We start from the raw sequence: 55,458 nt of genomic DNA, 5'->3' as shown, positions 1-55,458 counted from the left end.
CTTTCCCACCATCATCCGCCCGAGCTTCACGCTGGGCGGCTCCGGCGGCGGCATCGCCTACAACGTCGAGGAGTTCGAGGAGATCATCAAGCGCGGCCTCGAGCTTTCGCCGGTGCACGAAGTCCTGGTCGAAGAGTCGGTGCTGGGCTGGAAGGAATTCGAGATGGAGGTGGTCCGCGACAAGGCGGACAACTGCATCATCGTCTGCTCGATCGAGAACCTGGACCCGATGGGCGTGCACACCGGCGACTCGATCACCGTGGCGCCGGCGCAGACGCTCACCGACAAGGAATACCAGCGCCTGCGCGACGCCTCCATTGCCGTGCTGCGCAAGATCGGCGTGGACACCGGCGGCTCCAACGTGCAGTTCGGCATCAATGCCGAGAACGGCCGCGTGGTGGTGATCGAGATGAACCCGCGCGTGTCGCGCTCCTCGGCGCTGGCCTCCAAGGCGACCGGTTTCCCGATTGCGAAGGTCGCCGCCAAGCTGGCCGTCGGCTACACGCTGGACGAGCTCAAGAACGACATCACCGGCGGCCTCACGCCGGCCTCGTTCGAACCGACCATCGACTACGTGGTCACCAAGATTCCGCGCTTCGCCTTCGAGAAGTTCCCGTCTGCCGACGCGCGCCTGACCACCCAGATGAAGTCGGTGGGCGAGGTGATGGCGATGGGCCGCACCTTCCACGAATCCTTGCAGAAGGCGCTGCGCGGGCTGGAGATCGGCAAGACCGGGCTCAACCCGACCGGCGTCGACTTCGGCAGCGATGCCGGCCTGGCCAAGCTCAAGCGCGAGCTGCGCGAGCCGCGGCCCGACCGCGTGTTCTACCTGGCCGACGCGTTCCGCGCCGGGCTGTCGCTGGAGGAGATCCACGAACTCAGCCGCGTCGATCCCTGGTTCCTGGCGGCCTTCGAGGACATCGTCCTGGCCGAGAAGGAGGTCAGGAGCCAAGGCCTGACCGCGCTCAACGCCTCGCGCATGCGCGAACTGAAGCGCATGGGCTTCGCCGACGCGCGCATCGCGCAACTGCTCAGCACCGACGAGGCGGCCGTGCGCCACCTGCGCCACACGCTCGGCGTGCGCCCGGTGTACAAGCGCGTGGATTCCTGCGCAGCCGAGTTCGCCACCGGCACCGCCTACATGTACTCGACCTACGAGGAAGAGTGCGAGGCCAATCCGACCGACCGCGAGAAGATCATCGTGCTCGGCGGCGGTCCCAACCGCATCGGCCAGGGCATCGAGTTCGACTACTGCTGCGTGCATGCGGCGCTGGCGCTGCGTGAGGACGGGTTCGAGACCATCATGGTCAACTGCAACCCCGAAACCGTCTCCACCGACTACGACACCTCCGACCGACTGTACTTCGAGCCGCTGACGCTCGAGGACGTGCTGGAGATCGTCGAGCTTGAGAAGCCCAAGGGCGTGATCGTGCAGTACGGCGGCCAGACCCCGCTCAAGCTCGCGCGCGCGCTGGAGGCCGCCGGCGTGCCGGTGATCGGCACCTCGCCCGACTCGATCGACCTGGCCGAGGACCGCGAGCGCTTCCAGCAGATGATCGTGAAGCTCGGCCTGCGCCAGCCGCCCAACCGCACCGCGCGCAACGCCGACGAGGCGCTGGCGCTGGCCCGCGAGATCGGCTATCCGCTGGTGGTGCGCCCGAGCTACGTGCTGGGCGGCCGCGCCATGGAAGTGGTCTACGACGACGCCGACCTTTCGCGCTACATCCGCGAGGCGGTGCAGGTGTCAAACGATTCGCCGGTGCTGCTGGACCGCTTCCTCGACCACGCGGTCGAGGTGGACGTGGACATCATCGCCGACGCCGAAGGCAACGTGCTGGTCGGCGGCATCATGGAGCACATCGAGGAGGCCGGCGTGCACTCGGGCGATTCCTCCTGCTCGCTGCCGCCGTACTCGCTCTCCGCGGAAGTCCAGGACGAGCTGCGCCGCCAGGTCGCCGCGATGGCCAAGGAGCTCAAGGTCGTCGGCCTGATGAACACGCAGTTCGCGATCCAGGGCGATACCGTCTACATCCTGGAGGTGAACCCGCGCGCCTCGCGCACGGTGCCGTTCGTCTCCAAGGCGACCGGCGTGCCGCTGGCCAAGATCGCCGCGCGCTGCATGGCCGGCCGCACGCTGATCGGGCAGGGCGCCACGCGCGAGGTGATCCCCGCCTACTTCTCCGTGAAGGAGGCGATCTTCCCCTTCCTGAAATTCCAGAACGTCGATCCGATCCTCGGTCCGGAGATGCGCTCCACCGGCGAGGTGATGGGTGTGGGCCGCAACTTCGGTGCCGCCTTCGCGCGGGGCCACGAGGCGGCGGGCATCAAGACGCCCAAGGCGGGCAAGGTGTTCCTGTCCGTGCGTGACGCGGACAAGGCGCGGTTGCTGCCGGTGGCGAAGGAAGTGCTGGCACGCGGTTTCCGCCTGGTGGCCACCAGCGGCACCGCGGCCTACCTCGACGAGCACGGCGTGGCCTGCGAACGGGTCAACAAGGTGCTCGAAGGGCGGCCGCACATCGTCGACCTGATCAAGAACGGCGAGATCGGCTACATCGTGAACACGACCGAGGGCAAGCAGGCCATCGCCGACTCGTTCTCGATCCGGCGCGAGGCGCTGCAGCATCGCGTCACCTATTCCACCACCGTGGCAGGTGCGCGTGCGCTGGTCCATTCGCTGGATTTCCACGGCGAGGGCGACGTGCACAGCCTGCAGGAACTGCACAAGGAGCTGAGCGCATGAGTCGCGCCCCCATCACCAAGACCGGTTCGGAGCGCCTGCGCGGCGAGCTGGAGCGCCTGAAGTCCATCGAGCGTCCGCGGATCATTGCGGCGATCGCCGAGGCCCGCGCGCACGGCGACCTGAAGGAGAACGCCGAGTACCACGCGGCCCGGGAGCAGCAGAGTTTCATCGAGGGGCGCATCGGCGAGCTGGAAGCCGCGCTGTCGACCGCCGAGGTGATCGACGTGTCCAAGCTCGGCGCCGGCAGCAAGGTGGTCTTCGGGGCGACCGTGGACCTGGAGGACGAGGATTCGGGCGAGCCGGTGACCTACCAGATCGTGGGCGACCTGGAGGCGGACATCAAGCAGCGGCTGATCGCGGTGTCTTCCCCGATCGCCCGCGCGCTGATCGGCAAGAGCGCGGGCGACAGCTTCGAATTCAAGGCGCCCAACGGCGTCAAGCGCTACGAGATCACCGGCGTGCGCTACGAGTGACCGCCAGTGGGCGCGCAGGGTAGGCTTAGGCCGCCCTGCCAAGCCCGCTGGCGCCGAGCGCAGGCAATAAAAAAGGCCGCATCAAGCGGCCTTTTTTCGTCGAACCCGACGGCTCAGCGCTGGCGCGCCTTGAAACGCGGGTTGCTCTTGCAGATCACGAAGACCTTGCCGCGGCGGCGCACGACCTTGCAGTCACGGTGCCGCTGCTTGGCGGACTTCAGAGAGGAAAGCACCTTCACGGCAGGCTCCTGGAAACAATTCGGGGAAATTCAAGCCGCTAAGTGTAGCTGCGGTTTGGCCTCTTCACAAGTCCGCATCTTCCACGCCCTTGACGATCTGCAGGAACTTGGCCAGCACCGGGGATGGATTGTCCCGGCGGCTGGCGACCGCCAGCAGCAGGTAGGCGTCCGGGTCTTCCAGCGAAACGTAGCTGACGCCGCCCAGCTGCACCACGCGCATGCTGGCCGGCACCAGCGCGAGCCCGATGCCGGCGGCGACCAGCGCCAGCAGGCCGTTGATCTGCTGGGCCTGCTGGCGGATCAGCGGATGGAACCCCGCCTTGCCAGCCAGTTGCACCAGCCGGTCATACAGGGTCGCGGCCAGTTCGCGGGGCTGGCTTACGAAGGCCTCGTTGGCCAGTTCGCCGAACTGCACGCTGTCCAGCCGGGCCAGCGGGTGGCCGCTGGGCACGGCCAGCAGCAGCGGCTCGTAATCGATCACGTCGATGCGCAGCGCGCGGGCGTCCGATTCGTGGCGCGGCTCGTCGCGCACGAAGCCGACATCGATATGGTCCGCACGCAGCGCCGTGAACTGCGGCTCGCTGTACATCTCGTGCAGCTGCATCCGCACCTTCGGCGCGTACTGGCCGAAGCGAAGCAGCGTTTGCGGCAGCGCGCGATGGAAGGTCACCGAGATGGTGTAGGCGAGTCGAAGGACGCCGCTGAAGCCGGCCGCCGCGTCGCTGACGTGGCTGCGTGCCTCCTCGGCCTTGGCCAGGATCTGCCGCGCCTGCTCCAGCAGGATCCGCCCCGGTTCGGTCAGCGCCACGTTGCGCTTGTCGCGATCGAACAGGCGCGTGCCCAGGTCCTGCTCCAGCGCCTGGATCTGTTGCGAGAGCGGGGGCTGGGAGATGTGCAGGCGCTGGGCTGCGCGGGTGAAGCTCAGCTCCTCCGCGACCGCGACGAAGTAGCGGAGCTGGCGCAAGTCAAACATAGTCGAAAGACAAATAAGTCGGTCCGCAAATATATATTGGATGTCAGTCTGTGACGAGCGTATCGTTTGCCTTGTCCAGCCACCATCCCCTCCCCCCGGGTGGCTGTGGCCCTCGCCCCGCAGCGACGCTATCCCCGCGGTATCCGGTCCTCCTCCCCCAGAGCCGATACCGACGCGTCGTTCGCGGGGCGCTTTCTTTTCCGGCCAGGGCCTACAGGGACATGGCCAGCTGCGTGCCCTGGGCGATCGCGCGCTTGGCGTCGAGTTCGGCAGCGACATCGGCTCCGCCGATCACGTGCGGGTTCCTTCCCGATCGCCGTAGGGCCTGCGCCAGCTCGCCATGGGGTTCCTGGCCAGCGCAGAGCACCACGTTGTCGACCGGCAATACCTGCGCCTGGCCTTCCAGCAGGATGTGCAGGCCCTCGCCGTCGAACCGCACGTACTGCACGCCGCCGAGCATCTGCACCTGCTTTGCCTTCAGCGTGGCACGGTGCACCCAGCCGGTGGTCTTGTTGAGGCGTGCGCCGGGGCGGCCTTCGCTTCGTTGCAACAGCCAGATCTGCCGTGCCGGCGCCTCGGGTGCGGGCCGCAGCAAGCCGCCGCGGGCACTGAAGGATCGGTCCACGCCCCATTCGTGCGCCCAGCGGACCGGGTCCAGAGTAGGCGAGGGCGCTCGTTGGGCCAGAAACTCGGCTACGTCGAAACCGATGCCGCCGGCGCCGATGATCGCCACCCGCGCGCCGACCGGCCGGTCATGCGCGAGCACGTCGAGGTAGCCGAGCACGCGCGGGTCCTCGCTGCCGGGAAATCGCACCGCCCGGGGCACCACGCCACAGGCCACGACCACTTCGTCGAAGTCCAGCAGCGAGGCCGGATCTGCCCGCGTGGCCAGCCGCACGTCAACCTGCACCTCGGCGAGGCGATTCCGGTAGTAGCGCAGGGTCTCGTGGAACTCCTCCTTGCCGGGGATGCGCTTGGCGTAGTTGAACTGGCCGCCGATGTCGCCGGACTGTTCGAACAGCGTCACCGCATGCCCGCGTTCGGCCGCCGTCGTCGCGCAGGCCAGGCCGGCCGGACCTGCGCCGACCACCGCGATGCGCCTGGGTCGCGCCGCGGGGGCGATGACCCATTCGGTTTCATGGCAGGCACGCGGATTGACCAGGCAACTGGCGCGCCTGTTCTGGAATACATGGTCCAGGCAGGCCTGGTTGCAGGCGATGCAGGTGTTGATCGATGCGCTGCGGCCGGCGCGCGCCTTGGCTGCCCATGCCGGGTCGGCCAGCAGCGGCCGCGCCATCGAAACCATGTCGGCCTCGCCATCGGCGAGCACGCGCTCGGCGGCCTCGGGCATGTTGATGCGGTTGGTGGCCACCAGTGGCAGGCTCACTTCGTCCTTCAGCCGGCGGGTGACCCAGGCAAAGCCCGCGCGCGGGACCGAGGTGACGATGGTCGGCACGCGCGCCTCGTGCCAGCCGATGCCGGTGTTGATGATGCTGGCGCCGGCCGCCTCGATGGCCTTGGCCAGCGCGACGATCTCGTCCCAGGACTGGCCGCCTTCGACCAGTTCCAGCATGGACAGCCGGTAGATGATGATGAAATCGCGCCCCACCGCCTCGCGGGTGCGCTGCACGATCTCGATCGCCAGGCGCATGCGGCGTGCGGCGTCGCCGCCCCAGGCATCCTGGCGCCGGTTGGTGCGCGCGGCGAGGAACTGGTTGATCAGGTAGCCCTCCGAGCCCATCACTTCCACGCCGTCGTAGCCCGCCTCGCGGGCGAGTTTCGCGCAACGCACGAAATCGCCGATGGTCCGTTCCACGCCGCGGCCGGAAAGGGCTCGCGGCGTGAACGGCGTGATCGGCGATTTCAGTTTCGAGGGCGCCACCGACAAGGGGTGGTAGCCGTAGCGGCCCGCATGCAGGATCTGCAGGCAGATGCGGCCGCCCTCGGCATGCACGGCGCCGGTCACCTTGCGGTGCCGGCCGACGTGCCAGGGCATCGACAGGCGGCCGCCGAACGGCTTGAGCCAGCCTTCGATACTCGGGGCGATGCCGCCGGTGACCATCAGCGCGACGCCGCCGCGGGCGCGTTCGGCGAAATAGGCTGCGAGCTTGTCGTAGTCGGCCGCGCGATCTTCCAGCCCGGTATGCATCGAGCCCATCAGAATGCGGTTGGACAGCGTGAGGTGGCCCAGGTCCAGCGGAGCAAACAGGTGCGGGTAGGGCATGCCGGCGTCCGTTCAAACGATCGTACGAATGTGCCGGGCGGGGTGAAGGAAAGCAAGCGGCGATCTCGCCCAGCCGCACCCGATCGCCCTCGGCTGGCTCGGCAAGCAGGGGCGGTATGGGCGCGTCAGGCCAGGAGCTGCCGCACAAGCGCTATGTAGCGGTGCATGGCTTCTTCCTGCGGTGTCCCGGACAGTTGCGCCCAGGCTTCGTGTTTGGCGGTGCCGACGAAGTCGAAGAAGCCAGGCAGGCCGCCCTTCACGTCGCCCTGCGAGCCCTGCTTGTACAGCGCGTAGAGCTTGAGCAGCGTGTCGTTGTCGGGCCGGGTGCCAAGTCGCTTGACATCCTCGGCGGCCTGTTCGAACTCGCGGCGAAGATCGGTCATGGCGGGGCACTGCAAGGCGGAGGCGCGGCTAGATAGCACGTGCCCTGGGGGTGGTCAACGTGGGGTGTCCTACGCGTTACCATGCGTCTTTTGCAGATGCCCGGGAGCCCCATGAGCCGCACGCAGCCGGTGCCAGTCCTGACCATCGACGGGCCGTCCGGCTCGGGCAAGGGCACCATCAGCCGCCTGGTCGCCGAGCATCTGGGCTGGCGATTGCTCGATTCGGGAGCCCTGTACCGGGCGGTCGGCTACGCGGCGGGGGCCGAAGGACTGGATCTCTCCGATGCCGGGGCGGTGACCCGTTGCGCCCAGTCCACGAAGATCCGCTTCCAGGCGGCCGCCGGCGGCGGCGACACGCGGGTGATCGTCAACGGCCATGACGCCACCGACGAACTGCGCACCGAGACGGCCGGCGCCGCCGCTTCGGCGATCGCCTCCATCCCTTCCGTGAGGCAGGCCTTGGTCGACCTGCAACTGGGTTTCCGCAAAGCTCCGGGCCTGGTCGCCGATGGGCGCGACATGGGCACGGTGATCTTCCCGGACGCCCCGTTCAAGGTGTTCCTCACGGCGAGCGCCGCCGAACGGGCGAAAAGACGCTATAAGCAGTTGAAGGAAAAGGGGCTGAACGTTACACTTGGCGTCCTTCAGCGCGAGATCGAGGCGCGCGACGAGCGGGATGCGTCGCGTGCGGTCGCTCCGCTTCGCCCGGCCGAGGATGCGGTTCTGGTGGATACCACCGGCATGCCCATCGAGGACGTCGTCGCGAAAGTACTTGCCGTCGTGCAGCCCCGATAAGGCTGCTCGCGGCTTTAGGCGCCTCCGCCGCGGCGGGGGTTTTGGTAACGGTGCCGACAGGGCGGTCCGTCATAGGGCGCGTTTTCTGCGACACCCACAACCGGTGGGCCGGTCAGCCCGTGCGCATTTCATCCGACGGCGCGCACAAGGGGCTTTCGGCCTTTTCTCATTTCTGGAATCAACATGACTGAAAGTTTTGCCGAGCTGTTTGAACAGAGCCAGCAGGCCATCGCCAAGCTGAAGCCGGGTGCCATCGTCACCGGCATCGTTGTGGAAATCCGCAACGACGTCGTCGTGATCAACGCCGGCCTCAAGAGCGAGGGCATCGTCCCGATCGAGCAGTTCAAGGACGAAGAGGGCACGCTGGAAGTGCAGGTGGGCGACGAGGTGAAGGTTGCCCTCGATGCCCTGGAAGACGGCTTCGGCGAGACCAAGCTCTCCCGCGAGAAGGCCAAGCGTTCGATGGTGTGGGACGACCTCGAGCAGGCTTTCGACAAGGAAGAGACCATCACCGGCAAGATCTCCGGCAAGGTCAAGGGCGGCTTCACCGTCGACATCAAGGACGTCCGCGCGTTCCTGCCGGGCTCGCTGGTCGACGTGCGCCCGGTGCGTGACCCGGTGTACCTCGAGGGCAAGGACCTCGAGTTCAAGATCATCAAGCTGGACCGCAAGCGCAACAACGTGGTGGTCAGCCGCCGCGCCGTCGTCGAGACCGAGTTCTCCGAGGAGCGCGAGAAGCTGCTGGAGCGCCTGACCGAAGGCGCGGTGGTCAAGGGCACGGTCAAGAACCTCACCGACTACGGCGCGTTCGTGGACCTGGGCGGCATCGACGGCCTGCTGCACATCACCGATATGGCGTGGAAGCGCGTGCGCCATCCGTCCGAAGTGGTCAACGTCGGCGACGAGCTGGACGTGCGCGTACTCAAGTACGACCGCGAGCGCAACCGCGTCTCGCTGGGCCTCAAGCAGCTGGGCGACGATCCGTGGGTCAACATCTCGCGTCGCTACCCGGTCGGCAGCCGCCTGTTCGGCAAGGTTTCGAACGTGACCGACTACGGCTGCTTCGTCGAGATCGAGCCGGGCGTCGAAGGCCTGGTGCACGTGTCCGAGATGGACTGGACCAACAAGAACGTCAATCCGGCCAAGGTGGTGCAGGTCGGCGACGAGACCGAAGTGATGGTGCTGGACGTGGACGAAGAGCGTCGCCGCATCTCGCTGGGCATCAAGCAGACGCGTTCCAATCCGTGGGAAGCGTTCGCCGCCATGCACAAGAAGAACGACAAGGTGTCCGGCCAGATCAAGTCGATCACCGACTTCGGCATCTTCATCGGCCTGGAAGGCGGCATCGACGGCCTGGTCCACCTGTCCGACATCTCCTGGCAGGCGTCCGGCGAAGACCTCGTGCGCAACTTCAAGAAGGGCGACGAGATCGAGGCGGTGGTGCTGGCGGTCGATCCGGAGCGCGAGCGCATCTCGCTGGGCATCAAGCAGATGGAGCAGGATCCGTTCGGCCAGTTCATGGCCAACAACCCGCGCGGCACGATCGTCACCGGCACGGTGAAGGAAGTGGACGCCAAGGGTGCGGTGATCGACCTGGGCGAGGGCGTGGAGGGTTACCTGCGCGCCAACGACATCGCCAAGGAGCGCATCGACGATGCCACCCAGCACCTGAAGGTCGGCGACAAGGTGGAAGCCAAGTTCACCGGCATGGACCGCAAGGGTCGCCAGCTGGCGCTCTCGATCCGCGCCAAGGACGAGGAAGAGCTGCATGACGCGATGGCCGAGTACGGCTCCGCTTCCGGCGGCACCACCAAGCTGGGCGCGCTGCTCAAGGAGCAGCTCAACAAGTCCGAGTAATCCTTTAGGATTACAATGACTTGAGGTACGAAGCGGGGCGGCGCCGAGCCGCCCCGCCGTTTAACGTCACGGACATTGGGGACCCATGACCAAATCCGAACTGATCGAGGCGCTGGCCAGGCGCCAGACGCACCTTGCGTTTGGCGACGTCGAACTCGCAGTCAAGAGCGTGATCGAGCAGATGAGCCATGCATTGGCCGAGGGCGAGCGTATCGAGGTCCGCGGTTTCGGCAGCTTCGCGCTGCACTACCGGCCGCCGCGCATGGGGCGCAATCCCAAGACCGGCGAAGCGGTGGCCCTGCCGGGCAAGCACGTGCCGCATTTCAAGCCGGGCAAGGAGTTGCGCGAGCGCGTCAACCTGGCGCTGATGGCCGAACTGGCCTGATTGCACCGCGACCGGGGGTTACGGTTCCTGGCGTGTTTTTCGAGGCAGGCGGCGCGAGCCGTTCTGCCTCTTTTATTGCCCGTGTGCGGTCGCCGGTTCAAGCCGATTCGGGTAAAGTCGTGCGATGCGATTGATTGCCTTGCTCATCCTCGCGCTCTTCGTGGTCGCCGGCGTGATCGTCGGCGCGCTCAACGCCGATCCGGTGAGCTACGACCTGGCCTTCGCCAGGGTGGCGCTGCCCAAGGGCGCCGGCCTGCTGGTCGCGCTGGTGATCGGCTGGCTGCTGGGCGGGCTTACGGCCTGGCTGGGCATGAGCCTGCGTCATCGCCGTGCGCTGCGGCGGCACCGGTCCAGCGGGAAGTCGCCGGCCAGCGCATGAACATTCTCTACGTGCTGGTTCTGCTGGTGCCGGCCGCCTTCGCCAGCGGATGGTTCGCGGCCCGCCGGGCGGCGGTGCATCGCTCCGGGATGCGGGTCAGCGAGCTCTCATCCGATTACTTCCGCGGCCTCAACTACCTGCTCAACGAAGAGCAGGACAAGGCGATCGAGGTCTTCCTCAAGCTTGCCGAATACAACCGGGACACGGTGGAAACCCACCTGGCGCTGGGCAACCTGTTCCGCCGCCGCGGTGAGGTGGACCGCGCGATCCGCCTGCACCAGCACCTGGTTTCCCGCCCGGGCCTGACCGAGGCGATGAAGACGGTCGCCCTGCTCGAGCTGGGCGAGGACTACATGCGCGCGGGCCTGCTCGATCGCGCCGAGGCGCTGTTCTCCGACCTCGTGGCGATGAATGCGCACGCCCCTTCGGCGTTGCGCCACCTGGTGGCGATCTACCAGCACGAGCGCGACTGGCACAAGGCGATCGACCATGCGCGCCGCCTGGAAGTCATGACCGGCGACGACGAGTCGCCCATGATCGCCCAGTTCTACTGCGAGCTGGCCGAACAGGCCCGCCAGCATGGCGCGCTGGCCGAGGCGCGCGACTATCTGCGGCAAGCCTTCGAGTGCCAGGACGACTGCGTGCGCGCCTTCATGCTCACTGGCCGCCTGCATGCCGAGGCCGGCGAGCATGCCGAGGCGGTCGCGGCGTACGAGGCGGCGGTGGGCGCGGACATCGCCTTCGTGCCGGAGATCCTGCCGCCGCTGCTCAACAGCTACGCGCGCACCGGCCAGATGGAGCGCGCCGAGCATTTCCTGCGCGACATCCTCGCCCGCTACCACGGCATTTCGCCGGTGCTCGCATTGACCAAGCTCTACAACCAGCGCGATGGCGAGCGTGCAGGCATCGAGTTCCTGACCTCGCAGTTGCGCCAGCGGCCTTCGGTGCGCGGCCTGATGGCCCTGATCGATGCGACCATGGACAAGATCGAGGGCGAAGCGCGGGAGAACTTCCTGATCCTGCGCGACCTCACCCGCAAGCTGCTCGAAGGCCAGGCGATGTATCGCTGCAGCCGTTGCGGCTTCGGCGCCAAGGCCCATCATTGGCAGTGTCCCAGCTGCAAGGGCTGGAGCACGATCCGTCCCATCCACGGCGTCGCCAACGAGTGAGCTCCGCCGAATACGCCACGTCGCTGGGATGGAGCCTGGTCGCGCTGGTGCTCGCGGTGGTAGTGGTGCGGATCGCGATTTCCTATGCGCGGCGGCGCGGCATGCTGGACCAGCCGGGCCAGCGCCGCTCGCACACGCTGCCCACGCCGCGCGGAGGCGGCATTGGCATCGTGGCGGCTTGTGTGGTCGTACTGCCGGGCGTGCTCCGCAGCCTGCCTGGGGCGTGGCCCGTGCAGGTGGTGGCGGCGCTGGCAATTGCCCTGCTGCTGGTGGCCGCGATCGGCTGGTGGGACGATCACCGGCCCTTGCGGCAATGGCCGCGGCTCGGCGTGCAGCTGCTGGCGACTGGGCTGTTCGGCGCGGCCCTGCTGGCCAGTGCGGACCTTTCCTGGTGGTGGTGGCCGTTGCTGGTGCTGGCGGGCGGCTGGAGCATCAACCTGCACAACTTCATGGACGGCATCGACGCCCTGCTGGCGCAGCAGGGCATCGTGGTGGCCGCCGGAATCGGCTGCCTGGCGGCGAGCGTGGCGCAGCCCGCACTGGCGGGCGCCGGCTTTGCCGTCGCGGCGGCCTGCCTGGGCTTCTGGTTCTACAACCGTCCTCCCGCGCGCATCTTCATGGGCGACGTGGGGAGCGGCAGCGTGGGCCTGCTCCTGTTCGCGCTGGCGGCCATGTTGTGGCGCATCCAGCCGGCGCTGCTCTGGCCGGCCCTCATCCTGGGTTCGAGCTTCATCGCCGATGCCAGTTTGACTTTGCTGAACCGCTTCCTACACGGGAGGCGCTGGTACGCTCCGCATCGCGAGCATCTCTACCAGTGGCTGGTACGATCCGGCCGCACGCACAGGCGCGCGGCTGGGTGGTACCTGTGTTGGAACCTGCTTTTCGCCGCCCCCGTGGCGTTCGCCGCCAGGCTCCATCCCGCCATGGCATTGCCGGCCTGTCTCGCCGTCTATACGGCAGCGGGCGCAACATGGATCGTCATCAAGCGCCGGTGCGTGCGGCGTGCATCGCAGAAGGACCGTCATGTCACCCCGTAAATGGATCGGACTCATCCACCCGCGTTTCGCCGTGGTCGCACACGACCTGGCGATGGCCGGCTTCGCCTGGTGGATCGCCAAGGCACTGCGCTATGCCACCGCGCCGGGCCAGGGGAGCAGCTTCGATGCGCTCGAGTTTCCCATCGTGCTGGCGATCCAGGGGCTCATCTTCACCTGGACCGGCTTGTACAAGGGCGTATGGCGCTTCGCCAGCCTGCCGGACCTGTGGAACATCCTCAAGGCTGCGGTAGGTGGCGCGCTCGGCATCGCTCTGGCGCTGTTCGTCTACGAACGCCTGGAAGGCGTGCCGCGATCGGTGCTGCTGCTTTATCCGGTGGCGTTGACCCTCCTGCTGGGCGTGCCGCGCCTTGCCTACCGGTTCTGGAAGGACAGCCGATTGGATCTGTTCAATGCGCGCTCCTCCAGGCGCGTGCTGATCGTCGGCGCCGACCGCGCGGGCGAGGCGCTTTCACGCGACCTGCGCCGGGACGGCACCTACAGCGTCATCGGTTTCGTCGACGACAAGACCAGTCTGCGAGGCGCCTCGATCAACGGCCATCCGGTGCTGGGCAGCATCGACCAACTGCCTGAGCTGGCGCGCGAGGCGGCGGTCGAAATGCTGCTGATCGCCTTGCCTGCCGCCACCACGGGCGAAATGCGCCGCGTGGTGGAGCTGTGCGACCAGACCGGCCTGCCATACCGCACGGTACCGAGGCTGGAAGACGTCGTCGCCGGCCGCGCCCAGTTCAATGAAATAAAGGAAGTCGCAATCGAAGACCTGCTCGGCCGCGACGCCGTCGAGCTGGACTGGACCGCGATCCGCGAAACCCTGACCGGCCGGCGCGTGCTGGTCACCGGCGGCGGCGGCTCGATCGGTTCGGAGCTCTGTCGCCAGGTCGCCCGACTGGGTGCGCACGCGCTGACCATCGTGGAGCAGAGCGAGTACAACCTTTACCGAATCGGCAAGGAGCTGCGCAGCGATTATCCCGAGTTGCTGCTGGAGTGCGTGCTGTGTGACTGCGGCGACCGCATGGCGATGCAGAAGGCCTTCGCCGAGAGCAGGCCGCAGGTGGTCTTCCACGCGGCCGCGTACAAGCACGTGCCGATGCTGCAGAAGCAACTGCGCGCCGCGTTCCGCAACAACGTGCTGGGTACCCGCACCGTGGCGGATCTGGCCAACGAGTTCCAGGTCGAATGCTTCGTGCTGATCTCCACCGACAAGGCGGTCAATCCCACCAGCGTGATGGGCGCCTGCAAGCGCGTGGCGGAAATCTACTGCCAGAACCTCAGCGCCCAGTCGAAGACCCACTTCATCACAGTGCGGTTCGGCAACGTGCTCGACTCGGCCGGGTCGGTCGTGCCGCTGTTCCGCCAGCAGATTCGCGACGGCGGTCCCGTCACCATCACGCACCCGGAAATCACTCGCTACTTCATGACGATTCCGGAGGCTTGCCAGCTGATCCTGCAGGCCTCCTGCCTGGGCCAAGGCGGCGAGATTTTCGCGCTGGACATGGGCGAGCCGGTGAAGATCCGCGATCTTGCCGAACAGATGATCCGCCTGGCGGGAAAGAAGCCGGGTACCGAAGTGCCGATCATCTACACCGGCCTGCGCGCCGGCGAAAAGTTGTTCGAGGAACTGTTCCACCAGTTGGAAAACTACAGCGCCACCGCGCACGCGAAGATCTTTCTCGCGCAACACCGCGAAGTGTCCTGGGAGCTGCTGCAGGCCCTGATCAACAAGGCCGCCGAAGCCACTGCGGCCTACGACGAGGATGAGCTGCGCCGGTGCGTGTCCAGCCTGTTGCCGTCGTTTCGCTGGAGCGATACGGCGCAACCGGACAACGTGGTGTCGCTCCGGCGTACCGAACCCGCCCGTATCGAGACAGGAGAGAAGTGAGTGACCAAGCCGTTGCGCAAAGTGGTGTTTCCCGTGGCCGGGTTGGGCACGCGTTTCCTGCCGGCCACCAAGGTGGTCGCCAAGGAGATGCTGCCGGTGCTGGACAAGCCGCTGATCCAGTACGCGGTCGATGAAGCGGTTGACGCCGGTGCCGACACGCTGGTGTTCGTCACCAACCGCTACAAGCACGCCATTGCCGACTATTTCGACAAAGCGTACGAACTGGAAGCCAAGCTGGAGGAAAAGGGCAAGGACGAACTGCTTGCCCTGGTGCAGGGCACCCTGCCGTCCAACGTGCGCGCGGTCTTCGTCACCCAGCCGGAGGCCCATGGCCTGGGCCATGCGGTGCTCTGCGCCAAGCCGGTGGTCGGCAACGAACCGTTCGGCATCATCCTTCCCGACGACCTGATCTGGAACCGCGGCAAGGGTGCGCTGGGGCAGATGGCCGCGCTGGCCGAGGCGGAACATGCCGGCGTCATCGCGGTCGAGGAAGTGCCGCATGACCAGACCGACAAGTACGGCATCGTCGACGCCGAGCCGGTGGACGAACGCAGCGCGCGCATCCGCTACATGGTGGAGAAGCCCAAGCCCGCCGATGCGCCGTCCAACCTCGCGGTGGTCGGACGCTACGTGCTGCCCGGGCGCATCTTCGAGCTGCTGGAGCAGACCGAACCGGGCGCCGGCGGCGAGATCCAGCTCACCGACGCCATCGAGGCCTTGCTGAAGGAGCAGGGCAAGGTGCTTGCGTATCGTTTCCAAGGCACCCGCTTCGATTGCGGCAACAAGGCCGGCCTGGTGCGCGCCACCATGCACATGGCCATGCAGGATCCCAAGCTGGCGCCGGTCGTGCGCGAGTTTGCCGCGCAGCTGTAACGCTCGACTTGCGCTCTTCCCCTTTCGGGAAGAGCGCTGCGGCGGCCAAGGACCCGTTCCACTCCAGGCGTCGCAGGGCTGGCGCAGGCCTCCCGGGAAGCCGGCGTTTCGGGCGGACACACACGGCCGGCCCTGCAAGTGGCACGCGACGACGGCCGGTCGCACGCCGACGCCCTTCTGCTCGAACGGCGCCGCACGCCCTGCGATATGCTCGGCCGTCGCCCGACGTGCCCTTGCCATGACGCATTCGCCCGCCATCTCCTACTACCGCGCCACGGCCATGCCGTACGCACCGTATGCCCCGCTCGAGGGCACCACGGAGGCGCGCGTGGTGGTGGTCGGCGGCGGCTTCGCCGGACTCAATACGACATTGGGCCTGGCCGAGCGCGGCGTGCGCGACGTGCTGCTGCTGGAGCGCGAGCAGATCGGCCATGGCGCTTCGGGGCGCAATGGCGGCTTCGTGTTCGCCGGCTTTTCGCTGGGTGAGCAGGCCCTGCTCGGGCAACTCGGCGAGGCGCGCGCGCGTGCCCTGTTCCAGCGCACGATCGAGGGCGTGCATCGCATCCGTCGACGGATCGCCGACTACGCGATTCCCTGCGATGCGGTGGACGCAGGCGTGATCTGGGCCAACTGGTTCCGCGACCCCGGCGTGCTGCGCGCACGCCAGCAGTTGCTGGCCGAGCACTACGGCGCGGACTGGGAGTGGCTGCCGGAGGCCGAGCTTCGCGAGCGCATCCACAGCACGCGCTACCACGATGGCCTGTTCGAGCGCGACGCGCTGCACCTGCACCCGCTCAACTATGCCATCGGCCTGGCTGCCGCCGCGGCGGGGCAGGGCGTGCGCATCCATGAGCACAGCGGCGTACGCCAACTGCAGCGGGTAGGCGATCGATGGCGTGTACGGACCGCTTCGGGCGAAGTGCTTGCCGAGCAGGTGGTGCTGGCGTGCGGAGGCTACCTGGCGGGCCTGGAGCGCAGCATCGACCGCGCGGTCCTGCCGATCGCCACCTACGTGATGGTGACCGAGCCGCTGGGCGATCGCCTGGCCGATTGCCTGGCCACGCGCGCGGCCATCTACGACACGCGTTTCGCTTTCGACTACTACCGGCCGTTGCCGGATACGCGGCTGCTGTGGGGAGGCCGGATCTCGGTGCTCGACCGTTCCCCGCACGCCGTGCAGCGGTTGCTGCAGCGCGACCTGCTGCGCGTGTTCCCGCAGCTTGAGCAGGCGCGCATCGACTACGCCTGGTCCGGCCTGATGAGCTACGCCCGCCACCAGATGCCGCAGATCGGCGGACGCGGGGACGGCCTGTGGTGGGCGCAGGCCTTCGGCGGCCATGGCCTCAGTTCGACCTGCGCGGCGGGCGAGCTGCTGGCGGCGGCGATCGCCGAGGGCGATCCGGCCTGGCGCGAGTTCGCCGACTATGGCCTGGCGTCGACCCACCGGCCGCTGGGCTTCCTGGCCGCGCAGGCGAGCTACTGGCGGGCCGAATTGCAGGACTGGTTCAAGACAAGGCTGGAAGGATGACGGACGTGCAAGAGATCAGTTGGGCGGACTTCGAGAAGGTGCTGATCGTCGCCGGCACCATCGTGCGCGTGGAGCCCTTTCCCGAGGCGCGCAAGCCGGCATGGAAGGTGTGGGCCGACTTCGGTCCCTATGGCGAGCGCAAGACCAGCGCGCAGATCGCCGCGCTGTACTCGCCCGAGCAACTGGTCGGCAGGCAGATCGTAGGCGTGCTCAACTTTCCCGAGAAGCAGATCGGCCCGTTCCGCTCGCAGTTCCTGCTGACCGGGTTCCATACCGACGCTGGCGTGGTCGTCACCACGGTGGAGCGGCCGGTGCCCAACGGCGCGCGGCTGGCGTGAACGCGCCGCGCGCGGCGCGCGCCGCCGATGCGCAGCAGATCGCGCGGCTGGCGGGCGAGCTGGGGTATCCGGTGGACGCGACCGCCATGGCCGCTCGGCTGCACGGCCTGATCGGCGACCCGCGCCAATGCGTGCGCGTGATCGACGGAGCGGAACGCATGGCCGGCTGGATCGCTGCCGAGCGGCGCCTGAGCCTGGAAGCGGGCGAGCGCGTGGAGATCACGGGTCTGGTGGTCGATGGCGCGAGCCGCCGGGCTGGCGTGGGACGGACCTTGGTGGCCGCCGCGGAGGCCTGGGCCAGGGAGCAGGGCCTCGAGGTCGTGGTGGTGCGTTCGAACGTGCAGCGCCAGGCCTCGCACCCGTTCTACGAGGGATTGGTTACGTGCGGCAGAAGAGCCAGCATGTCTACGCCAGGCATCTGGGCTGAACGGCCACACGGGTGATGCCGCCGCGCTGGCGTCACTCGCCGCAGGAGTGCTTTCGTGGTGGGCAGGGCGGTCAGAGATCGGCCGCTTGCACGAACACGGCCCCGCTCCCGTGGATTGCCTCCACGCCGGCCGCCAGGCCCGCCTGCGTGTCGTCGTGCACGACCGCCAGCGCCTCGGCTGCTCCATCCGCCGGCACCACGTCCAGCAACTGGATCACCGGCTGGCCGTCCGCTTCCAGCACGTCGCCCGGCGCCAGCACACGCGACAGCCGCAGGTGATGCAGATGCCGCTTGCTGCCGCCGCGGTAGTGCATGCGCGCGACGATCTCCTGGCCCGGATAGCAACCCTTGTCCAGCGCCGTGGCGCCCAGTTTCCCCAGATCCAGCCAGGCCGGCAGCAAGCCACCGCCGGCTCCCGGCGCAAGCCACGGCCAGCCGGCGCGAAGCTGCGGCAGGCGCCACTCGTCGTCGCCCTCGGCGGCCAGCCTCAGGCCATGTGAGCCGCATCCCAATACAAGGGTGTCCTCCTGCGACACCACGGCCTGCAGCGCCATGGCCGTCGTGGTCGCCACTTGCTGCACCGGCAGCGCCGCCACACGCACCTTGGCGCGGAACACGTAGCGCTGCAGTTCGGCGGCCAGCGCCTGGGCTTCCCCGCCACGCAGCAGTAACCGCAAGCGCTGCTCATCCAGCCGCATCAGGTGGAACAACGCACGCACCCGCCCCTGCGCATCGAGCCAGGCGCTGAATTGCCATTGGCCGTCGGCGAGCGAGGCGAGGTTGCTGCTGAATTGCGCTTGCGCGAACGCGATCGCGTCCGCGCCTTCGAGGGAGACCAGCTCGGCGTTGTAGGTGCTTGGCATGCGCCTGAGATAAGGGAACGCGCCCGTGAAGACAAGGTGCGGACAGGTTTTCGCCCGACGGTCAAGGTTGTGCTGCGCGGTCAGCGCGTATTACGCTTCTGCGGCTTTACTTATGTCCGAGACCTCCTCCCAGACCGAATCCGCCCCTGTTTCCGTTCCCGCGGAGCAACCCGTCGCGCCCGCGCGACCGGTCCAGGGCGAGGCGCGACCGGAGCGGCCGGCGCCGGATCCCACCCGCTACGGCGACTGGGAAAAGAACGGACGCTGCATCGACTTCTGATCCGCCCATGGCGGCGCGAGCCGGCACGGGCATGGGAAGCGGGCGATCGGGCACCAGCGATTCCACACCACGGACAGCCGCCATGGCAGACACGCGACGACCGCTTTCACCCCATCTCTCCGTCTATCGATGGCAGGTGCAGATGGTCACTTCCATCCTGCATCGCGCCACCGGCGTGGCCCTGTCCGTGGGGATGCTGCTGGTCGCCTGGGGGCTGATCGCGCTGGCCGGCGGCGAAGAGCGCTTCGGCCATTTCACCGCCTTCGTCGGAAGCCCGATCGGCATCATCCTGCTGATCGGCTGGAGCTGGTCGCTGTTCTACCACCTGTGCAACGGCATCCGGCACCTGATCCAGGACGGCGGCTACGGCTACGAGATCGTGCAGTTCGTGCGCTCGAGCTGGGCCTCGATCATCGTCAGCTTGGCTCTGACGGCGCTGGTGTGGGCTTGCGTGCTGAAACTGGGGGCCGGGGCATGAGCGCCTATCCGAAGGAATACCGCAACCCGCTGAAGAAGGCCCGCGGCCTGGGCTCGGCCCAGCACGGCGTGAGCCATTGGTGGGTGCAGCGCGTCACCGCCGTCGCGCTGGTTGGCCTGGGCATCTGGCTGGTCTCGCTGGTGCTGCGCGTGCTGCACGCCGACTACGCCACCGCCCGTGAGCTGGTCGCGCGTCCGTGGAACGCCGTGCTGCTGATCGCCTTCGTGGTCACCGCGTTCTGGCACGCCGTGCTCGGCCTGCAGGTGGTGATCGAGGACTACGTGCACACCCGCTGGAAGGAAGCGGCGTCGCTGATCGCGATCAAGTTCGTTGCCGTGCTCGCCACCCTGGCGGGCGTGCTCGCGGTGCTGCGCATCGCCCTGGGAGCTTAAGTTCGATGGAAGCCTACAAGGTTCAGCAACACAAGTACGACGTGATCGTGGTCGGCGCCGGCGGCGCGGGCCTGCGCGCCACCTTCGGCCTGGCCGAAAAGGGCCTGAAAGCCGCCTGCATCACCAAGGTCTTCCCGACCCGCTCGCACACCGTGGCGGCGCAGGGCGGCATCTCCGCGGCCCTCGGCAACATGGGCGAGGACGACTGGCGCTTCCACTACTACGACACCATCAAGGGCTCCGACTGGCTCGGCGACCAGGACGCCATCGAGTACATGTGCAAGGAGGCCCCGGCCGCGATCATCGAGCTGGAGCACTACGGCGTGCCGTTCTCGCGCACCGAGGAGGGCAAGATCTACCAGCGCCCGTTCGGCGGCATGACCACGCATTACGGCAAGGGCACCGCGCAGCGCACCTGCGCCGCCGCCGACCGCACCGGCCACGCGATCCTGCACACGCTCTACCAGCAGGCGCTGGCGCATGACGCGGCGTTCTTCATCGAATACTTCGCGATCGACCTGATCTTCGACGAGCAGGGCGTCTGCCGCGGCGTGCTCGCGCTGGACATGAACGAGGGCACGCTGCACTTCTTCCGCGGCCATGCCGTGGTGCTGGCCACCGGCGGCTACGGCCGCGCCTACTTCAGCGCCACCTCGGCGCACACCTGCACCGGCGACGGCGGCGGCATGGTGCTGCGCGCGGGCCTGGCGCTGCAGGACATGGAGTTCGTGCAGTTCCACCCGACCGGCATCTACGGCGCCGGCTGCCTGATCACCGAAGGCGTGCGCGGCGAGGGCGGCTACCTCACCAACTCCCAGGGCGAGCGCTTCATGGAGCGCTACGCGCCCAGCGCCAAGGACCTGGCCTCGCGCGACGTGGTCAGCCGCGCGATGACCATCGAGATCCGCGAAGGCCGCGGCGTCGGCGAGCACAAGGACCACATCCACCTCAACCTGATGCACCTGGGCGCCGACGTGATCCACGAGCGGCTGCCGGGCATCGCCGAGTCGGCACGCATCTTCGCCGGCGTAGACGTGACCCGCGAGCCGATCCCGGTCATCCCGACCGTGCACTACAACATGGGCGGCATCCCGACCAACTACCACGGCGAAGTGGTGCAGAAGAAGGGCGATGACGTCGACGCCGTGGTGCCGGGCCTGTTCGCCATCGGCGAGGCGGCCTGCGTTTCGGTGCACGGCGCCAACCGCCTGGGCTCCAATTCGCTGCTGGACCTGGTGGTGTTCGGCCGCGCCGTGGCCGGCCGTTGCGCCGAGCTGATCAAGCCCGGGTCGCTGCATCAGGACGTGCCGGCGAGCATCCTGGACAAGGCGCTGGCCCGTTTCGACGGCCTGCGCAACGCCAAGGGCAGCAAGCCGACCGCGCAGATCCGCGCGGAGATGCAGCGCACCATGCAGAAGGACGCCGCCGTATTCCGCACCGGCGAGACGCTGGCCGAGGGCAAGCGCCGCATCTCCGAGGTCTACGAATCGTTCAAGGACGTCAGCGTCACCGATCGTTCGCTGGTGTGGAACTCCGACCTGATCGAGACGCTGGAGCTGTCCAACCTGCTCGCACAGGCGGTGGTCACCATGCACGCGGCCGAACAGCGCCTGGAAAGCCGCGGCGCCCATGCGCGCGAGGACTTCCCCGAGCGCGACGATGCGCAATGGATGAAGCACACCCTGGTCAAGGTGGACGAGTCCGGCCAGACCAGCTTCGACTTCCGCCCGGTGCACATGTACACGCTGACCGACGAAGTCGACGTGGTGCCGCCGAAGAAGCGCGTTTACTGAATTTGAGAGTGCGGCCATGGATGGCCGCTTTTTGCTTCTCGCGCTCATGGATGAGCGCACAGGCCAAGTGAGGTCACCGTGGCAGAGTTCACGCTACCGAAGAATTCCAAGATCCAGTCCGGCAAGCACTATCCGGCGAAGGGCGCCAAGAAGCCGCGCACCTTCAAGATCTACCGCTGGAGCCCGGACGACGGCCAGAACCCGCGCATCGACACCTACGAGGTGGACCTGGCCTCGTGCGGCCCGATGGTTCTGGACGCCCTGCTGAAGATCAAGAACGAGATCGACCCGACGCTCACGTTGCGCCGTTCCTGCCGCGAAGGCATCTGCGGTTCGTGCGCGATGAACATCGAGGGCACCAACACGCTGGCCTGCACCAAGGCCATCGACGACTGCAAGGGCGGCGAAGTGGCGATCTATCCGCTGCCGCACATGCCGGTGGTCAAGGACCTGGTGCCGGACCTGACGCACTTCTACGCGCAGTACGCCTCGATCAAGCCGTGGATTCGCACGCAGAGCCCGGCGCCGGCGCGCGAACGCCTGCAGTCGCCGGAAGACCGCAAACAGCTGGACGGCTACTACGAGTGCATCCTGTGCGCCTGCTGCTCGACCAGCTGCCCGAGCTACTGGTGGAACGGCGACCGCTACCTGGGCCCGGCCATCCTGCTGCAGGCCTACCGCTGGATCGCCGATACGCGCGACGAAGCCACCGGCGAGCGCCTGGACGATCTGGAAGACCCGTTCAAGCTCTACCGTTGCCACACCATCATGAACTGCGCGCGCACTTGTCCGAAGGGCCTCAACCCCGCCAAGGCGATCGCGGAGATCAAGAAGCTGATGGTGGAGCGCCGCTCGTAAGAGCGCGCGCCTTTAGCTCCCTCTCCCCTTGGCTCTTGTCAAAGATGGGGGAGAGGGCTGGGGTGAGGGGTCACTCTTGCGACACACTTCCACCAGGGCCGTCGCCATGCAGCCGGAACACCCGGAGAGCGCATCGCCCGCGCGTCCAGCAAGACGCGTCGAGGCTTGGCGCCACCTTTTTCGCCAGCCCCGCCCCTCACCCCAACCCTCTCCCCCATCTTTGACTAGAGCAGGGGGAGAGGGAGCCAAGGCTGGCGCTTCGCGCCTCGCGTCGCCATGAGCCTCTCCCGCCTGCGCTGGCGTGCCCGCCGCGGTACCCGCGAACTCGATGCGCTGCTGGGCGGCTGGCTGGACGAGCGCTACGCGGGCGCCGAGCCGGCTACGCGCGAGGCCTTCGACGAGCTGCTCGACGCCCAGGATCCGGATCTGTGGGACTGGATCATGGGCCACGCGCAGGCGCCGCGGGCCGACTGGCAGGCGATCATCGATGACATCCGCGCCCGCCATCGGCTTTGACTACCGGCCTTCGCGGCGGCTGCTGCAGCTGCTGCTGGCGATCGGCGTGCTCGTGCTGGTCGCGATCGCCGGCAGCGGGGCGCCGTGGGCGTTGAAGCTGCCGATGGCGCTGGCGTCGATCGTCTTGGTCGCGATCGCGCTGCGGCGCGCCTCGCGCTCGTCCGTCATGGGCGTGGCCCTCGCCGGCGAAACCTGGACGCTCTATCGCGCCTCCCGCGAGGAAAGCCCCGCCGTGCTGGCCTCGTCCCGCGTCCTGGGCACCTGCGTCCTGTTGCGGCTCAAGAGCGCCGGGCGCACGGAAGTGCTGCTGCTTGCCCCCGACAACAGCGACGCGGACCTGCGCCGGCGCCTGCGCATGCGCCTGGCCGCCATGCGGCCAGCGGAATCTTCGGCCCGGCTGTAGCGGCGAACCCGGCGTCCACGGCCTGGCGCGGCACTTTCGCCGTGCATCCGTGTCCAATTGCCCGATAATGCTTCCTCGGGCGGCCCGCCCAAGACCGGATAAAGCGACCGTCCATGTTCCGACCGCTCGAGCTGTTCATCGGCCTGCGCTACACGCGCGCCAAGCGCCGCAACCAGTTCATTTCTTTCATCTCCACCGTCTCCATCGTCTGCATTGCGATCAGCGTGACCGCGCTGATCACGGTGATGTCGGTGATGAACGGGTTCGATTCCGAGCTGCGCACGCGCATCCTCGGCGCCATCTCGCATGCCACCGTCTCCGGCTTGCCCGGCGAGGCGGTACGGGACTGGCCGCGCGCGGTGAAGATCGCCGAGGCCAACCCGCACGTTAAGGGTGCAGCGCCCTACGTGGAAATGGAGGCCTTCCTGCAGGCGCGCCGCCCCAGTGGCGCGCTGGTGCGCGGCATCGAGCCCAGCCAGGAGCCGAAGGTTTCGGACATCAACACGCACATGGTCGAAGGCAGCCTGGACGAGCTCACGCCCGACAGCTGGAACATCGTGCTGGGCAAGGAACTGGCGTTGACGCTCGGCGTGACCGTGGGCGACCGGGTGACCATGGCCGTGCCGCAGTTCCGCGGCACGCCGATGGGCAGCGTGCCGCGCCTGCGCGGTTTCCACGTGGTGGGCGTGTTCGAGCTGGGCATGCAGGAGTTCGACTCCAATCTCGCGCTGATCAACATGCGCGACGCGGAAAAGCTGGACAGCCTCGATGGCCCCACCGGCGTCCGCCTGAAGCTCGACGACATGTTCAACGCCGGCCCGGTCGCCCGGGAACTGGCCAACGACCTGGGCCAGCTCTACGTCGTGCAGACCTGGATGCAGAGCCACGCCAACTTCTTCTCCGCGATCTCGATGGAGAAGCACGTGATGTTCATCATCCTCTCGCTGATCATCCTGGTGGCGGTGATCAACCTGATCTCGATGCTGATGATGCTGGTGACCGACAAGCAGGCCGACATCGCGATCCTGCGCACGCTCGGTTCCACGCCGCGGAGCATCATGGGCATGTTCATGGTGCAGGGCGTGCTGGTGGGCGTGGTCGGCATCGGCTTCGGTGTGGGTTTCGGCTCGCTGCTGTCGTGGAAGCTTCCCGTCATCATCAAGTGGATCGAGCACCTCACCGGCATCACCTTCCTCTCGCCGGACGTCTATTACATCAGCGAGGTCCCGAGCAAGCTGGTGGCCAGCGACGTGGGCTGGGTGACGCTGGTCACCTTCGCCTTCTCGCTGCTGGCGACGCTCTATCCCGCGTGGCGCGCCTCGCGCACGCAGCCGGCGCAGGCGCTGCGCTATGAATAAGCCCTCCACCATGACCGACAACATCGTGCTGCGCGCCAGCGGGATCGCCAAGACCTACGAGGAAGGCGACCTGAAGACCGAGGTGCTCACCAACGTCAACTTCAGCCTGCGGCGGGGCGAGACGCTCGCCATCGTCGGCGCGTCGGGCTCGGGCAAGAGCACGCTGCTGCACATCATCGGCGGCCTGGACACGCTGACCCGCGGCGAAGTGGAGGTGGAAGGGCGCATCCTTTCGAAGCTTTCCGACGCCGAACGCGGGCGCGTGCGCAACCGCTCGCTGGGCTTCATTTACCAGTTCCACCATCTGTTGCCGGAGTTCACCGCGCTGGAGAACGTCTGCATGCCGCTGCTGATCCGCGGCGTGGCCATCGGCGAGGCCGAGCGCCAGGCGCGCGTGCTGCTGGATCGGGTGGGCCTGGGCAAGCGCGAGCAGCACAAGCCGGCCGAACTTTCCGGCGGTGAGCGCCAGCGCTGCGCGGTGGCGCGTGCGCTGGTCACGCGCCCGGCCTGCGTGCTCGGCGACGAGCCCACCGGCAACCTCGACGAGGGCAACGCGGCGCAGGTCTACGAGCTGATGCTGGAGCTCAACCGGGAAGTCGGCACCAGCTTCATCCTGGTCACCCACGACCACCGCCTGGCGGCGAAGATGGACCGCACGCTCGAACTGCACAACGGCGAGTTGCAGGCGCGGGGCTGACCACCCCGCGCGTCATCCGCGAACCGGCAAACCCTTACACGCATTTCAGCCCTGCCGCGGCCGGACCCACGCTAGGCTGCGGGCCTGGCCACGGGAGGGCGTATGCGCACGGCAGGGATGCCCGGCGCGGTGGGAGTGGGCATCGCGCTTCTGCTCGGGGTGCTGGCGGTGCAGTGGTTGCCGGCGCTGCCGCCTGCGACGTGGGGCGTGCTGCCGGGGCTGGTCGCGCTCCTGGCCAGCCGACGCTGGCCGCTGCTTGGCATGCCGGCGATCGCCCTGCTCGGCGCGGCGTGGGCGATCTGGCGCGGCGCGCTGGCACTGGAGCTGCGCCTGCCGCGCGAGCTCGAGGGACGCGACTTCGATGTCGTCGGTACGGTGGTCGAGCTGCCGCTGGCCCGCAGCGATGCCACGCGTTTCGTGCTCGACGCCGAGCACGCCATGCTGGATGGCAAGACGGTGCCGCTGCATGGCCACGTACGGCTCAGCTGGTACGACGAGGCTCCCGCCGTACCGGCCTGCTCGCAGTGGCAGCTGCATGTGCGTCTGCGCCGGCCGCGCGGGCTGATCGATCCGGGCGGGGCCGACAGCGAGCGGAGCGCGCTGGAGCGGCGCATCGCCGCGGTGGGCTATGTGCGGGACGATCCGGACAACCGCCTGCTGCGTACGCGCCTGTGCGTGGACGGCCTGCGCGAACGCATCGCCGCCGACATCGCCGCGCGGGTCCATGATCCGCATGACGCGGCGCTGCTGCAGACGTTTTCGATCGGCGACACCCGTGGGTTGGACCAGGACGACTGGGAGGTGGCGCGCGCCAACGGCGTGCCGCACCTGATCGCGATTTCCGGATTCCACGTCGGCGTCGCCGCGCTCTTTGGCGTAGCGCTTGCGCGCCTGCTGTACCTGCTCTGGCCGGGGCTGGCGTTGCGGCTGCCGCGTCTGCCTGCCCAGGCGGCCGGCGCGCTCCTTGCGGCGTTCGCCTATGGCGTGCTGGCGGGGCTGAGCCTGCCGACGGTGCGTACCTTGCTGATGATCGCGGTGGTGGCCATGGCCCGCTGGAGCCGCCGGACCGTCGGCGGAGCGCAGACGCTGGCGCTGGCCTTGGTCGCGATCGTGCTGGCCGATCCGCTGGCCGTGCTGGCGGCCGGCTTCTGGTTGTCCTTCGTCGGCGTGGCGTTCCTGATGCTCTGCCTCACGACGCGGCCGCGGGGCTGGCGCGGCTTCCTGCACGAATTGTCGGCCGGCCAGGTGGTGATGACGGTGGCGCTGCTGCCGCTGACCCAATGGTTTTTCGGCGAGGCGTCGCTGGTGGGAGCGCTGTCCAACCTGATCGCAGTGCCCTTCGTCAGCTTCGTGATCGTGCCGGTGGCGCTCGTCGCGCTGTTGTTGCTGCTGCTCGTCCCGCCGGCGGCGACCCCGGTTCTGCACCTGGCCGCGGCACTCGCGCACGCGCAATGGTGGCTGCTGCAGCGGATGGCGACCTGGCCTGGCGCCCACTGGTATCTGCCCGAGGTGCAAGCGTGGGCGTTGCTGCTGGCCACAGTGGGCGCGTTGTGGCTGTTCGCGCCACGGGGCCTGCCATTGCGCGGGCTCGGCCTGTTGCTGTTCCTGCCGCTGGCCTGGCCGGCGCAGCGGCTGCCGGCGCCGGGCGGTTTCCAGGCATGGGTACTGGACGTGGGGCAGGGGCTGTCGGTCATCCTGCGTACCCGGCACCATGCGATGGTCTACGACGCCGGCGCCCGCTACCCGTCGGGATTCGACCTGGGGCAAGCCGTGGTGGTGCCTTCGCTGCACGCACTGGGCATCGACACGCTCGACCTGCTGATGGTCAGTCACGCCGACAACGACCACGCCGGCGGCACCGCGGCCGTGGTGAGGGCCTACCCCGAGGCGTTGCGCTATGCCGGCGAGCCACAGCGGATGCCGGTGCCCATGCCGGCTTGCCAGGCGGGCATGGAGTGGACCTGGGACGGCGTGCGCTTCCGCGTGCTGTCGCCCGTCGCCGGCGCAACCGCGCGGCCCAACGACCGTTCCTGCGTGCTGGCGGTGGATGGCGCCGGCGGGCGCCTGCTGCTTACCGGCGACATCAGCAGCGGGGCCGAGCCGGCGGTGATCGAGGCCGTGGGACCGGCGCGGCCGACCGTATTGGTGGTGCCGCACCACGGCAGCCGCTATTCCTCCGATCCGGCGTTCATCGCTGCGCTGCAGCCGACCCTGGCGCTGGTCTCGGCCGGCTGGCACAACCGCTTTGGCCATCCGCATCCGCTGGTGCTCCAGCGTTACCGTGCCGCCGGAGTGCCCCTGCTGAACACCGCCGTGCGCGGCGCGATCCAGATCGATGCGCCTGCGGATGGACCGCCCGTCGAGTCCGCCAGCTGGCGCCTGCGCGAACCACGCTACTGGCGTGAATGAACGGCGTTTTGCAACTGCCAAGCGCGCCGCGGAACCCCCTGAAGGGACTGCTATGATGCCGCCTTCCCTTGGGAAGTAGCTGTAGCGGGAGTTGGCAGTGCTCGAAATTCTGATGGCTGGCGGTTGGGCGATGCTGCCCATCCTGGTGTGCTCGGCGGCGGCTCTGGCGATCGTGCTGGAGCGCTGGTGGACACTGCGCCGCAAGTCGGTGCTGCCCGATGGCCTGGGCGAGGAAGTGCGCCAGTGGGCGCGCAGCGGCCAGCTCGATCCCAAGCACCTGGACGCCCTCGCCGCCGGCTCGCCGCTGGGCGAGCTGCTGGCCGGCGCGCTCGCCGTGCGCAACCGCCCGCGCGAGCAGATCAAGGAGCGCATCGAGGACACCGGCCGCCACGTGGTCCACCGTATGGAGCGCTACCTCAACACGCTGGGCACCATCGCGCTGATCGGTCCGCTGCTGGGCCTGCTGGGCACGGTGATCGGCCTGATCCGCATGTTCATGCAGGTGATGGGTGGCGGCATGGCCGACCCGACCAAGATGGCCGGCGGCATCGGCGAGGCGCTGATCTGTACGGCCACCGGCCTGATCGTGGCGATCCCGGCCTACGTGCTGCACCGCTACTTCCGCTCCAAGGTGGCCGGTTACTGCATCGAGATGGAGAAGCAGGCCACCGCGCTGCTGGACGAGCTGACCGGCACCGCCGTGCCGGCGGCGCGCCCGCGCCGCGCGCCCGCCGCCGCTTCCAACGCCGGCTGAGGCCACGCATGCGTATCGGTTCCGACCGTCGGCAGGACGATTTCGAGATCAACGTGATCTCGTTGATCGACGTGCTGCTGACGCTGCTGATGTTTTTCGTGCTGACGACCACCTTCGTGCAGCACTCGCGCCTGCAGGTCACCCTGCCGCAGGCCAGCGCCGAAGACCGCGACATGCAGGCTCCGGCGCTCACCGTGATGATCGACCGCGACGGCCGCTACTACGTAGGCAGCGACGAGGTGATGGGGCAGGGGGTCGAACCGCTCAAGCAGGCGATCGCCCGCGTGGCCGGCGAAGACCATGACCGCCCGGTCACCCTCCGCGCCGACGCCATGACGCCGCACCAGAACGTGGTGACCGCGATGGACGCGCTAGGGCAGCTCGGCTTCACGCACCTGTCCATTGCCACTACACCCAGCCAGGAAGCCGCGCGTTGACGGCCCGCAAGGTCGCCCTCTGGGACGCCGACACCCTGCGCGTCTACAAGCGGTTGCTCGGCTATACGCGGCGCTGGTGGCCGATCGGGCTGGTGGCGATCCTGGGCATGGCGGTCGACGGCGGCGCGTTGACGGCGTTCACCCAGAAGCTGCGGCCGATGATCGACGACCTGTTCGCCAGGAAGGACCCCTACCTGATCTTCTGGATGCCGATCTGGATCGTGGCGATCTTTCTGGTGCGCGGCGTCGGCACCTTCGTCAGCAACTACGGCATTTCCTATGTGGGACGCAACGTGGTGCAGGCGATGCAGGCGGACGTCTTCAGGGCCTATCTGCGCCTGCCGGCCGCTTTCTTCGGCAGCGAGCCCTCCGGGCAGCAGATCTCGCGCATCACCTACACCAGCGAACAGGTGGCCTCCGCTTCCACCGATGCCCTGAAGATCGTGGTGACCGAAGGCGTCACCGTGATCGGCATGCTGTACGTGATGCTGAGCAATAGCGCCTATCTGTCGCTCACGCTGCTGATGATGGCGCCGGGCATCGCGCTGGTGGCCACGGTCGTCAGCAAGCGCTACCGGCAGATCAGCCGGCGTATCCAGGGCTCGATGGGCTCGGTGACCGGCACGGTCGGCGAATCGGTCAGCGCCCACCGGGAAGTGCGCGTATACGGCGGCCAGAAGCACGAGGCGGTCCGCTTCGCGGAGGTGTCCAACCGGGCGCGCCGCCTCAACATGAAGATCGCCTCCACCAGCGCCAGTTCGAGTACGGCGATCCAGACCGTGGCGGCGCTCGCGCTGGCCTTGCTCGTGTATCTGGCGACGCGGCCGAACGTCATCGACGCGATCTCGCCGGGCGTGTTCGTCACGGTGCTCACGGCCATGGGCGCCATGATGCCGTCGCTGAAGCGGCTGGCGAACGTCCAGGCGAACATCCAGCGCGGCATTTCCGCGGCCGAAGACTTGTTCGAAGTCATCGACATGCCGCCGGAGCTAGACCAGGGGTGCATCGCGCTGGAGCATACGCACGGCGACATCCGCTTCGAGGGCGTGCGCCTGCGCTATCCGCGCAGCGAAACCGATGCCCTGCGCGGAGTCGACCTGCACTGTGCGCCGGGCAGCGTGACAGCGCTGGTCGGTCGCTCGGGCAGCGGCAAGAGCAGCCTGGTCAGCCTGCTGCCGCGCTTCCTGGAGCCCAGCGCCGGGCGCATCGTGCTCGATGGCGCCGACTACCGCGAATACACCCTCGCCTCGCTGCGCGCGCAGATCGGCTGGGTGGGGCAGAGCGTGGTGCTGTTCGACGGCAGCATCGCGGAAAACATCGCCTACGGGGAACTTGCCGGCGCCAGCGAGGACGAGATCATCGCGGCCGCCGAGGCGGCCAACGCGATGGAGTTCATCCAGCGCATGCCGCAGGGCATCCACAGCCCGATCGGGCAGGGTGGCAACATGCTTTCCGGCGGCCAGCGCCAGCGCCTGGCGATCGCCCGCGCGGTCCTCAAGAACGCCCCCATCCTGGTGCTTGACGAAGCGACCAGTGCGCTGGACACCGAATCGGAACGGCTGATCCAGCAGGCTCTGCAGCGTTTGATGCGCGACCGCACCACGCTGGTCATCGCCCATCGCCTGTCCACCATCGAGCACGCCGACCAGATCGCGGTGATGGACCAGGGGCGCATCGTCGAGCGTGGGACGCACGCCGAACTGATCGCCCGGGGCGGCCAGTACGCGGCCTTGCACCGCATGCAGTTCCACGAACAGGACGAGGGCTAGGCCGCCGTGGCGCTCGAACAACGACTCGAGCGTGCCTGGTACGGCGAGGGTCGTACGCCCTGGTGGACCTACTCCCTGTCCTGGCTCTACGGCGGCGTGACCGGCCTGCGCCGGGCGCTCTACCGGCGCGGCTGGCTGCGCAGCGTGAGCCTGCCGGTGCCGGTGGTGGTGATCGGCAACATCACCGTCGGCGGCACGGGCAAGACGCCGTTGACGATCGCCGTGGCCCAGGCATTGCGCGAGCGCGGCTTCGCGCCCGGCGTGGTCAGCCGCGGCTACGGCGGACGCCAGCGCGAGCCGGTGCTGCTGACTGCGTCCCCCAACCCGTTGCAGGTAGGCGACGAACCCAGCCTGATTCGCGCGCACGGCATCCCGGTGGCGGTAGGCCGCGACCGCCCCGCCACGGCGCGCCTGTTGATCGACGCCGGTTGCGACCTGGTCATCGCCGACGACGGCCTGCAGCATTACCGGCTCGCCCGCGACGTGGAGATCTGCGTCATCGACGCCGTGCGCGGCTTCGGCAACGGCCGCCTGCTGCCCGTCGGCCCGCTGCGCGAACCGTTGATACGCCTGGCGACCGCGGACATCCGCGTGTGCAACGGCGGCGAACGCATGGGCGCCTACCCCATGGAGCTCGTGGGCGGCGATGCCTGTTCGCTGGTGGACGAGAGCCGCCAGACGCTCACCTCCTTCACCGGGCAGCGCGTCCACGCGGTCGCCGCCATCGGCCATCCCGCGCGCTTCTTCGACAGCTTGCGCGCCTACGGCATCCTGCCGATCGAACACGCCTTCCCCGACCACCACACCTTCGCTCCCGCCGATTTCCACTTCGGCGAGGAACTGCCGGTGCTGATGACCGACAAGGACGCCATCAAGTGCCGGCGCTTCGCGCAGCCGGGATGGTGGCGGGTGCCGGTCAAGGCGCAATTGCCGGAAGAGTTCTTCGAAGTACTCGACCGGCGCGTCCGTGCGAGTCGCGAAAGCATCTAGGCCGGATCTCCGCTTCCCAACAATTCGTTCAAGGCGGACGGCTTCGCAAGCCAGCAGCAGAAGTCGCGGGTGGATCGATGGTCGGGGCGTCTACCGCTCTTGGCGCCCACGCCTGCACCTACCGCAGTAGGCATCGGCCGGCCGCAACTGCCCAAGAAGGTACCTCCCGAATCGTTCCCGGACTTCGCGCGGTTGCGTGCTCACAAACGCTGCTGTACCTTTGAGCTTTCGTATTAGCGCGTTAGTACATTATGAAGCGACGAGCGATCGACCCCGAGACCCCGAACGAGTCGGTGGAGCGCAGCCTCTGCGAGGCGCTGCTGGCGCTGCGCGACGTGGACGAGATGCAGGCGTTCCTGCATGACCTGTGCACGCCGGCGGAGCTGGAGGCGCTGGTGGATCGCTGGCGGGTGGTGCCGTACCTGCAGGAGGAGCTGCCCTACCGGGAGATCCACGAGCGCACGGGGGTGAGCATCACCACCATCGGGCGGGTCGCGCGCTTCCTCAACCAGGGCAACGGCGGCTACCTCGCGGCGGCGGCGCGCGCGGCGCGTAAGCGCAAACTCGCGAAGGTGTCGCCGTGAGGCCGCGCGACCGCTTGCGCATCGCCATGCAGAAGTCCGGCCGGCTCACCGAGCCGGCGCAGGATCTGCTCACGCGCTGCGGGCTCAGCTTCCGGCAGAGCCGCGACAAGCTGTTCTGCTTCGGCGAGGGCGAGCCGGTGGACCTGCTGCTGGTGCGTGACGACGACATTCCCGGGCTGATCGCCCAGGGCGTGTGCGACTTGGGCATCGTCGGGCGCAACGTGCTCAACGAATACCAGCTCACTTGCGGGGGCGAGGATCAGCTCACGTTGGCCGAATGGCGCGCGCTGGGCTTCGGCCGTTGCCGGTTGTCGCTGGCGGTGCCGCAGGAGCTGGACTATGCCGGCCCGGCCGACCTGGCCGGGCGGCGCATCGCCACGTCCTATCCGGGCCTGCTCGGCCAGTGGCTGCGCGAGCGCGGCATCGATGCGGGCGTGGTGACGTTGGCCGGTTCGGTGGAGATCGCGCCCCGGCTGGGCACGGCCGATGCCATCTGCGACCTGGTGCAGAGCGGCGGCACGTTGGCGGCCAACCAGTTGCGCGAGACGGAGGTGGTGCTGCAGAGCGAGGCGCTGCTGGTCGGGCCGCAGGTGTTGCCGGCCGACGAGCGCGGCGACCTGGTCGAACTGCTGCTCAAGCGCATCGACGGGGTGATCCAGGTGCGCGAATCGCGCCTGCTGTTGTTGCAGGCCGCGCGTGGCTCGCTGGAGGCGATCACCCGCCTGTTGCCGGGCGGGCCGCAGCCGACCTTGCTGCCGCTGGCCGGCCAGCCGGACCAGGTGATGCTGCAGGCTCTGTGCGCCGGCGAGGTGGGCTGGCGCCAACTGGAAGAGATCAAGAAGGCCGGCGCGCGCGAGATGTTCGTACTGCCGGTGGAGCGGATGCTGGCATGAAGCGGCTGGACTGGAACCGTCTGGACGAGCGCGGCCGCGCCGACGCACTGGCGCGGCCGGAGCAGGTACGCGCGGACGAGCTGCGCGAAGGCGTACAGCGGATCCTCGCCGCCGTGCGGATGCACGGTGACGATGCGCTGTTCCGCTTCACCAATGCCTACGACCGGGTCCGGCTGGAAAGCCTGGAGGTGACGGCGGCCGAGATAGACGAGGCGCAGGCCGCGCTCGACCCGGCGCTGAAGGCGGCGATCCGCGAGGCGGCGGCGCGCATCGAGACGTTCCACCGCGCCGCCGCTCCCGGGTCGGTGGCGGTCGATACCGCGCCCGGCGTGCGGGTGGAGCGCGTGCAGCGGCCGATCGGCCGGGTCGGCCTGTACGTGCCCGCCGGCAGCGCGCCATTGCCCTCGACCGCGCTGATGCTGGGCGTGCCGGCGCGCATCGCGGGCTGCCCGCAGGTGGTGCTGTGCTCGCCGGCGCGGCCGGACGGCCGCTGCGACCCGGCGGTGCTCTACGCCGCGCGTGTTGTCGGCGCCCACCGGGTGTTCAAGCTCGGCGGCGCGCAGGCGATCGCCGCCATGGCCTACGGCACCGCCAGCGTGCCCCGTTGCGACAAGCTGTTCGGCCCCGGCAATGCCTGGGCGACCGAGGCGAAGCTGCAGGTGTCGATCGATCCGCAGGGCGCGGCGATCGACATGCCGGCAGGCCCGTCGGAAGTGCTGGTGATCGCCGACGCGCAGGCGCGACCCGCCTTCGTGGCGGCGGACCTGCTGTCGCAGGCCGAGCACGGGCCGGACTCGCAGGTGTTGCTGGTCAGTCCGTCGTCGGCGTTGCTGGATGCGGTGGCGAGCGAGATCGAACGGCAGTGCGCGGCCTTGCCCCGCGCCGCCATCGCACGCGAGGCGCTCTCGCACAGCCGGCTGATCGAGGTGGGTTCGCTCGACGAGGCGCTGGCGGTGAGCAACCGCTACGCACCCGAGCACCTGATCCTCCAGGTCGCCGAGCCGCGCGCCTGGCTCGACCGCGTGCAGAGCGCCGGCTCGGTGTTCCTCGGCGCGTGGACGCCCGAATCCGTGGGCGACTACTCCAGCGGCAGCAACCATGTGCTGCCGACCTACGGCTACGCGCGCAGCTACAGCGGCCTGTCGGTGGCGAGCTTCCAGAAGCAGATCAGCGTGCAGGAGCTGACCCCCGCCGGCCTGCAGGCGATCGGCCCGTGCACGGCCACGCTCGCCGCGGCCGAGCAACTGGAGGCGCACCGCCGGGCGGTGACCCTGCGCCTGGCCGCGCTGCAGCCGATGGACGCAAGGGTGCCGGTCGCATGAGCGTGATCGAACTCGCGCGCGCGGAGATCCGCGCGCTGGTGCCGTATTCCTCCGCGCGCATGGAGGCGGCCGGCGGCGAGGTGCTGCTCAATGCCAACGAGTCGCCCTGGGCGCCGTTCGGCGACGAGGGGCTGGATTGCCACCGCTATCCGGATCCGCAGCCGGCGGCGCTGCTCGACCGGCTGGCCGCGCTCTACGGCGTGCGCGCCGGGCAGGTGCTGGTCGGTCGCGGCAGCGACGAGGCGATCGACCTGCTGGTGCGCGCGTTCTGCCGCGCCGGTCAGGATGCGATCCTGGTGCAGCCGCCCACGTTTGGCATGTACGCGGTATGTGCGCGCATCCAGCATGCGGCGGTGGTCGAGGTGCCGCTGGCCGCGGGCTTCGCGCTGGACGTCGATGCGGTATTGGCGGCGCTCACTCCCGCGGTGAAGCTGGTTTTCGTCTGTGCGCCGAACAACCCGTCCGGCGCCGGCGTGGCGCTGCAGCAGGTCGAGCGCCTGGCCCGGCAACTGGCCGGGCGTGCGCTGCTGGTGGTGGACGAGGCCTACGCGGAGTTTGCCGACGAGGCCGGCGCGGCGACGCTGCTCGACCGCTACGAGCACCTGGTCGTGCTGCGCACGCTGTCGAAGGCCTGGGCCCTGGCCGGGGCGCGCATCGGTTGCCTGCTTGCCAATCCTGCCGTGGTGGCGCTGTTGCGGCGCATCCTGCCGCCGTATCCGGTGCCGCGGCCCTGCCTTGCGGCGGCCTTGCGGGCCTTGTCGGCGGAGGGGCAGGCGGCGGCGCGTGCGCGTATCGCTACCGTCCGCGCCGAGCGCTTGCGCATGGCCGCTGCGCTGCATGGCCTGCCCGGCGTGCGCGCCGTGCTGCCGTCGCAGGCGAATTTCCTGGCCGTGCGCTTCGACGATGCCGATGGCGCATTCCGCCGCCTGCTCGGCGCGGGCATCGTGGTGCGCGACGTACGCCGTTACACCGGCCTGCACGATGCCTTGCGCATCACCGTGGGCACGCCGGCGCAGAACGACCGGGTACTCGCCGTGCTGGCCGAGCCCGCGTCGGGAGGACGTCGGCTTTCCCAGGAGGCGTCCGCATGAGCCGCAAGATCCTCTTCGTCGACCGGGACGGCTGCCTGATCGTCGAGCCGCCGGACGAGCAGATCGACAGCTACGACAAGCTCGACCTGGTGCCCGGCGTGGTCGGCGCGCTGCAGCGCTGCATGGCGGCCGGCTACGAACTGGTGATGGTCAGCAACCAGGACGGCTTGGGTACGCCCAGCTTTCCCGAGGAGGCCTTCCGCGGGCCGCAGGATCTGCTGCTGCGCATCCTCGCCTCGCAGGGCATCGTGTTCGCCGAGGTGCTGATCGACCGCAGCTTCGCGCACGAAGGCCTGGACACGCGCAAGCCGGGCGTGGGCCTGCTGCGCCATTACCTGGCCGACGATGGCTGGGGCCGCGCCGCCTCGGCCATGGTCGGCGACCGCGAAAGCGATCTGCAGCTGGCCGCCAACCTGGGTGTGCGCGGCTTCCGCCTGGGGCCGGGGCTGGATTGGGCCGGCGTCGCGCATCGGCTGCTCGACGCGCCGCGCTTGGGTACGGTGGCGCGGCGCACGCGCGAGACCTCGATCGCGGTGGCCGTGGATCTGGATCGACCAGGCGAATCGCAAGTGCGGACAGGGCTGGGCTTCTTCGACCACATGCTCGACCAGCTGGGCAAGCACGGCGGCTTCGCGCTGACGCTCGGCTGCGAAGGCGACATCGGGGTGGACGAGCACCACACGGTGGAGGACTGCGCGCTCGCGCTCGGGCAGGCCCTGCGCCAGGCGCTGGGCGACAAGCGCGGCATCGGCCGCTACGGCTTTACCTTGCCGATGGACGAGTCCCTGGCCAGCGCCGCGCTGGATCTGTCGGGGCGGCCGTGTTTCGTGTTCGAGGGCCGCTTTCCGCGCGAACACGTCGGCGGGCTGCCGACCGAGCTGGTGCCGCATTTCTTCCGCTCGCTGTGCGAAACCCTGGGCGCCAACCTGCACCTCTCGGTGCGCGGCGAAAATGCCCATCACATGGTCGAGGCCTGCTTCAAGGTGGTCGCCCGTGCATTGCGCCAGGCATTGCGGCGCGAGGGCAGCGAGCTGCCTAGCACCAAGGGGGCGCTGTGACGTCCGCGGCAACCGCTGTTCCCGGACTGTCGCCGGGAAGGCGCGGTAGCGGGGATGCCATGGGTTCCCGCGGATCTTCGGTGGTGTTGGTCGACGCCGGCGGCACCAACATCGGCTCGGTCCGTTATGCGCTGCAGCGCCTGGGCGTGGACGCGCCGCTCACCGCCGAGCCGGACGCCATCCGCGGCGCGGGCAAGGTGATCCTGCCGGGCGTCGGCGCCGCGGGTCCGGCCATGGCGCGTCTGCGCGAACTGGGCCTGGTGGAGCTGTTGCGCGGACTGCGGCAGCCGGTGCTGGGCGTCTGTCTGGGGATGCAATTGCTGTGCAGCCATTCGGACGAGGGCGACGTGGACTGCCTGGGCTTGATCGCCGCTCCCGTGCGGCGGATGAAGCCCGCGCCGGGATTGCGTGTTCCGCATATGGGCTGGAACCGGCTGCGGGCGCTTGGGACACATCCCTTGCTCGCAGGTATCGCCCCCGACGCGCAAGCCTACTTCGTGCACGGCTACGCGGTGCCGGTGGGCGACTACACCTTGGCCTCGGCCGACCACGGCCAGCCGTTCTCGGCCGTGATCGCGCAGGGCAACTTCTTCGGCATGCAGTTCCATCCGGAACGCTCGGCTGCGGTGGGCGCCCGCCTGCTGCGCAACTTCCTAGCACTATGAGCATCGACATCATCCCCGCCATCGACCTGCGCGCCGGCCAGGTGGTGCGCCTGGCTCAGGGCGACTACGCGCGGCAGACCACCTACGCGAACGATCCGCTGGCGCTCGCCGAGACCTATGCGGCGGACGGCGCGCGATGGCTGCACCTGGTCGACCTGGACGGCGCCAAGGCCGGCGGCCTGGCCAACCTGGCGGTCATCGAGGCCATCGCGCGCACCGGCCTGAGCGTGCAGGCGGGCGGCGGCGTGCGCGGCATCGGCGATGTGCACCGGCTGTTCGATGCCGGCGTGCGGCGCGTGGTGCTGGGCAGCGTGGCGATCCGCGAGCCGGTGCGCGTGGCGGGCTGGCTGGAACGCCATGGCGGCGAGCGCTTCACCATCGCGCTGGATACGCGCTGGGTCGATGATCGATGGACCTTGCCCAGTGCCGGCTGGACCCAGCCCGAAACGCGCACGCTCGACGATCTGGCCCCCTGGTACGCGGCGCACGGCGCCCGCCACCTGCTGTGCACCGACATCGACCGCGACGGCATGCTTGCCGGTTTCAACCTTGCGCTCTATCGCCACCTTGCGGTCATCGCGCCCACGCTGGCCGTGCAGGCGTCCGGCGGCGTGCGTTCGGTGGACGACATCCTCGCCGCAAAGGCTGCCGGCGCGCATGGAGTGATCCTCGGGCGAGGGCTGCTGGAAGGTCGCTTCACGCTGCGCGAGGCGCTGGCGCTGCAAGGTCCGTTCGTGCAGGCGGGGGAGGCAACCGGATGCTGAGCCGCCGCATCATCCCCTGCCTGGACGTACGCGATGGCCAGGTGGTCAAGGGCGTGCGTTTCCGCGACCACGCGGTGGTCGGCGGCATCGTCGAGCTGGCGTTGCGCTACCGCGACGCGGGCGCCGACGAGCTGGTCTTCTACGACATCACCGCCAGCCCGGAAGGTCGCACGGTCGACCGCGGCTGGGTCGAACGGGTGGCGCGGGTGATCGACATCCCGTTCTGCGTGGCCGGCGGCATCAGCAGCGTGGAGGAGGCGCGCGCCGTGCTCCATGCCGGCGCCGACAAGGTCTCGGTCAATTCGCCGGCGTTGCAGCGGCCGGCGTTGATCGGCGAGCTGGCGGAAGCCTTCGGGGTGCAGTGCGTGGTCGTGGGCATCGACTCGCTCCGCGATGCCGACGGGGAGTGGCGCGTGCGTCAGTACACCGGCGATCCCTCGCGCACGCAGGCGCTGGCAAGGCGCACGCTGGACTGGATCGTCGAGGCGCAGCGCCTGGGTGCGGGGGAGATCGTGCTCAACTGCATGGGCAGCGACGGCGTGCGCCAGGGCTACGACATCGCGCAACTGACGCAGGCACGCGCGCTATGCGAAGTGCCCCTGGTCGCCTCCGGCGGCGCCGGTACGCGCGAGCATTTCCGCGACGTCTTCGTCGGGGCCGATGTGGACGGGGCGCTGGCGGCCAGCGTGTTCCACACGGGTGCCATCGAGGTGCCGGCGCTCAAGCAGTGGCTGGCGGTGCAGGGTGTGGCGGTACGGGTACTGCCCGCGGTGGAGGCGGCATGAATCTGGAAGGCGGCGAAGTGAACGTGGATTTTGCCAAGGGCGGCGGCCTGGTGCCGGCGATCGTGCAGCACTGGCTCACTGGCGAAGTGTTGATGCTCGGCTACATGGATGCCGATGCACTCGCGGCGACCCGCGCCAGCGGATGCGTCACCTTCCACAGCCGCAGCAAGCGGCGCCTGTGGACCAAGGGCGAAAGCTCGGGGAACGTGCTCAGGCTCAAGGCGCTGCACGTCGATTGCGATGCCGACGCGTTGCTGGTGCTCGCGGAGCCCGCCGGTCCGACCTGCCACCGGGGCACGCGCAGCTGCTTCGGCGATACGGTGCGCCCGCCAGGTGGCTTCCTGGCCGAGCTCGATGCGCTGGTCGCGTGGCGCGCCCGGGAGCGCCCGGCCGGAAGCTACACCACGCATTTGCTGGAGAGCGGCGTGCGCCGGATGGCGCAGAAGGTGGGCGAGGAAGGCGTGGAAACCGCGCTGGCCGCCGTCGCCCAGGACGACGCCGCGCTGCTCGGGGAGGCGGCGGACCTGGTCTATCACCTGATCGTGCTGCTGCGCTCGCGGGGCCTGGGTTGGGACCAGGTGGCGCGCGTGCTGGCCGAGCGTCATCCGCCGGATGGGCATGGCGGTGCCGCCCAGGCACCCTAGCCGCTACCGCGCGGCAGCCGCCTTTTTCTGCAGGGCCGTGGCCGCCGTGCCTGGATCGAAGGGCACAGCCGGTCCGGGTCGGATGCCGGCCTGCCATTTCGAAAGCTGGCCTGCGATGCCCGAGCCGATGTCGATCTGCGGTTCCGAGGCGAGCAGGTGGTCCTGCCGCTCCCAGGTGGCGACCTCATCGGAAGCCTGTCTGAAGGCGGTGATGAAATCGGTCGTGCGGTTGAGCGCGTCGATGAGCCACGCGCGACCGAAATAGGTGGCGGCCGAATCGTTGCCGCAGCCGAACGAGCTGCGGTCGCTGCGCGCCGCGGTGATCACCAGGGTACCGGCGCCCTGCAGCGAGGGCACGAACCCGCCCGAATAGCAGGCATTGACCACCACGACCTTCCACTTGAACGGCCGCGCCTTGAGGATGGAACCCAGGTCGTCCGCACCGATCTGGTCCAGCGGCAGCGGGTCCATGTCCACCAGCAGGTCGTGGGCCTCGCTGCCGTGGCTGGTGAGGTAGAGCAGCAGGATGTCCTGTTGCGGATCCATCGTCCGGGCCAGGCCATCCAGTGCGTGCTCCAGGTTGCTCCAGGTGGCGAGCGGGCGGGTGGCGAGCGTATCGGGATTGTTCTCCAGCACCAGCGCGTGGGCGCTGGGGCCGAAGCGGCGGGTGAACAGCTGCGCCGCGTACTCGGCCTCGTTGCGGAACACGTCCTCGCCGCCGTCGCCGGCAAAGGCCACCAGGTACAGGTTCGGCTTGCCCGGCACACGCGGCCCCAGTCGTGCGAGAGCCTGATCCAGCCGCTGCGGTTGCGCGTAGATCACCTGCTCGGGCGTGGGAGCCTGTTCGGGCCAGTCATTGTCATCGCCCGGCGCAGTTTCGGTCTCGGCATCGTCCGGCGGCGGCAGCGCACTCGCCGGAGCGACCGGTTGCACCAGCGGCGCCTGCGCGTGGGGCACGGCCGCTGACGGCAGCCGTTCCCGCACCAGGAGCATCGCCAGGATGCCGGCGGCGAAGGCGAGCAGGGCGATCAGTGCGGTACGCATCGCGGCCGTCAGATCCGGATGGTGTCGAAGCCGGCATGCACGGGATGGCGCGGCTGCGCGGGCATCGGCTGCGGGGGGCGGACCAGCCATCCGGTCTGCAGGCCGGCCGCCCGCGCGGCGTCCAGCTCCTCGACGATGTCGGAAAGGAACAGGATGTGTTCCGGGCGCTCGCCCAATGCCTCGGCGATCCGGACGTAGGAATCGGTTTCGCGCTTGGGGCCGGTTTCGGTGTCGAAGTAGCCGGCGAACAGCGGCGTCAGGTCGCCCGCTTCGCTATAGCGGAAGAACAGCCGCTGCGCGGGCACCGAGCCGGAGGAGTAGACGTACAGGTGCAAGCCGTCGGCGCGCCAGTCGTGCAGCCGGGCGGCGACCTCCGGGTAGACGTGCGCACGGTACTCGCCCGCCTCATAGCCCTCCTGCCAGACCATGCCCTGCAGCGCCTTGAGCGCGGTGGACTTGCGGTCCTGGTCGATCCAGCCCAGCAGCAGCTCGATGATCTCCTGGCGGGTGGCCTCGACGATTCCCGCTTCCTTGGCCGCTTCGTGCAACCAGTGCTGCACTTCGGGCCGGTCGGCATGCGTTTCGACGAACGCGGGCAGGCGCTTGCGCGCATAGGGGAACAGCACGTCCTTGACGAAGCTGATCGAGCTGGTGGTGCCTTCGATGTCGGTGACGATGGCGCGGAGGGTGGTCATGGGCGTCATGTGCGTTGGGGAAGCGCCAGCATAGCCGCAGCGCCGGCGGATGCGCGTGGAGATCGGTGGACGTCAAGCTCTTGTTGCACCGCGCAGCGCGATCCTTGCCCATCTCCTCAGCGCGCTGAGGGTTCCATCCGCGGGAAGCGCTCGGCGATGTCCGCGCCGGTGAAGTTGGCGACCCAGCCTTCCTTGTTGCTGAAAAGGCGGATGGCGACGAAGTAGGGCGATTCGCTCATGTCGAACCAGTGCGGCGTGCCATCCGGCACGCCGATCAGGTCGCCCGCTTCGCACAGCACGTCGTAGACCTTGCCGCGCAGGTGCAGGGTGAACTGGCCGCTGCCGGCAACGAAGAAGCGCACCTCGTCCTCGCTGTGGGTGTGTTCGCTCAGGAACTTGCGCCGCAGCGCCGCGCGATCGGGGTGATCGGGCGCCAGGCTGATCACGTCGACGGACTGGTAGCCCTCCTCGCGCATCAGCCGGTCGATGTCGGCGCGGTAGGCGGCGATGACTTCCTCCTGGCTGGCGCCGGGGGCGATGGGGGCGCTTGCCTCCCACTGCTCGAAACGGACGCCGACGTCACCGAGCTCGCGGGCGATGTCTTCCAGTCGGGTATGCACGCCCAGGGGTTGGTCCGGATGGGCTTCGTCGTAGATGCGCAGGCGGCTCATGCGGACAGTCTCCTGAGATCGAGCTCGCAACCGAGCAGGAATTCGAGTGCTTCGAGGTGGCGGCGCGCCTGCGCCATGTCGGCGCCCCAGGCATAGATGCCGTGGCCGTCGATCAGGTAGGCGTGCAGCGGCTTGCCGGCGTCGAGCCAGGCATCGACCTGGGCGACCAGCTCGGGCATGTGCTGGGTGTTGGGGAACACCGGGATCTCGAGCACGCTCTCGTGCGTGGTGTAGCCGGTGATGGCCTTCTGCAGTTCCCAGCCTTCCAGCACGATCCGCCCGGCGCGGGCGAACAGCCGCGAGGCCACGCTCTGCGTGCGCGAATGCGTGTGCAGTACGGCCTGGACGGCCGGCATGCGGCGGTAGAGCTGGGTATGCAATTCGGTTTCGGCGCTGGGGCGGGCGCGGGTGCCGACCGGGTGCCCGGCCATGTCCACCAGCATGATGTCCTCGCGCCCGAGCTTGCCCTTGTCGCGGCCGGAGATAGTGACCGCGGCAAGCTCCTCGTCGATGCGCATGGAGAAGTTGCTGCTGGTGGCCGGTGTCCAGCCCAGCGCGGACAGTTCGCGCGCGGCATCGGCGATGGCGTCCGCACACAACGCGAAGCGGGCCGGATCGACGGAGGAGGGGAGTTCCTGCATGGGGATTTGGACGTCCAAACGGTGGGCGACTATAGCACGCGGTCTGGTGCTTCCCGCGACAAATGCGAGTCGTTCTCGCAAGTCAGGTTTCATTGACGTCGCGAGCGTACCATCGGCCAGGGCCGCCGCGTCCGCGGTGGCGAAACAGGAGGTTCATCCATGTCGCAAGAGAACGATCTCCAGTCGCGCAGGCGTTTCCTCAAGGTGGCGGCCGGTACCGCAGCGGCCGCGGCGGTGGTTGGGAGTTTGCCGCGCTTCGCGCGTGCGGCGGATCTGCCGCACGTGGCCGAGTCCGACCCGACGGCCAAGGCGCTCGACTACGTCGAGGACGCCAGCCAGTCGAAGAATCCGAAACACAAGGCTGGCGATGTCTGCGCCAATTGCCAGTTCTATTCCGGCACCGGCACGGCCGGCTATGGCCCCTGCCAGTTGTTCCCCGGCAAGTCGGTCAACGCCAAGGGCTGGTGCGTGTCGCATACGCCGAAGAAGGCCTAAAGGACTCACGCATCGCGTCGGCGCGCAGCAGGCGCGCCGAGGTGTGTGTGCGGGGAAAGGGCCGAAAGGCAGGCTTCAAAAGTGCTGCCCAGACGCGTCAGGCTGAGGAGCTGACCCGCCTGACGCGCCGGGCGGCGATCCGGGGCCCACTGCCAAGTGATCAACCCTCGGACTTCGAATGATACTCCGCAGCGAGCGGTTGGGGCGATCGGCGGCCGGATTTTTCTCGGAAAACTTCCGTTAAGTTGTTTGGAATCAATTAGTTAACAATAAAACTTGGCCGGAATTCGACAATTTCGGTTTCGCAAGTTTTTCGTTAAATAAGCGAACTCCCGCGTTCGCCTGCGAACTCCGGCCAACGCTCAGGGGCTGCCGGTTCGCGGATTGCGCAGCAGGCTATGCCGGCGGCCATAGCCGAAGTAGATGGCCAGGCCGATCACGGTCCAGATGCCCAGCAGCAGCCACTGGTACCAGTTCTCCCAGTACAGCAGCGCCAGGCAGCTCAGCACGCCCAGCACGCAGGTCAGCGGCGCCCAGGGCACGCGGAAGGTGCGCGGGAGGTCGGGCTGGGTCCGCCGCAGGATCAGCACGCCGGCGCACACGGCGACGAAGGCGATCAAGGTGCCCATCGAAACCAGGTCGCCCAGTATGTCGAGCGGGAATACCGCCGCCAGCGCGGCGATGCCCAGCCCGGTGATGACGGTGTTGATGTGCGGCGTGCGATAGCGGGGATGGATGCGCGCGAACACCGGCGGCAGCAGGCCGTCGCGGCCCATGATCATGAAGATGCGCGGCTGCGCGATGATCATCACCAGCACCACCGAGGACAGGCCGATCAGCGCGCCGATTTCGACCAGCCAGCGCAGCCATTCCAGTTCCGGGTGGGCCTTGACCGCGGTGACCACCGGCTCGGCCGTGCCGAGCAGGTTGAACGGCAGCAGGCCGGTGATCACCGCCGCCATGCCGACGTAGAGCACGGTGCAGATGGCCAGCGACGCGAGCGTCGCGATGGGAAGGTCCCGTTGCGGGTTCTTCGCTTCCTGGGCCGCGGTGGAGGTCGCCTCGAATCCGATGTAGGCGAAGAACACCAGGGTCGACGCGCGCATGATGCCCGACCAGCCGTATTTCTCCGGTCCTTCGTTGGCAGGAATGAACGGGTGCCAGAGATCGGGATTGACGTACTTCCAGCCCGCGACGATCACCACCACGATCAGGCCGACCTTGAGCAGCACCATGGCTACGTTGGCGCCGCTGGATTCGCGGATGCCGACGTAGCAAAGCCAGGTCAACGCCAGCACGATCGCCACGGCCGGCAGGTTGAACAGCGCGCCGGTCGCGACGAGGTGGCCGCCCTGGTAGGCCAGCGGCGCATTGGTCAGCACCAGCGGAAGATGGATGCCGATGTGGTCGAGCAGGCTCACGAAGTAGCCGGTCCAGCTCACCGCCACGGCCGAGGCCGAGACGCCGTATTCGAGCACCATGTTCCAGCCGATGAACCAGGCCACCAGTTCGCCGAGCGTCGCGTAGGCGTAGGAATAGGAACTGCCCGACATCGGGATCAGCGTGGCGAACTCGGCGTAGCACAGCGCCGTGAAGCTGCAACAAATGGCGGCGATGATGAAGGCCAGGATCACCGCGGGGCCCGCATGCTCGGCTGCCGCCTGGCCGGTGATCACGAAGATGCCGCCGCCGATGACCGCGCCGATGCCCAGCGCCGTCAGTCCCCAGGGGCCGAGCGTGCGGCGCAAGGTCGGGCCATGGGCATCGTCGGCATTGGAAAAATCGGTCTTGCAGGCAAGCAACTGCTTCAGCATGGGCGTTCCGGACATGAAGCCGGCACGGTTCTCACCGTGCCGGCGGGCTCATTGGAGGTGCGTTTGCCGGCCGTCAGACCGGCTCGGTGCCGTTGGCCAGGTGGCTCTTGCGGTGTCCGTAGAGGTAGTAGACCGCCAGGCCGATCGCGCCCCACACGAAGAAGGTCATCTTGGCTTCCTTCGACAGGTTGAGGAACAGCAGCACGCAGCCGATGACGGCGAGCGGGCAGATCAGCCACGGCATCGGGGTGCGGAACGGACGCGGGCGCGCCGGCTGCGTGCGGCGAAGGATCAGTACGCCGATCGCCACCATGATGAATGCGAACAGCGTGCCCGAGTTGGTGATGTCGGCCAGGATGCCGACCGGGAACAGCGCACCGAACAGCGAAACGAAGGTGCCGGTGATCAGCGTGATCACGTGGGGCGTGTGGAAGCGCGGATGGATCTTGGCCAGCGAACTCGGCAGCAGGCCGTCGCGCGACATGGTGAAGAAGATGCGGGTCTGGCCGTAGGTCATCGTCAGGATCACCGACGGCAGCGCGATGCCGGCGGCGAACGCGATGAACGCGCCGGTGTTGTTGTGGCCGAGCAGGCGCACGACGTGGGCCAGCGCTTCCTTGCTGCACACCAGCGCCTCCGAGCCGCTGCAGGCCGCCGCGAACGCCGGGGTGCCCGGCTCCAGCGCCAGGCCATCGGGGCCGAGCATGGGCTGCGCGCCGACCGAACCGACGGCGGCGTAGCTCACCAGCAGGTAGTAGACGGTGCACACGCCCAGTGAGGCGATCAGGGCGATCGGGATGTTGCGGTTGGGGTTCTTGGTTTCTTCCGCCGCGGTGGAAATGGCATCGAAACCGATGTAGGCGAACACGATCGAGGCGGCTGCGCCGAGCACGCCGATGCCGCCCATCGGACTACCCCAGCCGTTGGGCACGAACGGCGTGAAGTTCTGGTCCTTCACTGCGGGAAGGGCCACGAAGATGAAGGCGGTGAGGGCGATGATCTTGATCAGCACCAGCACGGTGTTGACTTTGGCCGACTTGGACGTGCCGATCACCAGCAGCAGGGTGACCGCCAGGCCGATCAGGCAGGCCAGCAGGTTGAAGCTGCCGCCATCCATCGGGCCCACCTGCAGGAAGTGCGGCAGGCCCCATCCGGCATGCGTCAGCAGGCCGTTGACGTAGCCCGCCCAGCCGACGCATACCGTGCTGGCGGCAATGGTGTATTCCAGCACCAGCGCCCAGCCGACGATCCAGGCGACGCCCTCGCCGAGGACGCCGTAAGTGTAGGTATAGGCGGAGCCGGCCACCGGCACCATCGAGGCGAGTTCGGCGTAGGCGAGGGCGGCAAGGGCGCAGACCACCGCGGCGATGACGAACGAGATCATCATGCCCGGACCCGCCTTCTGGCCGGCCTCCGCGGTGAGCACGAAGATGCCGGTGCCGATGATGGCGCCGATGCCCAGCATGGTCAGTTGGAACGGGCCGAGCTGGCGGACGAGCGATTTCTTTTCCGCGGTGGCGAGAATCTGGTCGAGCGGCTTGACGCGCTTGAAGAGCATGTAGGGTTCCCCGTAGGACGGACGGCGTGCTGCATCCCTCGACCCCAGGCGTTGACAACGCGTCGAGCCGATGTGACGGGCAACCTTAGCCGAGCGTGACTGGGGGTACAAGCGCCATGCGGCACGCCGGCGCCGCGTACAATCGCGGGCCGTTCCAGCCTCCGTATCGCCCATGCAACTTCCGCTCGCCGACGATCTCGCACACGCATTGCGCCTTCATGCCGGCAGCGCTGTGGAGGATGGCGTGGCCGACCGTTTCCTCGCCTTTCTTGCCAGCGATCCGAACGTCTTCGAACGTAGCCACGCGCCGGGACATTTCGCCGCCTCGGCCTGGCTGGTCAGCCCCGACGGCGAGCGCGTGCTGCTGACCCGTCACCGCAAACTGCAGCGATGGCTGCAACTGGGCGGCCATGCCGACGGCGATCGCGATCTGGTGCGCGTCGCCTTGCGCGAAGCCGAAGAGGAATCGGGACTTCGCGACCTGGCCATCGACCCGGCGATCTTCGACCTGGATTGCCACCCGATACCCGCTCGCGGCATCGAACCGGCACACCTGCACTACGACGTGCGCTACGTGGTACGCGCCACCGGCAGCGAAGCGTTCGTGGTGAGCGACGAATCGCTCGAGCTGGCCTGGCGGCCGATCCATGCCATGGCGCAGGATCCTCAGACGGACGAATCGCTGCGTCGCATGGCGCAGCGCTGGCTGGCCCGCAAGGGGAGGCCGTTGAGCCGGTGACGCCGCTGCCCGGCCTGGCCGGGGGCGCTTGCACCGGTGCGAATCAGGCCGGCTCGTAGCGCTCGGGAGCCGGGTTGAGATGCCCGCAGATCTCGCAGGTGCGGGCCTCCCGTGAGCGGTAGAAGCGCTCGAACACCGGCGGGAAATCCCGCTCGATGCTGTGGAGGGTGAAATACTCCTCGTACAGCTTGTGATTGCACTGCTCGCAGAACCACAGCAGGCCGTCCTGCTCGCCGGCCAGGCGCCGCCGCTCGATCACCAGTCCGACCGAACCGGCCATGCGCTGGGGCGAGTGCGGCACGCGTGCGGGCAGGTAGAACAGCTCGCCGGCGCGAATGGGAATGTCGCGCGCGACGCCTTCGTCCTGCACCCTGAGCACCATCTCGCCTTCGAGCTGATAGAAGAACTCGGGGCCTTCGTCGTGGTGGTAATCGGTGCGGGCGTTGGGTCCGCCCACGATCATCACGATGAAATCGCCGTCGACGATGCACTTGTTGCCGACCGGCGGCTTGAGCAGGTGGCGGTGCTCGTCGATCCAGCGTTGCAGGTTCAGCGGAGGAGCAAGGGCCATGCGCGTGCGCTCGCGGTGGGGCCTGCCACGATAGCGCCGTCGTGGGCGCAGGGGAACGGCCGCCCGGCGTCAGCCCTTGACCGCTTCCAGTTCCCAGCGCAGATAGATCCGGGATCGCTCCGACTTGCCGCGCAGCCGCCGTGAAAAGCGGCGCACGCTGCGCGCGAAACGCTTGAGCGGGCCGTGCGGCCTGCGGTTCTCCGACGATCCCGGCACGGCGCTGTAGGCATCGATGATGTCCACCCAGTCGACCCGCAACACCCGAAAACGCCCGCTGAATCCGTACATGCGCGCCATCGGCTTGTCGCCGCAGAAATAGGTGTGGGTGCGGTCGGTGATGATGTTGACGTGGGTGGGGTCGGTGAACGCTTCCGGATGCGGCCAGGCCGGGGTCAGCGCGTAGAAGCGCCCGCCCGGCACCAGTACCCGCCATACCTCGTCCATCAGACGCACGAACGGGAACGTCGTGCCCCGGCCATCGCTGGTGGGCAGCACGCGCGGCACGTGCTCCACGAAATCGTAGGCCGAGACGGAGGCGAAACTGCCCTCGGCGTACGGGATCGGCTCCATCACCAGGTTGGCCACGCGGTACTCGAACGCGGCGTCCGCAGGCGCGGGCCGCACGTCGATCCCGCACAGGCGCGAGCGTCCATAGGGATTGCGCGGAAACTTGCCGCAGCCCAGGTCGAGGTGGCGGTCGCCGGCATCCATGCGCTCAGACCTCCAGCGTCGCCAGGTCGCCCTTCTCTTCGAGCCAGCTCTTGCGGTCGCCGGCGCGCTTCTTGGCCAGCAGCATGTCCATCAGCCTGGCGGTGCCCTCGCTGTCATCCACGGTGAGCTGCACCAGGCGGCGCGTGTCGGGATGGATGGTCGATTCGCGCAGCTGCGCGGGGTTCATCTCGCCCAAGCCCTTGAAGCGGGTGACCGAGACGGCGCCCTTCATCTTCTCCCGCTCGATCTTCTGCAGCATGGACTGCTTCTCGGCCTCATCCAGGCAGTAGAACACCTGCTTGCCCACGTCCACGCGGAACAGCGGCGGCATCGCCACGAACACGTGGCCCTCGCGCACCAGCGAGGGGAAGTGGCGCAGGAACAGCGCCGAGAGCAAGGTGGCGATGTGCAGCCCGTCCGAGTCCGCGTCGGCCAGGATGATCACCTTGCCGTAGCGCAGGCCGGAGAGATCGTCCTTGCCCGGATCGCAGCCGATCGCCACGGCCAGGTTGTGCACTTCCTCCGAAGCGAGCACCGAAGTGGACTCGACCTCCCAGGTGTTGAGGATCTTGCCGCGCAACGGCAGGATGGCCTGGAACTCCTTGTCGCGCGCCTGCTTGGCGCTGCCGCCGGCGGAGTCGCCTTCGACCAGGAACAACTCGGTGCGGGTGAGGTCGGTGGCGGTGCAGTCAGCCAGCTTGCCGGGCAGGGCGGGCCCCTGGGTGATCTTCTTGCGCACCACCTGCTTGGCTGCCTTCAGGCGCGCGCTGGCACGCTCGATGGCGAGCTGGGCGATGCGTTCCCCCAGATCGACATGCTGGTTGAGCCACAGGCTGAAGGCGTCGTGCACCACGCCTTCGACCAAGGCCGCGGCGTTGCGCGAGGACAGGCGTTCCTTGGTCTGGCCGGCGAACTGCGGGTCCTGCAGCTTGGCCGAGAGCACGAAGGCCAGGCGCTCCCACACGTCCTCGGGCGCGAGCTTGACGCCGCGCGGCAGCAGGTTGCGGATATCGCAGAACTCGCGGATCGCATTGGTCAGGCCCGAGCGAAGGCCGTTGACGTGGGTGCCGCCCTGCGCGGTGGGAATCAGGTTGACGTAGCTCTCCTGCACCAGCTCGCCCTCGGGCAGCCAGGTGAGGGCCACGTCCAGGCCTTCGGTGTCGCGGGCCACGTGGTGCACGAACAGCTCGGCTGGGATCGCCTCGGCACCGTCGAGCTCGCCGCGCAGGTAATCGCGCAGGCCGTCCTCGTAGTACCACTCGCTGGTTTCGCCGCTGGCCTGGTCGACCAGCTTGACGCTCAGGCCGGCGCACAGCACGGCCTTGGCGCGCAGCAGGTGCTTGAGCTTGGGCACCGAGATCTTCGGCGAGTCGAAGTATTTGGGATCGGCCCAGAAGCGCACGGTGGTGCCGGTCTTCTTCTTGGGCACCGAGCCGATCACCTCGAGCTCGCTGACGCGGTCGCCGTGTTCGAAGGCCATGCGGTATTCGCTGCCGTCGCGGCGGATGGTCACTTCCACGCGCTGCGACAGCGCATTGACCACGGACACACCCACGCCGTGCAGGCCGCCGGAGAAGCTGTAGTTCTTGCCGCTGAACTTGCCGCCCGCATGCAGGCGCGTGAGGATCAGCTCCACGCCCGGCACGCCTTCGTCCGGGTGGATATCGACCGGCATGCCGCGGCCGTCGTCGCTGACCTCGACCGAGCCGTCGGCGTGCAGCACGACCTCGATGGCCTTCGCGTGGCCGGCCAGCGCTTCGTCCACCGAATTGTCGATGACTTCCTGCGCCAGATGGTTCGGGCGCGAGGTGTCGGTGTACATGCCGGGGCGGCGTTTGACGGGATCGAGGCCGGAGAGGACTTCGATGTCGGCGGCGTTGTAGCGACTGCTCATGCGTGGGGTCGATCAGGGAACGGGAGCGTTGCAGGATGGCGAGAGGTAGGCGGAGCGGTCAAGCGCTTGTCGCCAGGAACGCTCCCATCCGCCTTCGGCACCCTCCCCCCGCGTTCGCAGGGGAAGGCTCAATACTCGATAGGTGAGGATGCGACGATCGTGTCCTTCCCTCGTTCCACGGGGGGAAGCTGCCCGAAGGGCGGATGGGGGCAAGCTTGCCAGAGCTACAGCGGCGCGCAGTGCCGCTCCAGCCACGCCAGGTCCGCATCCTCCAGCAACGGCGCCAGCGCCGCACGCACGGTCGCGTGGTAATCGTCCAGCCAGGCGCGTTCCTCCGGATTGAGCAGGCCCGGCTCCAGCGCACGGCGGTCGAACGGGCAGAGCGTCAGCGTCTCGAAGGCATGGAACTCGCCGAACTCGGTCTGGTCGGCGGCCACCACCACCGCCAGGTTCTCGTGACGGATGCCATGGCGCGCAGGCTTGTAGAGACCGGGCTCGATCGAGGTGATCATGCCCGGCTCCAGCGGCACCAGCGCGCCGTTGGCCACTGGCGGGCGGACCGAGTGCGGTCCTTCGTGCACGTTGAGGAAGTAGCCCACGCCATGGCCGGTGCCATGGCCGTAGTCCAGCCCGCTGGCCCACAGCGGCGCGCGTGCCAGCGCGTCCAGTTGCGGGCCGCTGGCGCCCTTGGGAAAGCGCGCGCGCGAAAGCGCGATCAGGCCCTTCATCACGAGCGTGGCGTCGCGACGCTGCTCGGCGGTGGTCTCGCCCAGCGCCAGCACGCGGGTGATGTCGGTGGTGCCGCCCAGGTATTGCCCGCCCGAGTCGATGAGCAGCAGACCCTTGCGCTGCAGCGTGCTGTGCGCGTCGGGCGTGGCGCGGTAGTGCGGCAGGGCGCCGTTGGCCTGGTAGCCGGCGATGGTGGCGAAGCTCTCGCCGACGAAGCCGGGCTGGGCCGAGCGTTCCTCGCGCAGCAGGATGTCGACGTCCAGCTCGGTCTGGCTCATGCCGGCGGCCAGGCGCTCTTCCAGGCGGCGGAAGGCGCGCACCAGCGCGGCGCCGTCGCGGCGCATGGTTTCGCGGATGTGTTCCAGCTCGGATTCGGTCTTGCGGGCCTTGAAGGCGGTCGAGGGGTTGGCCGCCTCCACGCGCCCGGCATCCGCGCCGATGGCATCGGCCACCGCGCAGACCACGCGCGCCGGATCGAGCAGCAGCCGCGCGCCCTTGCCCAGTTCGCCCAGCGCGTCGGTGACGGTGGCGTAGTCGGCGATGCGGATGCCGTCCGCCATGAGCGCGGCGACCAGCGTGTCGCTGAGCTTGCCGCGGTCGACGAACAGAGTGGCGGGGCCGTCCGTCTCGACCAGCAGGTGCGCCAGGAACACCGGGTTGCACTCCACGTCGCTGCCGCGCAGGTTGGTCAGCCAGGCGATGTCGTCCAGGCTGGAGAGCAGGTGATGCGTAGCCTGCTGGCGGCGCAGGCCGGCGCGCAGGCGCTCGAGCTTCTCCGCGCGGGTGGCGCCGGGATAGCCGGCGGCATGCTCGAACACCGGCGCTTTGGGCAGGGCGGGGCGATCGGCCCAGACCTCGCCGGGCAGGTCCAGGTCGGTGCGCACGCGCGCGCCGCTTTCGCCCAGCAGGCGTTCGATCTGCCGGAACGCGGCCAGCGAGAGGCTGTCGCCCGCCACCGCCACTACGTCGCCTTCCCCGAGGTGCTGCTGCAGCCACTGCAGGTGCTCGGGGGCGTGCGAAACCCGCTGCTTCTTCAGCGTGGCGCCGGTGCCGGCCAGCTGCTGCTCCGCCTGGGAGAAGTAGCGCGAGTCGGTCCACAGGTCGGCGTCCGTCGCGGTGACCACCAGGGTGCCGGCCGAGCCGGTGAAGCCGGACAGCCACTCGCGGGCGGCCCAGTGCGTGGGCAGGTACTCGGACAGGTGCGGGTCGGCGGTCGGGACCAGGCAGGCGGCGACGCCGTGTTTTTGCATGGCCTGGCGCAACGCGGCCAGGCGGGAGGGAATGGGGGTGGTCATCCGTCCATGCTAGCAGCGCATGGGTTTGCCTCCGCTTTCCCAATTCGGAGGGGGCGTTGGGGAGTCAGCGTGAACCGTTCGGCAGGGACGTCTCGCCGCGGGGCCCGTCAGCCGCTAAAATGCCGATTTCCAGCACGGCTGCATTCCATGACCCCCCTGATTTTCGTCACCGGCGGTGTGGTGTCCTCACTCGGCAAGGGCATCGCGGCGGCGTCGCTTGCGTCCATCCTCGAGGCGCGCGGGCTCTCGGTCACCATGATGAAGCTCGATCCCTACATCAATGTGGATCCGGGCACCATGAGTCCCTTCCAGCACGGCGAGGTCTACGTCACCGACGACGGCGCCGAGACCGACCTGGACCTGGGCCACTACGAGCGCTTCGTCCACACGCGGCTGACCGGCAAGAACTCGATAACGACCGGGAAGATCTACGAGTCGGTGATCCGCAAGGAGCGCCGCGGCGACTACCTGGGCGCCACCGTGCAGGTGATCCCGCACATCACCGACGAGATCAAGCACTGCGTGCACGAGGCCACCCGCGGCTTCGACGTGGCGCTGGTGGAGATCGGCGGCACGGTGGGCGACATCGAGTCGCTGCCGTTCCTGGAGGCGATCCGCCAGCTGCGCATCGAGCACGGGCCGGAGAAGTGCCTGTTCATGCACCTTACCCTGGTGCCATACATCAAGGCCGCCGGCGAGATCAAGACCAAGCCGACCCAGCATTCGGTAAAGGAACTGCGCTCGATCGGCATCCAGCCGGACATCCTGCTGTGCCGCTGCGAGGAGGCGCTGCCGGAGAGCGAGCGGCGCAAGATCGCGCTGTTCACCAACGTGCCGGAAAACGCCGTCATCAGCGCGGTCGACGTGGACGTGATCTACAAGACCCCGCTGTGGCTGCACAGCCAGGGCCTGGACGACATCGTGGTCAGGCGCCTGGGACTGGACGCCAAGCCGGCGGACCTGTCCAGCTGGCGGCGCACCGTGGAGGCGGTGGAGCATCCCAAGGACGAGGTCACCATCGCGATCGTCGGCAAATACGTGGAACACAAGGACGCCTACAAGTCGCTCGGCGAGGCGCTGCGCCACGGCGGCATCAAGCAGCAGACCCGGGTCAACCTGGACTGGGTCGATTCGGAGGAGGTCGAGTCCAGGGGCGCCCAGGCGGTGCTGGGCCGGGCCGATGCGATCCTGGTGCCGGGCGGTTTCGGCAAGCGCGGCTTCGAAGGCAAGGTGCTGGCGGCCAAGTACGCGCGCGAAAGCGGCGTGCCTTACTTCGGCATCTGCTACGGCATGCATGCGGCGGTGGTCGACTTCGCCCGCAACGTGGCGGGCCTGAAGGACGCCGATTCCAGCGAGAACGAGCGCAACACCGCCAACCCCGTGATCGCGCTGATCACCGAGTGGACCACCGCCGCCGGCGAGATCGAGCAGCGCAGCGAGCACTCGGACCTGGGCGGCACCATGCGCCTGGGCTCGCAGGAGGCGCGCCTGAAGACCGGCACGCTGGCGCGCGAGACCTACGGCCAGGAGGTGGTGCGCGAGCGCCATCGCCACCGCTACGAGTTCAACAACCGCTACCGGCAGGATTTCGAGGATCTGGGCCTGGTGGTCTCCGGCAAGTCGATGGACGACCTGCTGGTGGAGATCGTCGAGCTGCCGCGGCAGAAGCACCCCTGGTTCCTGGGCTGCCAGGCGCACCCGGAATTCACTTCCACGCCGCGCGACGGGCATCCGCTGTTCATCGGCTTCGTCGAGGCGGCACGCGAGTACAAGGCGATGCGCGAAAGTGAGAAGCTGGCCGGCGCGCAGGCGAGGGCGTGACCGAAGCTATGCCCGGTTCTCTCCGGGCGCCATTCCCGCGCAGGCGGAAATCCATTTTCAGGGGCGGCAAAAGCGCGATGTCTTCCCGCGTCCGCGGGAATGGCGCCTCGAAAGGTCCGCAGTTCGCTCCACAGGCGGGCATCACCAGGACACACCCATGAAGCTCTGCGGTTTCGAAATCGGCCTCGACCAGCCCCTGTTCCTGATCGCCGGCCCCTGCGTCGTCGAATCCGAGCAACTGCAGCTGGATGTCGCCGGCAAGCTGAAGGACATCACCGGCCGGCTGGGCGTCAATTTCATCTTCAAGTCCAGCTTCGACAAGGCCAACCGCTCCTCCGGCCAGAGCTTCCGCGGCCCGGGCCTGGAGCAAGGCCTGCGCATTCTGGGCGAGGTCAAGCGCCAGATCGGCGTGCCCGTGCTCACCGACGTGCACGAGTACACGCCGATGGACGAGGTGGCCGCGGTAGTCGACGTGCTGCAGACGCCGGCCTTCCTGTGCCGCCAGACGGACTTCATCCAGAACGTGGCGCGCGCCGGCAAGCCGGTGAACATCAAGAAGGGCCAGTTCCTGGCGCCGTGGGACATGAAGCACGTCGTGGCCAAGGCCAGGGACGTGGGCAACGACGCCATCATGGTGTGCGAGCGCGGCGCAAGCTTCGGCTACAACAACCTGGTGTCGGACATGCGCTCCTTGAGCGTGATGCGCGAGACCGGCTGCCCGGTGGTGTTCGACGCGACCCACTCGGTGCAGCTGCCCGGCGGCCAGGGCGCCAGTTCCGGCGGCCAGCGCGAGTTCGTGCCGGTGCTGGCGCGCGCGGCGGTGGCGGTGGGCGTGGCCGGCCTGTTCGCCGAGACGCACCCGGATCCGAGCAAGGCGCTTTCCGACGGCCCCAACGCCTGGCCGCTGGGCAAGATGGAGGCGCTGCTGGAAACCCTGATGGAACTGGACGCCGCGACCAAACGCCACGGCTTCCTCGAACAGACGCTGTAGGCCTGCCTGCCTGCGAACGACATTGACGCCACTCTCCACGCCACTCTGGACAAACGGACCACCATGACCACGACGATCACCCGCATCCACGCCCGTGAAATCCTCGACTCGCGCGGCAACCCCACGCTGGAAGCCGAAGTCACCCTGGCCGGCGGCGCGTTCGGCCGGGCCGCGGTGCCCAGCGGCGCCTCGACCGGTTCGCGCGAGGCGGTGGAACTGCGCGACGGCGACAAGTCGCGCTACGGCGGCAAGGGCGTGACCAAGGCGGT

The 55,458-nt window shown here is 68.4% G+C and carries 56 protein-coding genes (2 of these 56 cut by a window edge); 41 read left to right on the top strand and 15 right to left on the bottom strand.

The annotated features are described in order from the left end of the window. A protein-coding gene (gene carB, locus VGU03_RS11820; RefSeq protein WP_327480729.1) for a carbamoyl-phosphate synthase large subunit crosses the window boundary here: on the top strand, positions 1-2,740 show its 3' portion. 488 nt of this gene lie to the left of the window's left edge; the window shows 2,740 of its 3,228 coding nt (coding positions 489-3,228); the start codon falls outside the window, past its left edge; its stop codon occupies positions 2,738-2,740. After that, positions 2,737-3,213 (top strand): transcription elongation factor GreA, encoded by a 477-nt coding sequence (gene greA / locus VGU03_RS11815; RefSeq protein ID WP_327480727.1) that lies wholly within the window; start codon positions 2,737-2,739, stop codon positions 3,211-3,213. Before carB ends, greA begins: the two co-directional genes overlap by 4 nt. A gap of 113 nt (positions 3,214-3,326) precedes the next feature. Here the strand turns inward: greA and ykgO are convergent, their stop codons facing one another. The 4 genes from ykgO to VGU03_RS11795 form a co-directional block, all read right to left on the bottom strand. Then, positions 3,327-3,452, bottom strand: coding sequence for a type B 50S ribosomal protein L36 (gene ykgO / locus VGU03_RS11810; RefSeq protein ID WP_008215056.1), 126 nt, complete (start codon positions 3,450-3,452; stop codon positions 3,327-3,329). A 64-nt stretch (positions 3,453-3,516) separates the two neighbouring features. Next, positions 3,517-4,425 (bottom strand): LysR substrate-binding domain-containing protein, encoded by a 909-nt coding sequence (locus tag VGU03_RS11805; RefSeq protein WP_327480725.1) that lies wholly within the window; start codon positions 4,423-4,425, stop codon positions 3,517-3,519. A gap of 211 nt (positions 4,426-4,636) precedes the next feature. Next, positions 4,637-6,649 carry an NADPH-dependent 2,4-dienoyl-CoA reductase gene (locus VGU03_RS11800; protein WP_327480724.1) on the bottom strand — a complete coding sequence of 671 codons (2,013 nt, stop codon included), beginning with the start codon at positions 6,647-6,649 and terminating at the stop codon, positions 4,637-4,639. Positions 6,650-6,774: 125 nt separating this feature from the next. Continuing rightward, positions 6,775-7,032 (bottom strand): acyl-CoA-binding protein, encoded by a 258-nt coding sequence (locus VGU03_RS11795; RefSeq protein ID WP_327480722.1) that lies wholly within the window; start codon positions 7,030-7,032, stop codon positions 6,775-6,777. A gap of 111 nt (positions 7,033-7,143) precedes the next feature. Between VGU03_RS11795 and cmk the strand changes: the two genes are divergently transcribed. From cmk to VGU03_RS11740, 11 genes are all read left to right on the top strand, one after another. Then, on the top strand, positions 7,144-7,827 hold the full coding sequence (gene cmk / locus VGU03_RS11790; RefSeq protein ID WP_327480720.1) for a (d)CMP kinase: 684 nt from the start codon (positions 7,144-7,146) through the stop codon (positions 7,825-7,827). A gap of 183 nt (positions 7,828-8,010) precedes the next feature. Further along, positions 8,011-9,684 carry a 30S ribosomal protein S1 gene (gene rpsA / locus VGU03_RS11785; protein ID WP_327480718.1) on the top strand — a complete coding sequence of 558 codons (1,674 nt, stop codon included), beginning with the start codon at positions 8,011-8,013 and terminating at the stop codon, positions 9,682-9,684. Positions 9,685-9,769: 85 nt separating this feature from the next. Continuing rightward, the gene (locus VGU03_RS11780) at positions 9,770-10,069 is read left to right on the top strand and encodes an integration host factor subunit beta (protein WP_327474847.1); all 300 of its coding nucleotides are present in this window, start codon (positions 9,770-9,772) and stop codon (positions 10,067-10,069) included. Positions 10,070-10,193: 124 nt separating this feature from the next. After that, positions 10,194-10,448 carry a lipopolysaccharide assembly protein LapA domain-containing protein gene (locus tag VGU03_RS11775; protein WP_327480716.1) on the top strand — a complete coding sequence of 85 codons (255 nt, stop codon included), beginning with the start codon at positions 10,194-10,196 and terminating at the stop codon, positions 10,446-10,448. Beyond that, complete coding sequence (lapB, locus tag VGU03_RS11770; RefSeq protein WP_327480714.1) at positions 10,445-11,617, top strand: lipopolysaccharide assembly protein LapB; 1,173 nt, start codon at positions 10,445-10,447, stop codon at positions 11,615-11,617. The genes VGU03_RS11775 and lapB overlap by 4 nt, the downstream gene beginning before the upstream one ends. Then, the gene (locus VGU03_RS11765; protein ID WP_327480712.1) at positions 11,614-12,654 is read left to right on the top strand and encodes a glycosyltransferase family 4 protein; all 1,041 of its coding nucleotides are present in this window, start codon (positions 11,614-11,616) and stop codon (positions 12,652-12,654) included. Before lapB ends, VGU03_RS11765 begins: the two co-directional genes overlap by 4 nt. Further along, complete coding sequence (locus VGU03_RS11760; protein WP_327480710.1) at positions 12,641-14,551, top strand: nucleoside-diphosphate sugar epimerase/dehydratase; 1,911 nt, start codon at positions 12,641-12,643, stop codon at positions 14,549-14,551. Before VGU03_RS11765 ends, VGU03_RS11760 begins: the two co-directional genes overlap by 14 nt. Then, positions 14,552-15,424 carry a UTP--glucose-1-phosphate uridylyltransferase GalU gene (gene galU, locus VGU03_RS11755; RefSeq protein ID WP_327480708.1) on the top strand — a complete coding sequence of 291 codons (873 nt, stop codon included), beginning with the start codon at positions 14,552-14,554 and terminating at the stop codon, positions 15,422-15,424. Between the two features lie 238 nt (positions 15,425-15,662). After that, a complete protein-coding gene (locus tag VGU03_RS11750; protein WP_327480706.1) occupies positions 15,663-16,952 on the top strand; it encodes an FAD-binding oxidoreductase in 1,290 nt (429 codons plus the stop codon). Further along, on the top strand, positions 16,949-17,290 hold the full coding sequence (locus VGU03_RS11745; protein WP_327480704.1) for a tRNA-binding protein: 342 nt from the start codon (positions 16,949-16,951) through the stop codon (positions 17,288-17,290). The genes VGU03_RS11750 and VGU03_RS11745 overlap by 4 nt, the downstream gene beginning before the upstream one ends. Continuing rightward, positions 17,287-17,733, top strand: coding sequence for a GNAT family N-acetyltransferase (locus tag VGU03_RS11740; protein ID WP_327480702.1), 447 nt, complete (start codon positions 17,287-17,289; stop codon positions 17,731-17,733). Before VGU03_RS11745 ends, VGU03_RS11740 begins: the two co-directional genes overlap by 4 nt. 55 nt (positions 17,734-17,788) lie before the next feature. Here the strand turns inward: VGU03_RS11740 and VGU03_RS11735 are convergent, their stop codons facing one another. Continuing rightward, on the bottom strand, positions 17,789-18,580 hold the full coding sequence (locus VGU03_RS11735; protein ID WP_327480700.1) for a folate-binding protein: 792 nt from the start codon (positions 18,578-18,580) through the stop codon (positions 17,789-17,791). A gap of 112 nt (positions 18,581-18,692) precedes the next feature. Between VGU03_RS11735 and VGU03_RS11730 the strand changes: the two genes are divergently transcribed. From VGU03_RS11730 to hisIE, 23 genes are all read left to right on the top strand, one after another. Beyond that, positions 18,693-18,860 (top strand): DUF1674 domain-containing protein, encoded by a 168-nt coding sequence (locus tag VGU03_RS11730; protein ID WP_327480698.1) that lies wholly within the window; start codon positions 18,693-18,695, stop codon positions 18,858-18,860. A gap of 82 nt (positions 18,861-18,942) precedes the next feature. Next, positions 18,943-19,338 carry a succinate dehydrogenase, cytochrome b556 subunit gene (gene sdhC / locus VGU03_RS11725; protein ID WP_327480696.1) on the top strand — a complete coding sequence of 132 codons (396 nt, stop codon included), beginning with the start codon at positions 18,943-18,945 and terminating at the stop codon, positions 19,336-19,338. After that, positions 19,335-19,730: a succinate dehydrogenase, hydrophobic membrane anchor protein gene (sdhD, locus tag VGU03_RS11720; RefSeq protein WP_327480694.1), complete on the top strand. Its 396-nt coding sequence runs from the start codon at positions 19,335-19,337 to the stop codon at positions 19,728-19,730. The genes sdhC and sdhD overlap by 4 nt, the downstream gene beginning before the upstream one ends. A gap of 5 nt (positions 19,731-19,735) precedes the next feature. Then, positions 19,736-21,523, top strand: a complete 1,788-nt coding sequence (gene sdhA / locus VGU03_RS11715; RefSeq protein WP_327480692.1) for a succinate dehydrogenase flavoprotein subunit — start codon at positions 19,736-19,738, stop codon at positions 21,521-21,523. A gap of 78 nt (positions 21,524-21,601) precedes the next feature. After that, positions 21,602-22,381, top strand: coding sequence for a succinate dehydrogenase iron-sulfur subunit (locus tag VGU03_RS11710; RefSeq protein ID WP_327474871.1), 780 nt, complete (start codon positions 21,602-21,604; stop codon positions 22,379-22,381). A 276-nt stretch (positions 22,382-22,657) separates the two neighbouring features. Beyond that, positions 22,658-22,897 carry a succinate dehydrogenase assembly factor 2 gene (locus VGU03_RS11705; RefSeq protein ID WP_327480690.1) on the top strand — a complete coding sequence of 80 codons (240 nt, stop codon included), beginning with the start codon at positions 22,658-22,660 and terminating at the stop codon, positions 22,895-22,897. Then, the gene (locus VGU03_RS11700; RefSeq protein ID WP_327480688.1) at positions 22,869-23,300 is read left to right on the top strand and encodes a protein YgfX; all 432 of its coding nucleotides are present in this window, start codon (positions 22,869-22,871) and stop codon (positions 23,298-23,300) included. Before VGU03_RS11705 ends, VGU03_RS11700 begins: the two co-directional genes overlap by 29 nt. Before the next feature lie 113 nt (positions 23,301-23,413). Beyond that, a complete protein-coding gene (locus tag VGU03_RS11695) occupies positions 23,414-24,658 on the top strand; it encodes a lipoprotein-releasing ABC transporter permease subunit (RefSeq protein ID WP_327480686.1) in 1,245 nt (414 codons plus the stop codon). After that, positions 24,651-25,355: a lipoprotein-releasing ABC transporter ATP-binding protein LolD gene (gene lolD, locus VGU03_RS11690; RefSeq protein WP_327480684.1), complete on the top strand. Its 705-nt coding sequence runs from the start codon at positions 24,651-24,653 to the stop codon at positions 25,353-25,355. Before VGU03_RS11695 ends, lolD begins: the two co-directional genes overlap by 8 nt. A 102-nt stretch (positions 25,356-25,457) precedes the next feature. Next, positions 25,458-27,764 (top strand): DNA internalization-related competence protein ComEC/Rec2, encoded by a 2,307-nt coding sequence (locus VGU03_RS11685; RefSeq protein WP_327480682.1) that lies wholly within the window; start codon positions 25,458-25,460, stop codon positions 27,762-27,764. Positions 27,765-27,876: 112 nt separating this feature from the next. After that, entirely contained in the window at positions 27,877-28,518 is a 642-nt protein-coding gene (locus tag VGU03_RS11680; RefSeq protein ID WP_327480994.1) for a MotA/TolQ/ExbB proton channel family protein, read from the top strand. Positions 28,519-28,526: 8 nt separating this feature from the next. After that, complete coding sequence (locus VGU03_RS11675) at positions 28,527-28,955, top strand: biopolymer transporter ExbD (RefSeq protein WP_327480680.1); 429 nt, start codon at positions 28,527-28,529, stop codon at positions 28,953-28,955. Next, positions 28,952-30,724 carry a lipid A export permease/ATP-binding protein MsbA gene (gene msbA, locus VGU03_RS11670; protein ID WP_327480678.1) on the top strand — a complete coding sequence of 591 codons (1,773 nt, stop codon included), beginning with the start codon at positions 28,952-28,954 and terminating at the stop codon, positions 30,722-30,724. The genes VGU03_RS11675 and msbA overlap by 4 nt, the downstream gene beginning before the upstream one ends. A gap of 6 nt (positions 30,725-30,730) precedes the next feature. Then, positions 30,731-31,714: a tetraacyldisaccharide 4'-kinase gene (lpxK, locus tag VGU03_RS11665; RefSeq protein ID WP_327480676.1), complete on the top strand. Its 984-nt coding sequence runs from the start codon at positions 30,731-30,733 to the stop codon at positions 31,712-31,714. A 251-nt stretch (positions 31,715-31,965) separates the two neighbouring features. Further along, positions 31,966-32,298, top strand: a complete 333-nt coding sequence (locus VGU03_RS11660; protein ID WP_327480674.1) for a YerC/YecD family TrpR-related protein — start codon at positions 31,966-31,968, stop codon at positions 32,296-32,298. A gap of 26 nt (positions 32,299-32,324) precedes the next feature. Next, entirely contained in the window at positions 32,325-33,191 is an 867-nt protein-coding gene (gene hisG, locus VGU03_RS11655) for an ATP phosphoribosyltransferase (RefSeq protein ID WP_327480992.1), read from the top strand. After that, positions 33,188-34,513, top strand: coding sequence for a histidinol dehydrogenase (gene hisD / locus VGU03_RS11650; protein ID WP_327480671.1), 1,326 nt, complete (start codon positions 33,188-33,190; stop codon positions 34,511-34,513). Before hisG ends, hisD begins: the two co-directional genes overlap by 4 nt. Further along, a complete protein-coding gene (hisC, locus tag VGU03_RS11645; RefSeq protein WP_327480669.1) occupies positions 34,510-35,604 on the top strand; it encodes a histidinol-phosphate transaminase in 1,095 nt (364 codons plus the stop codon). Before hisD ends, hisC begins: the two co-directional genes overlap by 4 nt. Next, a complete protein-coding gene (gene hisB / locus VGU03_RS11640) occupies positions 35,601-36,662 on the top strand; it encodes a bifunctional histidinol-phosphatase/imidazoleglycerol-phosphate dehydratase HisB (protein ID WP_327480667.1) in 1,062 nt (353 codons plus the stop codon). The genes hisC and hisB overlap by 4 nt, the downstream gene beginning before the upstream one ends. A 59-nt stretch (positions 36,663-36,721) precedes the next feature. After that, entirely contained in the window at positions 36,722-37,327 is a 606-nt protein-coding gene (hisH, locus tag VGU03_RS11635; RefSeq protein ID WP_327480665.1) for an imidazole glycerol phosphate synthase subunit HisH, read from the top strand. Beyond that, positions 37,324-38,091, top strand: coding sequence for a 1-(5-phosphoribosyl)-5-[(5-phosphoribosylamino)methylideneamino] imidazole-4-carboxamide isomerase (locus VGU03_RS11630; protein WP_327480663.1), 768 nt, complete (start codon positions 37,324-37,326; stop codon positions 38,089-38,091). The genes hisH and VGU03_RS11630 overlap by 4 nt, the downstream gene beginning before the upstream one ends. Then, positions 38,085-38,876 carry an imidazole glycerol phosphate synthase subunit HisF gene (hisF, locus tag VGU03_RS11625; protein WP_327480661.1) on the top strand — a complete coding sequence of 264 codons (792 nt, stop codon included), beginning with the start codon at positions 38,085-38,087 and terminating at the stop codon, positions 38,874-38,876. Before VGU03_RS11630 ends, hisF begins: the two co-directional genes overlap by 7 nt. Continuing rightward, positions 38,873-39,520 (top strand): bifunctional phosphoribosyl-AMP cyclohydrolase/phosphoribosyl-ATP diphosphatase HisIE, encoded by a 648-nt coding sequence (hisIE, locus tag VGU03_RS11620; RefSeq protein WP_327480659.1) that lies wholly within the window; start codon positions 38,873-38,875, stop codon positions 39,518-39,520. Before hisF ends, hisIE begins: the two co-directional genes overlap by 4 nt. Positions 39,521-39,523: 3 nt before the next feature. Here hisIE and VGU03_RS11615 read toward each other — a convergent pair whose 3' ends face one another. The 4 genes from VGU03_RS11615 to VGU03_RS11600 form a co-directional block, all read right to left on the bottom strand. Next, on the bottom strand, positions 39,524-40,564 hold the full coding sequence (locus VGU03_RS11615) for a C13 family peptidase (RefSeq protein WP_327480656.1): 1,041 nt from the start codon (positions 40,562-40,564) through the stop codon (positions 39,524-39,526). 8 nt (positions 40,565-40,572) lie between these two features. Then, positions 40,573-41,259: an acireductone synthase gene (mtnC, locus tag VGU03_RS11610; protein ID WP_327480654.1), complete on the bottom strand. Its 687-nt coding sequence runs from the start codon at positions 41,257-41,259 to the stop codon at positions 40,573-40,575. A gap of 116 nt (positions 41,260-41,375) precedes the next feature. Further along, a complete protein-coding gene (locus VGU03_RS11605; RefSeq protein ID WP_327480652.1) occupies positions 41,376-41,930 on the bottom strand; it encodes an acireductone dioxygenase in 555 nt (184 codons plus the stop codon). Beyond that, on the bottom strand, positions 41,927-42,571 hold the full coding sequence (locus VGU03_RS11600; RefSeq protein WP_327480650.1) for a methylthioribulose 1-phosphate dehydratase: 645 nt from the start codon (positions 42,569-42,571) through the stop codon (positions 41,927-41,929). Before VGU03_RS11600 ends, VGU03_RS11605 begins: the two co-directional genes overlap by 4 nt. A gap of 159 nt (positions 42,572-42,730) precedes the next feature. Between VGU03_RS11600 and VGU03_RS11595 the strand changes: the two genes are divergently transcribed. Next, positions 42,731-43,066 (top strand): high-potential iron-sulfur protein, encoded by a 336-nt coding sequence (locus tag VGU03_RS11595; RefSeq protein ID WP_327480648.1) that lies wholly within the window; start codon positions 42,731-42,733, stop codon positions 43,064-43,066. 362 nt (positions 43,067-43,428) lie between these two features. On the opposite strand, the gene VGU03_RS11590 is transcribed toward VGU03_RS11595, so the two are convergent. Further along, positions 43,429-44,880 carry an amino acid permease gene (locus VGU03_RS11590; protein ID WP_327480646.1) on the bottom strand — a complete coding sequence of 484 codons (1,452 nt, stop codon included), beginning with the start codon at positions 44,878-44,880 and terminating at the stop codon, positions 43,429-43,431. 73 nt (positions 44,881-44,953) lie between these two features. Then, positions 44,954-46,438 carry an amino acid permease gene (locus VGU03_RS11585; protein ID WP_327480644.1) on the bottom strand — a complete coding sequence of 495 codons (1,485 nt, stop codon included), beginning with the start codon at positions 46,436-46,438 and terminating at the stop codon, positions 44,954-44,956. Positions 46,439-46,610: 172 nt separating this feature from the next. On the opposite strand from VGU03_RS11585, the gene VGU03_RS11580 reads away from it, so the two are divergent. Beyond that, positions 46,611-47,177 carry an NUDIX hydrolase gene (locus tag VGU03_RS11580; RefSeq protein ID WP_327480642.1) on the top strand — a complete coding sequence of 189 codons (567 nt, stop codon included), beginning with the start codon at positions 46,611-46,613 and terminating at the stop codon, positions 47,175-47,177. A gap of 43 nt (positions 47,178-47,220) precedes the next feature. Here the strand turns inward: VGU03_RS11580 and VGU03_RS11575 are convergent, their stop codons facing one another. From VGU03_RS11575 to VGU03_RS11560, 4 genes are all read right to left on the bottom strand, one after another. After that, entirely contained in the window at positions 47,221-47,748 is a 528-nt protein-coding gene (locus tag VGU03_RS11575) for a 3-hydroxyanthranilate 3,4-dioxygenase (protein WP_327480640.1), read from the bottom strand. Positions 47,749-47,817: 69 nt separating this feature from the next. After that, positions 47,818-48,459, bottom strand: a complete 642-nt coding sequence (locus VGU03_RS11570) for a methyltransferase domain-containing protein (protein WP_327480639.1) — start codon at positions 48,457-48,459, stop codon at positions 47,818-47,820. 4 nt (positions 48,460-48,463) lie between these two features. Further along, entirely contained in the window at positions 48,464-50,353 is a 1,890-nt protein-coding gene (gene parE, locus VGU03_RS11565) for a DNA topoisomerase IV subunit B (protein WP_327480637.1), read from the bottom strand. Between the two features lie 224 nt (positions 50,354-50,577). Further along, a complete protein-coding gene (locus tag VGU03_RS11560; protein WP_327480635.1) occupies positions 50,578-52,377 on the bottom strand; it encodes an aminopeptidase P family protein in 1,800 nt (599 codons plus the stop codon). A 147-nt stretch (positions 52,378-52,524) separates the two neighbouring features. On the opposite strand from VGU03_RS11560, the gene VGU03_RS11555 reads away from it, so the two are divergent. The 3 genes from VGU03_RS11555 to eno form a co-directional block, all read left to right on the top strand. Then, complete coding sequence (locus tag VGU03_RS11555) at positions 52,525-54,198, top strand: CTP synthase (RefSeq protein ID WP_327480633.1); 1,674 nt, start codon at positions 52,525-52,527, stop codon at positions 54,196-54,198. Positions 54,199-54,355: 157 nt separating this feature from the next. Then, positions 54,356-55,189 carry a 3-deoxy-8-phosphooctulonate synthase gene (gene kdsA, locus VGU03_RS11550; protein ID WP_327480631.1) on the top strand — a complete coding sequence of 278 codons (834 nt, stop codon included), beginning with the start codon at positions 54,356-54,358 and terminating at the stop codon, positions 55,187-55,189. A 63-nt stretch (positions 55,190-55,252) separates the two neighbouring features. After that, positions 55,253-55,458, top strand: partial view of a phosphopyruvate hydratase gene (gene eno / locus VGU03_RS11545; protein ID WP_327480629.1) — the 5' end (the start) only. Its footprint extends 1,108 nt past the window's final position; 206 of the gene's 1,314 nt are visible here — the first part of the coding sequence; it begins with the start codon at positions 55,253-55,255; its stop codon lies beyond the right edge, outside the window.

This window comes from Frateuria sp., assembly GCF_035944355.1.
Taxonomy (GTDB): Bacteria; Pseudomonadota; Gammaproteobacteria; order Xanthomonadales; family Rhodanobacteraceae; genus Frateuria_A.
This window is presented reverse-complemented; position numbering and strand designations above follow the sequence as displayed.

Excerpts from the sequence above, each read along its gene's own strand:
- greA (WP_327480727.1), top strand. The coding sequence starts at position 2,737 with ATGAGTCGCGCCCCCATCACCAAGACCGGTTCGGAGCGCCTGCGCGGC.
- VGU03_RS11805 (WP_327480725.1), bottom strand. The coding sequence starts at position 4,425 with ATGTTTGACTTGCGCCAGCTCCGCTACTTCGTCGCGGTCGCGGAGGAG.
- VGU03_RS11800 (WP_327480724.1), bottom strand. The coding sequence starts at position 6,649 with ATGCCCTACCCGCACCTGTTTGCTCCGCTGGACCTGGGCCACCTCACG.
- VGU03_RS11795 (WP_327480722.1), bottom strand. The coding sequence starts at position 7,032 with ATGACCGATCTTCGCCGCGAGTTCGAACAGGCCGCCGAGGATGTCAAG.
- cmk (WP_327480720.1), top strand. The coding sequence starts at position 7,144 with ATGAGCCGCACGCAGCCGGTGCCAGTCCTGACCATCGACGGGCCGTCC.
- rpsA (WP_327480718.1), top strand. The coding sequence starts at position 8,011 with ATGACTGAAAGTTTTGCCGAGCTGTTTGAACAGAGCCAGCAGGCCATC.
- VGU03_RS11780 (WP_327474847.1), top strand. The coding sequence starts at position 9,770 with ATGACCAAATCCGAACTGATCGAGGCGCTGGCCAGGCGCCAGACGCAC.
- VGU03_RS11775 (WP_327480716.1), top strand. The coding sequence starts at position 10,194 with ATGCGATTGATTGCCTTGCTCATCCTCGCGCTCTTCGTGGTCGCCGGC.
- lapB (WP_327480714.1), top strand. The coding sequence starts at position 10,445 with ATGAACATTCTCTACGTGCTGGTTCTGCTGGTGCCGGCCGCCTTCGCC.
- VGU03_RS11760 (WP_327480710.1), top strand. The coding sequence starts at position 12,641 with ATGTCACCCCGTAAATGGATCGGACTCATCCACCCGCGTTTCGCCGTG.
- VGU03_RS11750 (WP_327480706.1), top strand. The coding sequence starts at position 15,663 with ATGACGCATTCGCCCGCCATCTCCTACTACCGCGCCACGGCCATGCCG.
- VGU03_RS11745 (WP_327480704.1), top strand. The coding sequence starts at position 16,949 with ATGACGGACGTGCAAGAGATCAGTTGGGCGGACTTCGAGAAGGTGCTG.
- VGU03_RS11735 (WP_327480700.1), bottom strand. The coding sequence starts at position 18,580 with ATGCCAAGCACCTACAACGCCGAGCTGGTCTCCCTCGAAGGCGCGGAC.
- VGU03_RS11730 (WP_327480698.1), top strand. The coding sequence starts at position 18,693 with ATGTCCGAGACCTCCTCCCAGACCGAATCCGCCCCTGTTTCCGTTCCC.
- sdhC (WP_327480696.1), top strand. The coding sequence starts at position 18,943 with ATGGCAGACACGCGACGACCGCTTTCACCCCATCTCTCCGTCTATCGA.
- sdhD (WP_327480694.1), top strand. The coding sequence starts at position 19,335 with ATGAGCGCCTATCCGAAGGAATACCGCAACCCGCTGAAGAAGGCCCGC.
- sdhA (WP_327480692.1), top strand. The coding sequence starts at position 19,736 with ATGGAAGCCTACAAGGTTCAGCAACACAAGTACGACGTGATCGTGGTC.
- VGU03_RS11705 (WP_327480690.1), top strand. The coding sequence starts at position 22,658 with ATGAGCCTCTCCCGCCTGCGCTGGCGTGCCCGCCGCGGTACCCGCGAA.
- VGU03_RS11700 (WP_327480688.1), top strand. The coding sequence starts at position 22,869 with ATGACATCCGCGCCCGCCATCGGCTTTGACTACCGGCCTTCGCGGCGG.
- VGU03_RS11695 (WP_327480686.1), top strand. The coding sequence starts at position 23,414 with ATGTTCCGACCGCTCGAGCTGTTCATCGGCCTGCGCTACACGCGCGCC.
- lolD (WP_327480684.1), top strand. The coding sequence starts at position 24,651 with ATGAATAAGCCCTCCACCATGACCGACAACATCGTGCTGCGCGCCAGC.
- VGU03_RS11685 (WP_327480682.1), top strand. The coding sequence starts at position 25,458 with ATGCGCACGGCAGGGATGCCCGGCGCGGTGGGAGTGGGCATCGCGCTT.
- VGU03_RS11680 (WP_327480994.1), top strand. The coding sequence starts at position 27,877 with ATGGCTGGCGGTTGGGCGATGCTGCCCATCCTGGTGTGCTCGGCGGCG.
- VGU03_RS11675 (WP_327480680.1), top strand. The coding sequence starts at position 28,527 with ATGCGTATCGGTTCCGACCGTCGGCAGGACGATTTCGAGATCAACGTG.
- VGU03_RS11660 (WP_327480674.1), top strand. The coding sequence starts at position 31,966 with ATGAAGCGACGAGCGATCGACCCCGAGACCCCGAACGAGTCGGTGGAG.
- hisG (WP_327480992.1), top strand. The coding sequence starts at position 32,325 with ATGCAGAAGTCCGGCCGGCTCACCGAGCCGGCGCAGGATCTGCTCACG.
- hisD (WP_327480671.1), top strand. The coding sequence starts at position 33,188 with ATGAAGCGGCTGGACTGGAACCGTCTGGACGAGCGCGGCCGCGCCGAC.
- hisC (WP_327480669.1), top strand. The coding sequence starts at position 34,510 with ATGAGCGTGATCGAACTCGCGCGCGCGGAGATCCGCGCGCTGGTGCCG.
- hisB (WP_327480667.1), top strand. The coding sequence starts at position 35,601 with ATGAGCCGCAAGATCCTCTTCGTCGACCGGGACGGCTGCCTGATCGTC.
- hisH (WP_327480665.1), top strand. The coding sequence starts at position 36,722 with ATGGGTTCCCGCGGATCTTCGGTGGTGTTGGTCGACGCCGGCGGCACC.
- VGU03_RS11630 (WP_327480663.1), top strand. The coding sequence starts at position 37,324 with ATGAGCATCGACATCATCCCCGCCATCGACCTGCGCGCCGGCCAGGTG.
- hisF (WP_327480661.1), top strand. The coding sequence starts at position 38,085 with ATGCTGAGCCGCCGCATCATCCCCTGCCTGGACGTACGCGATGGCCAG.
- hisIE (WP_327480659.1), top strand. The coding sequence starts at position 38,873 with ATGAATCTGGAAGGCGGCGAAGTGAACGTGGATTTTGCCAAGGGCGGC.
- VGU03_RS11615 (WP_327480656.1), bottom strand. The coding sequence starts at position 40,564 with ATGCGTACCGCACTGATCGCCCTGCTCGCCTTCGCCGCCGGCATCCTG.
- mtnC (WP_327480654.1), bottom strand. The coding sequence starts at position 41,259 with ATGACCACCCTCCGCGCCATCGTCACCGACATCGAAGGCACCACCAGC.
- VGU03_RS11605 (WP_327480652.1), bottom strand. The coding sequence starts at position 41,930 with ATGAGCCGCCTGCGCATCTACGACGAAGCCCATCCGGACCAACCCCTG.
- VGU03_RS11600 (WP_327480650.1), bottom strand. The coding sequence starts at position 42,571 with ATGCAGGAACTCCCCTCCTCCGTCGATCCGGCCCGCTTCGCGTTGTGT.
- VGU03_RS11595 (WP_327480648.1), top strand. The coding sequence starts at position 42,731 with ATGTCGCAAGAGAACGATCTCCAGTCGCGCAGGCGTTTCCTCAAGGTG.
- VGU03_RS11590 (WP_327480646.1), bottom strand. The coding sequence starts at position 44,880 with ATGCTGAAGCAGTTGCTTGCCTGCAAGACCGATTTTTCCAATGCCGAC.
- VGU03_RS11585 (WP_327480644.1), bottom strand. The coding sequence starts at position 46,438 with ATGCTCTTCAAGCGCGTCAAGCCGCTCGACCAGATTCTCGCCACCGCG.
- VGU03_RS11580 (WP_327480642.1), top strand. The coding sequence starts at position 46,611 with ATGCAACTTCCGCTCGCCGACGATCTCGCACACGCATTGCGCCTTCAT.
- VGU03_RS11575 (WP_327480640.1), bottom strand. The coding sequence starts at position 47,748 with ATGGCCCTTGCTCCTCCGCTGAACCTGCAACGCTGGATCGACGAGCAC.
- VGU03_RS11570 (WP_327480639.1), bottom strand. The coding sequence starts at position 48,459 with ATGGATGCCGGCGACCGCCACCTCGACCTGGGCTGCGGCAAGTTTCCG.
- parE (WP_327480637.1), bottom strand. The coding sequence starts at position 50,353 with ATGAGCAGTCGCTACAACGCCGCCGACATCGAAGTCCTCTCCGGCCTC.
- VGU03_RS11560 (WP_327480635.1), bottom strand. The coding sequence starts at position 52,377 with ATGACCACCCCCATTCCCTCCCGCCTGGCCGCGTTGCGCCAGGCCATG.
- VGU03_RS11555 (WP_327480633.1), top strand. The coding sequence starts at position 52,525 with ATGACCCCCCTGATTTTCGTCACCGGCGGTGTGGTGTCCTCACTCGGC.
- kdsA (WP_327480631.1), top strand. The coding sequence starts at position 54,356 with ATGAAGCTCTGCGGTTTCGAAATCGGCCTCGACCAGCCCCTGTTCCTG.